The organism is Leisingera sp. SS27, assembly GCF_028368855.1.
Classification (GTDB): domain Bacteria; phylum Pseudomonadota; class Alphaproteobacteria; order Rhodobacterales; family Rhodobacteraceae; genus Leisingera.
The window spans coordinates 171243-228913 of sequence record NZ_JAQNCY010000007.1; the positions used below are offsets into that span (position 1 = coordinate 171243).

The following is a 57671-nucleotide window of genomic DNA, read 5'->3' on the forward strand; positions in this document are numbered from 1 at the left end:
ACGAAAGCCTGGAATACGTGCCGGAGCTGCTGTCGCGCCCGGACCTCTGCCCGGATCTCGCGCAGATCGACCCGGCCTACAAACACGCACCACCGGACAAATTCCACCGCATGTCCAGCGCCGAAGAACTGCGCTGGCTGGTGATGGACACGCTGTTTGTCTTCAACCTCGCCGACCTCTCGGACCTTCTGCAGCACCACTACGGGCTGGCAGAGGCGACCTTCTGGCGCCGCGTCCGCACCCGCCTGGACCGCTACGCGGCTGAGCACGGAATGCAGGGCCGGCAGGCGGCCTTTGCCCCCTTCACCCCGCAAATCCGCGCCGAAAGCCTGATTTCCCGCAAGTTAGACCCTGACAAGCCGCAGCACGGCCACCTGATCGCCAACGCCCTGGCCACCGGAAAAGGATAACCGCCATGTTTGTTCTGAACGACACGACCATCGACCCCTCTGACCTCGCCGCGCGGCTGAACCGCGTGCTGACGGAGCCCGCCACGCACCGCTACGGCCTGCACATGCAAAACGCCGGCGCCGCACTCTCGGCGCTTTTGTACCTGCGCGCGCAAGGCGCCGGCGTCTTCCCGATCCACGCGGGCATCCCGCCGGAAACTGCCCGCGAAATGGCGCAGGCGGCGGGCTGCGACGTGATGCTCAGCGACGGGCTGAAACAGATCAGCCTACCCCAGACGGACACCGCCCCGCGCGGCGGCGTTCTGGTGCAGATGAGCTCCGGCACCACCGGTGCCGCCAAGGTGATCACCCGCAGCTGGGCGGAAATCGCGGCAGAGGTCAAAAGCTACGCCGCCTTCTTCACAGCCAGCGCCGCGATGACGCCGGTGATCGCCTGCCCCGTCACCCATTCCTACGGGCTGATTGCCGGCGTTTTCGTGGCGCTGCACCGCGGCCATGTGCCGGTGGTGCTCGACAGCCTGAACCCGAAATACATCCTGCGCCGCCTGCGCGAAACCGATCAGCCGCTGCTTTATACCTCGCCCGCTATGCTGCACACGCTGGCGCGCCTCCTGCCCGATGGCCAGCGCCTCTACGCGGCCAACACCTCCGGCACCGTGCTGCCAGAGGCCTGGTTCCAAACGATCCGCGCCCGCACCACCCATCTGTTCCAGCAGTACGGCTGTTCGGAGGGTGGCTGCGTCGCCATCAACCAGGATTTGCAGAACCCGTATGACGTCGGCCAGCCGCTGCCGCATGTGACCCTGACCGCAGGCCACAACGACACCCCGGACGCGGTCCGCATCACCATCGCAGGGCAAACAATCGACACCGGCGACCTCGGCTGCCTCAATGACAGCGGCATGCTGGTCTTCACCGCCCGTGCCGATGACATGATCAACGTTGCTGGCCTCAACGTCTATCCGCAGGACGTGGAAAAAGCCGTCATGGCCCTGCCCGGCGTCAGTGACGCCGTCGCCTTCCGCCTGCCTGACCTGCATTCCGGCGCCCGCGCGGGGCTCTTGTATGCCGGCACCGCCAGTGAAGACACCATCCGCCAGGCCTGCCGCACAGCCCTTGCGGATTACCAGCAGCCTGCGCTGATCCGGCACTTGCCCGCCCTGCCCCGCCAGGCCAACGGCAAGATCAGCCGCCGCGAGATCGCCGCAGAGTTTACACCGGAGAGTGCAGACGCATGACCTATGACACCATCCTCGAGGCTATCCGCCAGACCCTCTCCGGCCCGCTTGCCAACCCGTATATGCAGAACTTCTCCGCCCAGGCGGTGCTGAACGACGACCTGCACATCGACTCGGTGATCCTGATCAACCTGATGCTGTATCTGGAAACGGACCATGGCATCGAGATGCCGGAACGCGAGCTGTCCAAGAGCGATTTCGCAACCGTCGACGGGCTGATCCGGATGCTGCTGGGCGAGGCCCCTGAAGCCGCCGAAGACACCTCCAACGCCCCCGCCCCCAGCGAAATCACCGTGCATTGCTTCGTCAGCTGCCTCTGCGCCGCGATCCGGCGGCATGAGCATCTGAACTTCCGCCCGTTCTATTTCGGCACCTGGGACAGCAGCTTTGCGGTGACGCCTGCGATGCAACTCGCCTACCACAGCGAGGAGATCACCCAGGACCACTTCGCGGCTTGGGTCGAGCGGCTCTACAACATCCCGGTGCGCGAATGGTACGACCACAGCCGGACCAAGGAACAGAACCTGATCCGCTTCGAACAGCTCCTCTCAACCAAATCCGATGACGAGCAGCTGGTGGTCTTCCTCGACATGTTCCACCTGCCGGAGCGCGAGAACAAGTACAACCAGAACCCCTTCCCGCATTACGTCATCATTGAGCAGACCGATGATCCGGACCTCTGGCACCTTTATGATCCGGACTACCGCTGGCGTGGCGACCTGCCGCGCGAAACCATCCTGAACGCGATGGCGCAGCCCACCGTCGCGGGCGGCTATATCCTGAACAGCGGCGATGCGCAGGCCCCGCAGGCACAGGATCTGGCGGCCTATTTCACTGAGACTTTCCGCAGCGAGGACAACCTGCTGACCTCCGCCCTGCGGCAGATCTTTGAATACCACTGTGCCCCCGCCCGCCCGCTGGCGCTGGCCGACCTGGGCCGTGCGGTGCGCGAAATGCCGGTGCTCTCTTTGCGCAAATACGCCTATGAGCACGCCTTTGCCTTCTTCTGGCAGGAGCTGGACACACCGTTCGAGCCCTTCGACGCCGAATGCGACCGGGTCGAAGCGCTTTGCGAAGGCTTCCGCAGCTTGCACTTTCTGGCCGCCCGCATCGCCCATACCGGCGACCGCGCCATGATCCCCGACCTGTTCGCAGCGCTCGATTCGCTGGACCAGCTCGAATTCACCATCAAAGCAGCGCTTCATGCCCAGTTTGACACTTGGTGCGCCGCCAACCTGCCAGCCCCGCCCAGTTTTCCGGCCAGCTCGCAACTGGAAGACACCCAGCCGCAGGAGGTACCGGCATGAAAATCTCGCTTTGCACCATTTCCTTCCGCCACCAGCTGATCGGGCTCAAAGACATAGCCTTCTGGGCCCGCGACAACGGGTTTCAGGGGATTGAGCTGTGGGGCGTCCACGCCCGCAACCAATCCCCCTTGGCCATTCACAACGCCCAGTGGATGGCCGCGCAGGGCCTGTCGGTGCCGATGATCAGCGACTACCTGCCGCTGCATGACCCGGACCTGCTGCGCAGCCGCACCCTGGCGCTCTGCGCCCAGGCCCGGACCTGGGGCGCGGCCAAGATGCGCACCTTTGCGGGCCAGCAGGCCAGCGCCGATGCCACCCCGGAGGAGCGCCGCCAGATCACCCGCGCCCTGCGCGAAGCCTGCATCATCGCCGCGGATCACGGGCTGCGCCTGCTGGTGGAAACCCACCCCGGCACCCTCGCCGACACGCTCTCCGCCACCTGCGATTTGATCGACGCCACGGATCACGACGCGCTCGCCATCAACTTCGACGCGCTGCACGTCTGGGAAGGCGGCGACGACCCGGTGGAGGCCCGCCGCATCCTGTTGCCCCGCATCGCCCATTACCACCTGAAAAACGTCTCCGCCCGCAACCGGCTGGACGTCTTTGCCCCCGCCAACGTCTACAGCGCCGCAGGCAGCCGCGACGGCATGGTACCACTGTTCCAGGGCGCCTATGACTACAGCGCGCTGCTGGCAGAAATGGCCCAGGACCCGGCCTGCGAGGCCTCCCTGGAATGGTTCGGGGATGCGGTTTTCCAGACTCTGCTAAGCGATATCACCCAGATTCGCACCCGAACCCGGCGGCCGGAGCCCGAAACCGCGGAAGCGGTCTGAAAACGTCGGCCCCCGATCCTGGCACAAGAAACCCGGCACGCTGGCAGACGTGCCGGGTTTTCTGCTTCCGCATCCTGCCTGTATGAAATCACACCGCCTCAGGCACCCGCTCCGCCGCGCCCGCCTGGCGCTGCCACAGCCCTGCATAGACCCCCTGCTGCGCCAGCAGTTCCGCGTGGCTGCCGTCCTCGGCAACCTCCCCCTCCCGCAGCACCACGATCCGGTCCATCTGGGCAATCGTCGACAGCCGGTGGGCAATCGCAATCACCGTCTTGCCCTGCATAACGTCCCAAAGCGTCTTCTGGATCGCTTCCTCCACCGCACTGTCGAGTGCTGAGGTCGCCTCGTCCAGAATCAGGACAGGCGCGTTCTTCAGCACCACCCGCGCAATTGCGATCCGCTGCCGCTGGCCGCCCGACAGCGCCACGCCGCGTTCCCCCACATGGGCGTCATAGCCGGTCCGCCCCGCGTGGTCGCGCAACCCCATGATGAAGTCATGCGCCTCGGCGCGTTTGGCGGCGGCAATCATCTCCGCTTCCGTCGCACTCGGGTTGCCGTACATGATATTGGCCCGCACCGAGCGGTGGATGAGCGAGGTGTTTTGCGTCACCACCCCGATCCGGCTGCGCAGGCTCTCCTGCGTCACCCCGCGGATGTCCTGCCCGTCGATCAGGATGCGCCCGCCTTCAGGGTCGCGGAACCGCAAGAGCAGGTTGATCAGGGTCGATTTCCCTGCCCCCGACGGCCCGGCAATACCAACCCGCTGGCCCGCCGGTATGTGCAGGTCGATCCCGTTCACCCCGCCTGCCGTGTTGCCGTAATGGTGCCGCAGCCCCTCGATCCGCACCTCGGCACGGGCCACCTCCAAGGGCTTTGCCCCCGGCGCATCCATCACCTCATGCGCTGCCGACAAGGACCGCAGCCCCTCGCGGATCACCCCCATGTTCTCAAACAGCCGGATCGTCACCCACAGGATCCAGCCGCTCATCCCGTTGAGCCGGATCGTCAGCGCCGACACCGCCGCCACCTCACCAACGCTGACAGACCCGCGCATCCACAGCCAGATGGCCGGCGCCACTACGATCAGAATCAGCACACCGTTGATGGCGATGCTGCCAAACGCCAGCCGCGTCATCATCCGCAGAAACCGCTGATAGCGCGTCCGCAGCCGCCGCAGCGCCGACAAGGCATAGGCCTGCTCCTGCCCGTCGCGGGCAAACAGCTTCACCGTTTCGATATTGCCATAGGCATCGACAATCCGCCCGGTCGCGGCAGAGCGCGCATCGGACCATTTCTCAGCTGTCGCCGCCACATTCAGCGCGGTATGGCGCACATAAAGCGCATAAAGCCCCACCCAGGCCACCAGCGGCACCGCCAGCCGCCAGTCGATCTGCGTCAGCACCACCACCGCGCCGATCATGTATGTGACGGCAAACAGCACCGCCTCGAACAGCATATGCACGCTGTCCTGCACCGCAGGCCCCATCTGCATCACCCGGTTGCTCAGCCGCCCGGCGAAATCGTTCTGAAAGAACCCCGCCGACTGCCCCAAAAGATGCCGGTGCGCCTGCCAGCGCACCTGCTCCTGCAAGTTCGACGACAGCGTCTGCTCCAAGAGCAGGTGATTGAGCCCCACCAGCGACGGCCGCACGATCAGCACGCAGAACAGCGCCAGCAGCATCTCCGTCCCATGCGCAGCCCAGAACGCCCCGGCGCCGGTCTCCGCCATCAGGTCCACCACCCGGCCGGAATAGAAGATCAGCCCGCTCTCCATCAGCGCGGTCAGAACGCCGGTGGCAAACATCAGCGGCAGCCATTTGCGGTAGGGCGCCAGCTGCTGCGCCAGATAGGCCCGCAAGGCGGGCCGCGGCGGCGCCTGATGCGCAGGCGCAAAGGGATCGACAAGGTTTTCAAAAGCCCGGAACATTTTGGAGGCCTCTCAAGGATTTTCATGGAACCGCTTGAGATGTGGGTCGCCGTATCCGCCCGCCCGAATCCCCGGAACCAGAGACTAACAAGGGCAAGGGCGCGGATCCTGCCTGCACCGCAGCCCGCTCCTTTTAGGGGCCCCTGCCCCGCTTGTCAGCAGCGAAATTCGCGCCCCGTTGGCAAAATGCGCCCCGGATTTCTGCTTGCGGCAGGCCTGCAGCCCGTTATTGTGCTGCAATCTGAGTAAAACACTAAGGATTACATCATGCTCACCGATCAGGGCCGTTTTGAGACCCCGAACGCCTCCAGATACCTGCAGCAGCTTTGCAAGCATTTTGCGCATAAGGTTGCCGTCGAACACGACGGTACCCGCGGCACCGTCGCGCTGGGAATGGGGCCTGCGACATTGCAGGCCACAGGAAACACCCTGACCGCCGAGGTCACTGCACCTGACGCCGCAGACCTGGCCGAGGCCCGCGACATTATCGACCGCCACCTCGCCCGCTTCGCCTTCCGCGAGGCGTTTGAGGCGATGGACTGGCAATCAGACGCCGCCTGATCCCAGAATCTTGACAAAACGGGTTGGGTTTCCTACCCGTGACCCCGCGTTTCCCCCGGAACGCTTCCAGCAAGGCACTCCCCGCTCCCTCAGGGGCCGCCCAGCCATTTCCGAAAAACCGGCGCCGCCCCTCGCGGCGCTTCTGGCTGGAGACCGGTCCATGACCCTTCGTTTGCCCGCAGCCGCGGCTGCCCTTCTGCTCATGGCCCCCTTTGCTGCGGCTCAGGAAAGCACCGCCGCTCCGGTTCCTGCCATCACCGCGAACACACCCGCAGCCGCCGAAACAGCACCAGCGCCGACGGCTCCTCTTGCGCCGGCCCCTGTGCCTCCGGCCCCGGTCCTTCCATCAGACGCAGACAGCGCGGTAGCGGACCCTGCAGCCGCTCCAGCCCCGCAGCCCGCGGCTGAACCGCCTGCCGCCCCGCCCGAACTGGCGCAGATGGCCAATGACACCTCCGCCAAGGCGCTGAAGTTCCTGCGCGACGGCGGACCCTCAATCTGGGCGATTGCGGCCCTGTCCGTGATCACTCTGGCGCTGATCCTGTGGAAGATCTGGCGGCTGGCCCTCATCGGCGCCTGGTCCCGCGGCAAGGCCGCCGATGCCGTCGCCGCCTATGAACGCGGTGACTGCGCCGCTGCGCTGGCCATCGTGCAAAACCGCATCGGCGTGCGCTCCAAAGTCGTCACAGCCGCCCTCACCGCCACCGCCAGCCTGCCGGAGGACCGCGCCCGCGAGGAGACCGCACGGGTCGCCAAACTGCATCTGGCCAGTGCCGCCACCGGCCTCGGCGCACTGGAGCTGATTGCCACCATCGCCCCCCTTTTGGGCCTCCTCGGCACCGTTCTCGGCATGATCGCCGCCTTCCAGGCGCTGCAGGCCGCGGGATCCAAGGCCGACCCCGCCCTGCTGGCCGGCGGCATCTGGGAGGCGCTGCTGACCACCGCCGCCGGCATGGCCGTTGCGATCCCCGCCTCCGCTGCCCTCACCTGGTTCGAAGCAGTAATCTCCCGCATCCGCCGCGACCTGGAGGACAGCGCCACCCGCATCTTCGTCGCCCGCCAGCCCGATCAGCTGGCGCTGGCCGCCGAGTAGCCCCATGCAGCTCGCCCCCGCCCCGCGCCCGCGGCGCAAACCCAGCCTGACGCCGATGATCGACGTGGTGTTCCTGCTCCTGGTGTTCTTCATGCTGGCCTCCCGCTTCGGCATGGACACGGTGCTGCAGCTGCCGCTGGCCGGACAGGGCGGCACTTACAGCGGCCCGCCGCGCCTCATTGGCGTCGGACCCGGCAACCTGGATGTGAACGGCGTGCCGGTGGCGGACAGCAATCTGGCCCAGGCATTGGCGCCGCTGATGAAAAGCCCAACCGACATGCTGATCCTGCGCGGCCGTGACGGCGCCAGCCTGCAGCGCATCACCGACATCACCGCGCTGCTGCAGCAGGCAGGCCTCAGCAACATCGTGCTGGTGGAGTGAGGCAGCGCCCATGGACCTGAGCGATCCCCCGAAACGTCCCCGCACCGAATCCATCGTGCCGATGATCAACGTGGTGTTCCTGCTGCTGATCTTTTTCCTGATGACCTCGCGCCTGGCGCAGCCCGACCCGTTTGACGTGACCCCGCCCGATGCCGCCTCCGAGGCCGCGCCAGAGGCCCAGCCGGTGCTCTACATCGCCGCCGACGGCCGGATGTTTTTCGACGGGGCCGAGGGAGACGCTGCACTCGCCCGCCTCGCCACTGCCAGCGCGGACAGCCCGCAAATCCAGCTGCGCGCCGACGCACGGCTGGAGGCCAAGACCCTCGCCCGCATCCTGCGTCAGCTGGCGGAAGCCGGCCTCGCCCGCGCCGAACTGGTGGTGCGCCAGCCATGAAGCGCGCCACTGAGTTCACCGTCTTTGCGGGCCTTGCGGGCCTTATCCACATTGCGCTCTTTGCCAGCGCGCCGGAAACGGGCGCGCACTCCAGCGGTGCAGGCGGCGATGCGCTGGTCTCGCTGCAGCCCGCCAGCGCCGAGGTCGCCCGCATGACCGAGGCCTGGCAGAAACCGCCGGAAGTCCCGCAGATCGAAACCCCGAGCCCGGAAGCTCCGCCGCAGATCCAGCCCCCTGCCCTGCCGCAGATCGACTTGGCCCAGGCGCCGCGCGCCGCGCTGCTGGCCCCGCTTACCCAGCCCGCTGCGGCCCAGCCGGTGCAGGCCGACACCGCCCCGCCGCCGCCAAAACCGCGCAAACCAGCGCCAAAGCCGGAACCGCAGGCCAAGCCGCAACAAACCCCGCCGCCCAAGGCCAATTCCAACCGCAACGCAGCCGGCCAAGCGGGCCAGCGCGCCGCAGGTGCGGGCGGCGGCACTGAGGCGGGCCAAACCGGCGGCGCCCGGACGGCCACCGCAAATCCCGGCCGCGAGGCCAAGCTGCGCACCGTCTGGGGCAACAAGATCCGCGCCCGCATCGAACGGCGCAAGCGCTACCCCTCTGGTGCCAAAGGCCGGGCCCAGGTGGTACTTCGCCTGACGGTTGCCCGCGACGGCCGGCTGCTGGACCACCGCATCGCCAAATCCTCAGGAATTGCCGCGTTTGATCAGGCGGCGCTGGACGCCGTCGCCCGCGCCGGAAAATTCCCGCCAGCCCCGAAAAAGCTGCAGGCCAGCCAAATCCGCCTCAGCCTGCCCATCAGCTTCACCCGGTAGCGCTGTCAGCCCTCTTCCAGCCTCACCGTCACCACGCTGTTCATCGAGTTGCTGACGGTGCAGGCGGACTTGGCCTGCATCACGATCTGCCCGGCCAGCGCCGCATCATCCGAAAGCCTGCCAATCACGGTCACCTCTGCCGTTTCCAGGTGCCCCGGCAGTTCCGGCGCACCAACTCCGGCTACCTGCACCTGAAACGGCGGCAGCTGCAGCTTGTGCCGGCCGGCCGTCCATTCCAGCGACCGCACAATACAGGCGCCAAGCGCGGCCAGCATCGTCTCCACCGGTGAGCCTGCAGGCGGGTACGGGCTGCTGTCCGCCCCTTCGCCGCTGGCATAGCGCAGCTCTGCGCCGCCATCAAAGATCACGAACACCGGGCCATAGCGCTTGGGTTTGACTTTCAGGACCACGCTTGCCTCCCTTTCCCTTCTGCACGCCACACCCGATCACCCCCGGAAAACAGGCTCTAAACAGGCAGATCCTCAAACGCGCCCGGAACCAGCTCTTCCCAGAAGGCCGCCATTTCCGCCGCCAGCAGCGCCGCCGCCCAGCCGCGGTTGCGGAATTCCTCGCGGTCGATTTCATCCTCCAGACGGCTCAGGAACAGACGTTTGTCCGCATCCCGCTGGGTGGGCGAACGCCCCGCCGCCAGCTCCCGGATCCGCTCCAGCTTCTGCGCACGCCGGGACCGCTCCCGCGCCTTGGCCGCATCCTCTGCCGCTGCAACCCGCGCCGCCTCGGCCTCTGCCGCCTTGCGCGCCTGCGCTGCCGCCAGCACCTCCGGCGACACGTCCTTGGCGGCTTCCGAAGGTCCGGACTTGTAATCATCGCGCAGGGCCGCGCTCAGATAGCGCACCGGACTGTCCACAGCCTTCTGCCCCTTCAGATAGCCGACCTTCTCGGCGACATAGTCCTCGCCGTGCTCGGCTATCCACTGCCGCGCCAGCCGGTCGCTCACACCCAGTTCCATCAGCTGCGTATAGACCGCCCCCTGCCGCACCCCCGCGCCATCGTCGATATCCAGCATCGCCAGCTGCGGGTTCTCCTTGATGCGGAACCGCACCTCCGCCACCTGCCGCCCCATCTTCTTGAACTCCGGCGTCAGCAGGATGTTGGAGGTCTTGTTCACCTCCGCCACCGCCGGTTTGATGATCTTGGCATTGAGATGCTTGAAGCTCTCGTAATAGGCGCTGCCATCCACCCCCATCAGGCGGCGGAACAGCGCAATGTCCCACCAGCCGGTCGAGCCGGTGCGCACAAAGCGATAGCAGTTTTCATACAGCGCCAGCGCATGGCCGCTGGTGAACCGCCGCTGGATGTTCAGATTGATCAGGGCAAAGACCTTGGGGTCGTGCAGCTTCTCCGCCAGCGCGGGGCTATAGGCATACTCGCAGACCCCGCCGGACAGCTTGGCATAAGAGAGCAGCGAGCTGACGCCCCATTCCTGCCGCCCCTGCTCATCCAGCATGTCCCATTCGGCCACCGTCTCCGCCAGCGAGCGCAGCGACTGCTTCAGCGTTTCCATGTCGTTGGAGTTGTAGCCCACCATCAGGCACAGCGTCTGCGCGTCGATCTGGTGCTTGGGCTTGGTCACCAGCGCGTCATAGGCATTGAGCAGCAGCACATTCGACAGCTTGCGCTGCAAGAGCGTCAGCTTGCCTGAGACATGAATCGCCGCCACATTCTTCTTCACTGAGCCCCGGCGCAGGGGACCTGTCAGCTTGCTGTGCGGGATATGTTCTGCGTCCATCGCCCTGCCCTATTGCCCCGCTTTGGCCTTTGCGACTCTGCGGGATCTGCTCTCGGGAATATTATGACGGAAAAGGCACCCGCGCTCAATCCTGCTTTGGGCACCCTTTTACGGGATCAGACCATCCTGCAAACGGGTACCTTTACAGGCGGCCTCCGGAATTTCGCGCCAAACGGCTGCTCAAACCCCGTGTTCAAGGCTATTCTGGCCCCCGAAACGGCCCGTTTTGGCTGTCTCGAGTCGCGGGTCCCCGTCCTCCTGCGAATCGGGACCCTTGTTCCCGCAGACGGGTACCAATGCCCCTGAAAACGGGTACCCTTGGTACTGGAAACAGGTCCCAAAACCTATCTAACTATCTGATAAACATCAACTTACTGACCCTAAAGATTCTAAACTGAATCAAAGATTCACAACATTTCAACTTGTTTGTGCCATAGTCATTATTGGGGAAAAGAGTCATATATTCCGCGGGATACGGACGGCAGCGGAAAACAGATGCGCTGCCAGATAATGATTCACCTTCTGCCCAGGATGTGCGACAAAAACCGGGATAACACGCCGAACAGGCGATATACCCGAGGCATAAGGCACATGGCAAAGAAACCTGATACCCCCCTGCCCCCCTATTTCAACCTGGATCCGGAGGCAGCAGCGGCCAAGCTTGGCGAACTGGTGGATACCGCCAGATTTGCCAAGGCCGCCGCCTTTGCGGGCCGCGGACGCGACGATCTGGCCAAGCGCGGCTACGCCCCCGACGGCCGCAAGCGGCTGCGCAAATTCTCCACCTGGGAGATTACCCGTTACCTGATCCCAGTGGCCCCCGCTCACCTGCGCCGGGTCCTGAACAAGAACCCCGACCTGCCCCAGGGCGAAGGCGCCAGCGGCTCCAAATGGTTCACGCTGGAGGAGGTGCTGAAACTGCGCGACCACTTCGCATCCGAAGGCATCAGCACCAAGGAATACCGCCCCTACCGCCCCGAAGGGCTGCCCGCCAAGGTCGTCGCGGTCGCCAACTTCAAGGGCGGCGTCGGCAAGACCTCCACTGCCGCCCATCTGGCGATGTCCGCCGCACTCGACGGCTACAAGGTGCTGGTGGTCGACCTCGACAGCCAGGGCTCTATGACCTCGATCCTCGGCGGCCAGGTGGCCGATGAATGGCAGACCGTCTTCCCCCTCCTCGCCCGCGACTATGCCGAGGCGGTGGAGGCTGAAAACAAGGTCCGCGCAGCCTCTGGATTAGACTCTATTCCGCTGGATGAGACTCTGACCGAGGCCAAGGAGGTTTCGCTGCGAAACGTGGTCCAGAAAACCCACTGGCCCAACATCGACCTCATCGGCGCCCAGCTGAACCTCTACTGGGCCGAATTCCAGATCCCGGTCTGGCGCATGGGGCTGCGCAATTGGGCGCTGTGGGATGCGCTGACCAACGCGCTGGAGGCCGGCGGCGCGCTTGATGAATATGACATCGTGCTGCTGGATACCCCCCCTGCCCTCGGCTACCTCACCATCAACGCGCTGGCCGCCGCCGACATCCTGATGGTGCCGCTGGGCGCGTCCTTTCTGGAGTTCGACTCGACAGGCCGCTTCTTCGACATGCTCTATTCCACCTTTGCCTCTATCGAGGACGGCGAGAACGCCGGCCGCCGCCGCGCAGGGCTGCCGGAGATGAAGTTCGAATGGGACGTGGTGCGTGCCCTGATCACCCGCTTTGACGCCAGCCAGCAAAGCGACCTGGCCAATGTGATCCAGGCCTATTTCGGCGACATGATGAACGCCTACCGCCAGGACTATACCGCCCTCGTCGGTCAGGCCGGCGAAAGCGTGTCCGGCATCTACGAGGCGGACTACCGCAACTTCAACCGCGAGACCTATGTGCGCGGCCGCGAGGTGTTCGACCGCACCTATGCGGAATTCAAGGAGCTTCTGATCGGCAGCTGGTGGCGCGATCAGCAGATGGAGCAGGCAGAACAGACCCCAAAAGAGGACAGAGCAGATGGCACGCCGCAGACAGCTTGAAACCCCCTCTCCCGAGGCGCTGAAGGAAATCGAGGCCGGCATCGACCGCGACCTCGCCCGCGGGCCCGCGGGCCTGCGCCCGCCGATTGCCGATGTGGTGGCCGACGCCGCCCGCCACGCCAGCCCCCTGCCCCAGGCCGACCGCGAGGCGGCCGCGCGGGACAAGGCTGACGCCGAACGGCTGCGCGCCGCGGAGGGCAAGGGCCTGGTGGCGGTGGAGCTGCCGCTGGAGGACATCACCGCCGACGCCCTCAACCGCGACCGCATCGTGCTGGATGAGGACGAGATGCAGGAGCTGATGGCCTCGATCTCCGCCAACGGGCTGCGCCTGCCGATCGAGGTCTTCGAGCCGCTGAACCCCGAGGATGCGGGCAAATACGCGCTGGTCTCCGGCTACCGCCGCCTGTCCGCCATCCGCCGTCTCAATGCCATGAGCGGCGGCGAACGGTTCCAGACCATCCCCGCCTTCATCCGCGAGCCCGGCAGCATCGCCAATGCGCTGGTGTCGATGATCGAGGAAAACGAGATCCGCTCCGGCCTCAGCCAGTATGAGCGCGGCCGCGCGGCGGCCTCGGCGGTGCATGACGGCATCTTTCAGAATGTCGACGACGCGGTGGCGGTGCTGTTCCAGCACGCCTCCAAGGCCAAGCGCTCCAAGATCCGCTCCTTTGCGCTGATCCACGAGGAGCTGGGCGACATGCTGGCCTATGCCACCGGCCTCAATGAGCGCCAGTGCCTGCGGCTGGCCGCCGCGCTGCGCACCGGCACCGCTGAGGTGATGCGCGCCGCGCTGGAGGCCGCAGGCGCGCGCTCCGCGGCAGAGGAATGGGACGCGCTGCTGCAGTTCATTGAACAGGCCGAAGGCGCCCCTCAGGACCCGGCCCGCGGCGGCCGCCCCAAAACCGCGCAGAAGGTTGAGCGCAGCCGCCGCACCCGGCTGGCCAACGGCATCTCCATCGAACGCGAAAGCGGGCCCAACGGCTATGCGATCCGCTTTCACGGCAGCAATGTCACCTCCGATCTGGTCGACGCGGTGATGGAAAATGTCCGCCACCTGCTGGAACAGGGCTGAGCGGGCAGGGGCCGCATCAGTGGTTTCGCAGCGAAACCCCGGCTGAAGGGCCGGGGTTTTTCATTGCCGCTGTGGCCTGAAGGGCAGGGAGGTTTCGCTGCGAAACCTCTGAACCGCCCAATCCTCCCTGCGGCGCCCTTTTCGCAGCGGCCCGCTCAGCAATGGCGTTCTTGCCTGCGGGCTGCATTGCCCCGTGAGAGGTTTCGCTGCGAAACCTCCAAACCGGACAGGCTTGGAAGACAGGGGGCAGAACCGCCGTCCATCCAGGTCAGCTGTAAACCAGAGCGCGACAGTGATGCCATGCGCGGCCCAGGTTTCGCTGCGAAACCTCTGCAGCCTCAGACCGGCAGCGGGCAGTCACGCCCCTGCAGCAGGCGCGCGGCCCGCCGCCTTTGGCAGATTTTGTGGTTTTTTTGGCGCTTAATTTTCCGGCGGCTTGGGCATCACCGGAACAGGGCAGATGTCCGGCACCCGTGCTGGCCGCGCCCTTTCGGTGGCAACAGACGGAGCACGGACGTGAGTGAAGACAGCCCGCATATCTACCGGTGCATCGGCATCGGTTTCGGCCCCTCCAACATCGCGCTGGCAATTGCGCTCGAGGAAGCGGGGGAACTGGACAATGTGCTGTTTCTGGAAAAAGCGGCAGCGCCGGACTGGCAGGGTGAATTCCTGATCGATGGCAGCGACATCCAGCACAATCCGCTGCGTGACTTTGTAACCCCGCGCAACCCGGCTTCTCCCTATGGGTTTCTCAGTTATCTGAAGGCAAAGGGCCGCCTGTTCGAATTTCTCAACCTCGAAGCGCCCTATCCGCCGCGCACCGAATACGCCCGCTATACCGTATGGGCAGCGCGTCAGTTCGACCGCGCAGTGCGCTACAGCGCCGCGGTGCGCAGCCTGGAATATACCGAGGCCGGGGGGCTTCCTGCGGTGCGGGTCGGGCTGGAAAGCGGGGAGGTCCTTCTTGCCCGCAGCGTGAGCTTTGCGCCGGGCCGGTCAATCAGCATCCCCCAGCCCTTTGCCGCGCAAATGGGCGGGCGCATGGTGCATGCGGCGCAATACCGCTCCGCCGTGGCCCGCTGGCAGCAGGAGGGCACTGTCCGGCGCATCGCCGTGATCGGTGCCAGCCAAAGCGCGGTGGAAATGCTGCTGGATCTGCCGGGCCATTTCCCGCAGGCGCAGATCACCGGCATCTGCCGGTCCTTCGGTTACAAGCAGAAGGACCTCAGCCCGTTCACCGAACGGGTGTATGAGCCGGAGTTCGTCGACCGTTTCTACGGCGCGCCGGAGGACGTGCAGAACAGCATGCGGCGGGAGCTGTGGCGCAGCAACTATGGCGCCGCTGACCATGACGTGATCAATGCGCTGCAGTTCCGCATGTACGAACAGCGGGTCACCGGGCGGGCACAGATCGTGCTGCTGGACAACAAGACCACGCAGGAGATCGCGCCGCAGGGCGGGGCAGGGGGCTTTGAACTGAGGCTGCTGGACCGGATGGATCGCAGCGAAACCCGGGCGGAATTTGATGCGGTCATTCTGGCGACAGGCTTCCTGAACCACGGCAGCGCGCCTGAAGGCGAGCCCTTTCACCCGCTGCTGGCCGGCATTGCCGAAGAGGCCCGGTTCCGTGCGGACGGCGCCATCGCCCAGGCGCGGGACTACCGGCTGCTGATCAAGCCGGGCCTGACGCGGGCCCCGGTCTTTCTGAACGGCGTTTCGGAAACCAGCCACGGCTTTGGCGATGCCGGCTCCTTCAGCCTTCTTTCGGTCCGCTCGGCTGAGCTGGCCCGGTCGATTGCCGCTGTGCCGGTCCGGCCGCAGAACAACTCATCCGGCGCAGGGCAGGACACCCCTGCGCGGACGGTCCAACCCGCATGACGAGGCAGATTATGTTTGCACTGAAAGACAGAGAGACATTTGACATTGAAACCCTGGTGCGCCGCGGCGAAAGCGCGGTGACAACGCGCGAGTACAACGCCGACCTGCGGCGGCTGCTGCCCTGGCCGGGGCGCGTGAACAGCAAGCGCCCGCTGACGGAATTCGGCGCCATCCTGGTGACCATCCGGCCGCAGGAGGACGTCGATGCCCACCGCCACGACGAGGAGGAATGCTTTATCGTGACCGCGGGCCGGGCGGATTTGGAGATTGAAGGCCAGACAACGCAACTGTTCGCCGGCGACGTCGTCTATATCCCGCGCTTCTGGATGCATCAGCTGCGCAATCCGAACTTTGAACCATTTGTTTTTGTTGATCTTTACTGGGATGACAAGGGCCGAAGCTTTGAAGTGTTTTCTGCAGCCGAGCTTGAGGAGGCCCTGTGATGAAACCCGCGTCTTCCCCTCCCGATTTCATCGTCACCCTGCCGCCGCCGACCCCGAACGGAGGGCTGCATGTGGGCCATATGGCGGGGCCGTTTCTGGCCGCTGACATCTTTGCCAAGGCAGCCCAGGCGGGCGGTCAGAGCGTGCATGTGCTGTCTTTCAGCGACACCAACCAGTCCTATGTGCGGGCGACCGCGGAAAAGCAGGACCGCGATCCGGCGGAGCTGGCATCCGGCTGGACACGCGACATCCTGGACACGCTGGAGATCTACGGTTGCCAGGTCGACAACTACTTCGAACCGGGCCCGGCCTCGGACGGCTTTGTGCGCGACACGCTGCTGCGGCTGTATGATCAAGGCATCTTAAAGAAAAAAACTTTTCCGTTCATGTATTTGCCGGATCAGGAACAGTTTCTGGACGAAGCCGGGGCGAGCGGGTTGTGCCCGCGCTGTCTGGATGACTGCAAGTGCGGCATCTGCGAGGCCTGCGGGTTTCCGACCCGGGCGGACACGCTGCTGAACCCGCGGTGCACCAATGATCCCGCAGCCCGGGTTGAGGTCCGCCACGCCGAGGTGCTGGTGCTGGAACTGGAGGCCTGGCGCGATGCTCTGCGGCGCTTCCACAACTTCGGCACCGCAATCCGGCCAAAGTACCGCTGGCTGGTCGATGACGCGCTTGCCGGGCCGCTGCCGGACTTTCCGGTGACCGTGCCGGGCAGCTGGGGGATCGGCGCCGGGCACCCCGACCTGCCCGGGCAGGTCGTCAATGCCTGGCCGGAGCTGGCGCTGAATTTCGTGCATGGCTATAAGCAGGCGGAGGCCGCTGGCGGGGCGCCGAAGATTGTCAATTTCTTCGGTTACGACAACTCCTATTTCTACGCGATCGTGCATGTGGCCCTGCTGCATGCCGCTGGCATGGAGCAGTTCCTGCCTCATGCCACTGTGATCAATGAATTCTACAATCTGGAAAACGCGAAATTCTCCACCAGCCGCGGGCATCTGATCTGGGCGCGCGACATCGCTGCGGCCTATCCGGCGGATCTGGTGCGCTTTTACACGGCGCTTTCGGCGCCGGGGTTCGAGCAGGGGAATTTCAATGCCCAGGACATGCAGGAGGTTGTCGAGCGCAGGCTGCTGGCCCCGTTCAGGCGGATCGCTGCGGCGGCGGAGACCGCCGGGCAGGGGGGCAGGCTGCCGGATCCGGCAGCGCGGGCGGCTGCGGCGATGGAAACGCGTGTGGCGGCAAGCCTGTCGCTTGAGCGGTTCAATCTGCGGCAGGCGGCCGAGGATGTTTTGAAAGGGCTGGGCGCCATCGAAAGCGTTCAGGCGGCGCCGGGCACGGGCCGGGACTGCGTGATGCAGATGCTGGCGGCCTGGGCGCGCGCCGCCGCACCGCTGATGCCCTCGCTTGCCAGCAGCCTGCAGCGGGCGCTGGAAGCCGGGCGCATTCCGGCGGAGCTGACCGGGCAAGAGCCTGCAGGCGGCGCTAGCGCCCCGGCAGAGGAGCTGGCCGATGCCTGAGCAGATGCACCTCGCCTTCATGACGTTTTCCGTGCTCAAGGCGCCCTATGGCGATCCCTCGGTGCAGGAATTCGATGACCGGACGCCTGACACCTTTGCCGAGGCCGAAACCAGCGGCGGCTTTATCGCCCGCGCCAAGCCGGTGGAGGACATTGCCTGGATGACCAATTACCAGAAGGACTGGGGCCGCTGGGGGCCGTTTGCGGTGCCGCGCTTCTATCCCGGCGGCACCTTCAGCGGCAGCTCCTATCAGGCGCAGACGCTGTCGGTCTGGCGCGACCTGCATTCAGTCTGGACCTTTGCCTATCGCGGCGCCCGCCACCGGGCTGCGCTGAAGCAATCTGCCGAGTGGTTCGGGCCGCAGGACTGGCCGATATTTGCAGCCTGGTGGATCCCGGCGGCGCATCAGCCTGTCTGGCCGGAGGCCTGCGCCAGGCTGGAGCATCTGCATGACCATGGGCCCAGCCCGCAAGCCTTTACTTTCAAGCAGGCCTTTGACCCGCAGGGCAGGCCCTGCCGGCCCAATGCCAAGCTGGAGCCGGAACCCGCCTGAGCGGGCGCGAAGGATGAAGCATTATGACCTTCGATCTTGAAACCTTTGCTGCGGTCATTGCGGTCTACGTGATGATCGTGATCAGCCCGGGACCCAATTTCGTGCTGATCACCCGCTACAGCCTGCGGCATCCGGTGCCTCTGGCCTTTGCCGTGACATTCGGCTTGGCGGCGGGCGCGACGATCAATGCCTCGATCACCATGTTCGGCGTCGGGTCGCTGATTGTGGCGTATCCGTTGTTCGGCTTCTTGGTGTCGGTCGCGGGCGGCGGTTTCATGGGCTATCTGGGGCTGAGCGCAATTGTCTCTGCCCTGCGGGAGCGCACACAGCTGCAACCGGCAGGCCACGCCGCGTCGGTGCCGGCAGAGCAGCCGGAGATGGTGCCAGAGGCCGCGCCTGCCGGGGAAAGGCTTGTTTCAGCCCTGAACAAGGGGCTGCTGGTCAACCTGCTCAACCCGAAGGGCATCGTGTTCTTCATCGGCCTTTATGCGCCGCTGATTGCCCGGACCAGCCTGGCCACCAAAGGCGCGGTGCTGGCCGCGAGCTTTCTGATCGAGATCCTCTGGTACGGTCTGGTGATCCTGATCCTGGCCCGGCCTAGGTTCCGCCGAATGTATGAGCGGGCCAGCTTTTCCATCGACTGTCTTCTTGGCCTGGTGCTGCTGCTGATCGGGATGCGGATCCTTCTGCAGGCCGGCACGTATCTTTAGGAGTGTATAGCCATGAGCGAGTTCTCCAGCCATCACCCGCAGCTGATCCTGCCGGCCGCAGTTCGCCGCCCGGTTCCCGTCTTGCCGGACTGGTTCCTGCGGCGGCAGCACAGCACCACAGACGCCGCAGGCCCCTGCGTGCTGCTGGCAGAAAGCGACGGGGAAAATTTCGAGGATTTGCTGGCCGCCTGGTGCCTGAATCTGGGGCGCCGGTCCGGTGTCCGGGCGGTTGTCCTTGATGATCAGCGCGACCCCGGTATCTGCGCCCGGACCCTTGAGGGGGTTTTTGCCGGTGGCTTGCGCCCGGATGCGGCCATCGGCCATTTCTCCTCACCGGTCGCGCGGCGGGCGGCACAATGCTATGCCGCGCAGGGGGTGCCGTTCTTTGCCCCGGGATCCTCTGCCGATGATCTGGCGCAGGGCGCGCGCGCACCGGTGTTTCAGGCCTTCGCCCGCGACAGCGGCCAGATTGCTGTGCTGTGCAGCGCGCTCAGAGGGGCGGGGCAGGCGGTGGTGCTGGGTCAGCCGGGGAATGCGGGTGCGGCCTTGCTGGACGCCTTGCAGGCAGCGAGGCCGTGCGCGCTGTCCGGTTACAGCGGCATTGACCAGGTGCCCGCCGGTCAGGTCACTGGAAATCCGCTGGTGCTGCTGGGGTCCAAGGAATACGCCGCCGAGGCGCTGGCATCCCTGACCGGGCAAGCGTTGCCCGCAGCCGTCTACCTGTCCGATGACAGCCTGAATGCTGTTGCGGTCCGGCAGCAGGCGGCGCGGCTGGGATGCCCGGTGTTTGTTGCGGCGCTGTGCCGGCCCCGGCAGCAGACCTGCCTTCTGGGGTTTTCGGCCGGCAGTATCGAACATGACGCGGCGCGTTTGCTGGGCCGGCAGCCGGGTCCCTATTTCCTGACGGCCTGGATGGCGGTCTATCTTGCGCTCAGAGGGCTGCAGAAGGGATGCCGGACCCCTGCGCAGATGCTGCACAGCCTGCAGGGGCGGAGCTGGCAGACAGTGTATGGCCCGCTGGTATTTGATGATTGCGGGCGGGCTGAAGGGTTTTCCTGGGAGTTGAGGAGGGTGGAATGAGCCTTGCAACAGATGCGGTGCGGCTGCGGCCAGAGGATATGCGCAACAGCATTCCCGGGCCGGGCGGCGAGCGGTTTCATATCGGGCTTCTGCGCGGAGAATTGCAGGTTGAGCTGTATGTGCCGCAGGGGGAAGACCTGCAGCAGCCGCACAGCCGGGATGAATGCTATGTGGTAATCCGCGGATCCGGCCGGTTTCAGATGGGGGAGGACATCGTGCCCTTCGAGGCGGGCGATTTCCTGTTTGTTCCGGCAGGCATGGAGCACCGGTTTCTCGACTTTGGCAGCAGTCTGGAAACCTGGGTGATCTTTTACGGGCCGGAAGGCGGAGAGCAGCTTGCCTGACAGCCAGCCGCATATTCTGGTCGCAGGGGCGGGCATAAACGGGCTGATGGCGGCCTACTGCCTGAACCGGGCCGGGGCCCGGGTGACCGTCTGCGAGGCCGGGCCGGTGCCCAATCCTGGCAGCGCCTCGCATGGGGCACACCGGCTGATCCATCCCTGGCCGCCCGCCGGACGGCCGCAGGAGGCCGCTGCTGCCGCGCAGGCGCTGCCATTGTGGCGGACAATTCTGCAGGACACCGGATGCAGCGGTTTTGTGCAAACCGGCGTTCTGGTGGCGGCGCCGGAGGCTGTTGATCCCGTCCCCGGGCAGCAGCCGGTGCGGCTGCCGCCTGCCCGGGCCGATGCCTTGCTGGCAGGCGCGGCGGATATGCCCGGGGCGGTGTTCTTTGCTGAATCCGGGGTGCTGCTGGCGGATAAGATCCTGATGGCGCTGTGTGCCGCCCTGACGGGACGCGGCGTGAGGTTCCTGCCGGAGGCGCCGCTGCGCGGCCTGGACACGGAATCAGGCACGGCTGAGATCGCGGGCCGGGCGCCGCAGCGCTTTGACGGGATCATCTGCGCCCTGGGCTGGAAAGCACGGCAGCTGGCGCAGATTGCCGGGGCAGGGGAGATCCTGGCGCAATTCAGCCCCCGCCGCAGCTATGTCGTGTATCTGCCCGAGGCAGAGCTGCCGGAAGCCAAGCGCCCGCGCACGGCCTGGACCGGATTCCTGGGCCAGGATCTGTGGGGCATGCCGGCGCTTGGCAGTTATGACGCCAAGTTCGGTTGCGGCCTGCTGACGCACAGCGCTGATGAGCAGCTGCTGCCGGATGACGAAGTCCGCAGCAAGGCGGCCGCCGCCTACAGCTGTGCTGATCCGGCCTACCGGGCGCTGCTCAGGGGGCGGGTGGCATCAAACGTCTGGGCCAGGTTCCCGTTTCCCGGCATGGTGCAGCAGCGCGGGCTCTGCACCGTGATAACCTCGGATTCCGGCGGCGGCTTCAAGACCGCTCCGCTGGCCGGGCAGGCCGCCTGCGACGCCGTCCTTGCGGCGGTTTGAGGCGGGCGGGGCCCGAAAACACAAAAGGAACAGAAGACATGACAGCAATAGATCTGGAACTGCGCCCGCTGCGGGAAAGCGACCGGGCGGAATGGGCGCGGCTTTGGACCGGATATCTGGCGTTTTATGAGACGGAGCTTGCCAAGGGCATCTATGACGGGACCTTTGCGCGGCTTATGTCGCGGGACGCGTGGGAGCCTTCGGCGCTGGTGCTGGCAGGCGCTGGAGACGGGGAGGGTCCGCAGCCGCTCGCTGGGCTGGTGCATTTCCTGTATCACGCCCATTGCTGGAAACCGTCGCCGGTTTGCTACTTGCAGGATCTTTACGTGGATCCGGAAGCGCGGGGGCAGGGGCTGGGGCGGCGGCTCATCGAGGGGGTCTATGCGGCGGCGGATGCGGCTGGTGCCAGCGGCACCTACTGGATGACGCAGCATTTCAACAGCCAGGCCAGGCAGCTCTATGACCGTATCGGCGTGGAAACCCCCTTCATCAAATACCAGCGCCCGTGATCTGTTCACCGGAACCGGGCGCGCAGTGGCGCAGCCCCCGGTTCCGGCTGCGGGTCATGTGTCTGCGGCGACTTCATCCAGATGCCACAGCTTGGCGACGATGCGCCATTCGGAGCTGTCATGGGCAAACATCAGATGGTCGGAGAACCGGTTGTTATGGATCCTGACCCGCACTTTCACCGTTGCGGCGGCGTCTGACAGCATATCCACGAACAGGATTTCGTCCTCCCGCGGGGCGTTCAGGGCCGCTGGCGGCGACCGGCGCAGGATGGTGTCGCGGTAGCAGCTGATCGGGTCCGTGAAGATGCGTCCGTCATCGGCATCAAACAGGCTGGCGGCAGGGTGAAAGACCCGCTGCAGCAGATCGGTGTCGCAAAAGTAGAGAGCATCGAAATACCGGGTGACAGCCTGGGTAAGACCGGCAGGGGCATGGGTGGCATCCAAGGCCATGGCAAAGTTCCTGTGAGTTTAGTGTTGCACGAGAGAAGAGGTGTTCGACACCGCCTGGCGCTGTTTGAAGCTGGCGAAGGCAACCACAGCTGCAAAGCCCAGCAGAACCGCTGCGATCATCGCCCAGCCGACTGAGGCGATCATCAGGCCGGAGCCGAAGGAGGCGATGGCCGCGCCAAGCGCGATGCCAGTATCGTTGATGCCCTGAAACAGGGATTTTTCGTTGTCCAGAAGCTCAGAGTTCAGCAGCGTTGTTGCGCCGACGAACCCGAAGTTCCATCCCAGCCCCAGCAGGATCAGGGACACGTAGAAATGCACCAGATCAATCCCGGCGAGGGCGGTCAGGCCGGACAGGGCCAGCAGGACAGCACCTGTTGCGACGATCTTGTTGGCGCCGAACCGGGTGATCAGCGAGCCGGTGAAAAAGCTGGGGGCGAACATCGCGACCACGTGCCAGCGGATGACATCGCCGGCCTGCACATCGCTGAACCCGCAGCCGACCATTGCCAGCGGTGTTGGGGTCATCAGCAGCATCATGCCGGCAAAGCTGCCGACCCCGCACAGCATTGCCCACAGCAGCCGCGGCCGGTTCCAGAGCGGCGCGGTTTGACCGCGGGATGTGTCCTTGGCGGCCTTGGGCTGCGGCGGTGCGAAGCGGGCAGCCGCTATTGGCAGCATGCCGGCCAGGGCGATGGCCGAGACCGCCAGATAGGCACCCGCCAGCGGGACCGGGGCCAGCGCATCCTTGAACAGGCGGAAAACTTCGGGTGCCAGCAGCGCGGCGACCAGCCCCGAGCCAAGAGTCAGAGAAATCGCCTTGGCCTGCTGCGGGGCGTCAACCAGTTCCGCAGCGGCAAAGCGGAACAGCCCGAAGCTGACCACCGCCGCGCCAAGCAGCGCGTGGGCAAGACACAGCAGCACAAACAGCCCGTGGATCAGGCTGTAGGCCGCAAGCGCCCCGCCCAGCACCGCAAACAGCGCGGCCAGCAGGAACCCTGCCTTGCGCCCGCGTGCGCCCATCAGGATGGACATCGGCGTGGCCGTGAACAGCCCGGCCAGAAGCTGGACCGACACGGGCAGCGTAGCCAGGCCTTCGCCCGGCGACAGCTGCAGGCCTGCCAGCCCGCCGAGAATGATGAGCATCGGCATCGGAATTGTCAGAACTGTCGCGCCAAGCAGCACGAGCAGGAAGTTTGGGCTTTTGATCAGCAGCATGGGTCCATCCACAGAAATAGTTGCAGAGGAGATACAGCTTTCAGTGCCGGATTTTATGTCAACGGCACCGCAATTTCGGCCAGACCGCGGGCCGCTGGCGCCAGCGGAAAGCTGCAACCTGAGCGGATTTTTGAAAATTTCCCTCTACTGATGGTAAAGTTGTGCTATCGCGCCGCAAATGCGACGTTACGCAGCGTCACAAATTGCTATGAGAGTTCAAGGAATGCCGAAAGGGGGCAAGCGGATGGCGGCTCAGGAACGCAGGAAGATCAAAGTTGTCATGTTCTCCGATTCCCAGGTGCTGGACATATCCGGCCCGGTGACGGTTTTTGAGGGCGCAAACAAACTGCTGCCGCCGGAGCTGGGGTATGACGTTTCGCTGATCTCGCCGGGAGGCGGGCCGGTTGCGACAAACGGCTGTATCTCGATTCAGGCGCATGGCAGCGTCGAGGCCGAGGATTTGCAAGGGGTGGACACGCTGCTGATTCCGGGCGGCAGCAAGGGCACGCCGCAGGCGATGCGGGATCCGGCCTTGCGGCGGCTGGTTCAGCGCGCCGATGGCAAGAAGATCCGCATCATGTCCATATGCACCGGGGCTTTTGTGCTGGCGGAGGCGGGTATCCTGGACAACCGCAAATGCACGACGCATTGGGCTGAAATCGGCAATTTCCGGCGCCTGTTTCCCGGGATCACTGTGCTGACCGACGTGATCTACCACACCGAAGACAATATATGGACCTCGGCCGGGGTGGCCACCGGGATTGATATGGCGCTGGCCGTTGTTGCCGAGGACTTCGGGTCGGACATTTCCCAGCAGGTGGCCCGGAACCTCGTTCTTTACATGGCGCGGCCGGGCCATCTGGAGCAGATCTCGGAGTTCCTGCGCAATGTGCCCACACTGGAGGAAAAGCTCAACGAGCTGGTGATGTACATCAGGACCAATCCTGCGGCCAATCATGACGTGAACCGCATGGCGGAGCGCTGCAATATGAGCACCCGCAGCTTCACCCGGAAGTTCAAGACCGCCCTGGGCAAGACACCCGCGGCGATGGTGCGCGAAATCAGGGCTGCCCGTGCCGGGTTCTACATGAAGAACACGGATTACAGCCAGAAGCGGATTGCAGCGCTGGCGGGCTTTTCTTCGGTCGATGTCATGCGCCAATGCATGAAGGCAGCGCAGAAGGACGAGGCGGAGGCCGGCGCTGGCTGAAAAATGCGGCAGCTGTTACGCTGCCGCCAGTTGGTCCGGAATTGGCCTGCCTGTGACGGCGGGCCAGGGGGGATCATTTCCAAAGCTAATGCGCTGCATGGGCAATGGCGGCCAAAGATGCTGTCAGAACGGCCAATGCAGGAGACCTGCAGCCCGCGGGCCGGGAGAGTCCCTTTCTCTGCCGCGAAAGGTGCTAATCCTTTAGTTGATTAATTGGTTAATTAATCTTCCAAAAAGTGTCTTAAACTATCGTGAACTTGGCCGGAATCCCCAAAAACTCCTGCCTAGGAAAGCGGAGGGTTTATCACGTTTTTGCGATTTTGGAGTGCAGGGGAAATGATCGGAAACAGGGTAATGGAATCAAATGTGCGCAGCTACAGCAGGGCGTTCGGGAGTACATTTGACCAAGCGTCAGGCGCGGAGATGTTCGATGAAACCGGCGTCAGGCATCTGGATTTTCTCGCAGGCTGCGGGTCGCTGAATTACGGGCATAATCACCCGGTGCTCAAGGCTGCGCTGATGGATTATGTCGCCCGTGACGGGTTGTGCATGTCGCTGGATCTGAATTCTACCGCGCGGTCGGTGTTTCTTGAGCGGTTCGAGCGCATTGTTCTGGCGCCGCGGGGGCTGGATTATCTGGTGCAGTTTCCCGGCCCGACCGGGGCAAACTGCGTGGAGGCTGCAATCAAGCTGGCCCGCAAAGCAACCGGGCGCAGCAACGTCATCAGCTTTACCAACGGGTTTCACGGCTGTTCGCTGGGGGCGCTGTCGCTGACCGGCAGCAGCCATCACCGTGCCGGTTCTGCGGCCCTGCTGCAGCAGGTGAGCCGGATGCCCTATGAGGGCTATCTTGGGACCGGGTTTGATACGGCAGACTATATCGGCCGGATGCTGGACGACCCGAGCAGCGGAATTGATGCGCCTGCGGCCTTTGTGGTGGAGCTGGTGCAAGGCGAGGGCGGTTTGCAATCCGCATCCGCAGCCTGGGTCCGCCGCCTGCAGGAGATTGCGCGCAAGCACGGGGCGCTGCTGATTGTTGATGACATCCAGGCCGGATGCGGCAGGACCGGCACATTCTTCTCGTTCGAGCCGCTGGGCATCGTCCCCGATATGGTTTGCCTGGCCAAGGCGGTGTCCGGCTACGGGCTGCCGATGTCGCTGCTGCTGCTGAAGCCGGAGCTGGATTGCTGGGAGCCCGGCGAGCATAACGGCACCTTCCGGGGCAACAGCCATGCCTTTGTCACCGCCGCCGCCGCGCTGGAGCATTTCTGGGGCGATCCTGAATTCGTTCTGTCCCTGGCAGACCGCTGTACTGAAATGCAGCGCCACTGCGCACAGCTGGCTGAGAGCTTTGGCCTGCGTGTCAAAGGGCGCGGAATGATGATGGGGCTGGAATTCAGCGATGACAGCCAGGCAGCGGCCGTGCAGGCGGACTGTGTCCGCCGCGGCCTGATTATCGAACGCTGCGGGCCGCATGATGAGGTGCTGAAGTTCCTGCCGCCGCTTACCCTTGCACCGGAGCAGCTGGACGAAGGTTTTGCCATTGTGCGGCAGGCGCTGAGTGCAGTGCTGGGCGTAAGGGAATGTCCTTCCCAGCCCCATGTGCCGGACCTGGAGCCGGCATAACCCCCTTTCCGATTTTCAATCTTTATTCAACGCAAAGCAGGGTGTGCCTGTTTTGCCCAGACAGAAATGAGTCCTGAAATGGCAAAAACTTTTGATGTCGCCGGTATCGGCTTTGGCCCTGCAAATATCGCTTTGGCGGCGCTGTTTGATGAAGAAGGCCTGTATCCGAATGCAGTGTTCCTGGATAAGTCGGACAACCCTGTCTGGCAGCAGGAAATGCTGTTTGAAAATGCGCTCGACATTCATTCGAATATTCAGAACATCCCGCACCGGGATCTGGCCACGCTGCGGTCGCCGCGCAGCAAATACACGTTCATGAATTACCTGCACAGCACCGGTAAGCTGCTGAGCCATCTGAACATGGATCTGCTGATGCCGATGCGGCCTGACTTTGCCGCCTATGTCGGCTGGGTTGCGGAGCAGCTGTCCGGCAACTTGCAGACTGGATGCGGGGTGGAGCGGATCACCATGCTGGATGAGGCGCACCGGCATGTCTACCGGATCGACATGCAATCGGGTGATCCCGTTTTTGCCCGCCATGTGGTGGTGGGCACAGGCCGCGAGCCCTATATCCCGCCTGCGTTTGAGACGCTGACCGCCTCCGGCCGGGTGTTCCACCTGAACCGATACAACAGCGCGCATAAGGCGCTGCTGAACAAGGGCGCCCGCAAGTTTGCCGTTGTCGGCAGCAGTCAGAGCGCGGTGGAAATCCTGCTGCATCTGTCCAAACACGAGCCGCGTCTGGAACTGCACAGCTTCATGCGCCGCTTTGCCTTCCCGCTGAAGGACACCAATCCGTTCATGAGCGAGATCTACTTCCCGTCCTTCACCGACATGTATTTCGAGGCCGGCAAGGACCTGAAGGGGCGGATCGACCGCGATGTCCACCGCACCAACTACGGCGCCTGCGACATGGATGTGCTCGAGGAGCTGTACCGCCAGCTGTACTATGACCGGATGCATGGGGTGAACCGGATCACCATCAACAGGCTGACCGATATTCTTGCGGCGGAAGAGAGTGCGGATGGCGTCCGTCTGACGGTGCGCGACGGGGAGAGCGGCGAAACCCGCAGCGAGAGTTTTGACGGCGTGATCCTGGCAACCGGGTTCCGCAATATCGGCAGCGACAGCAGATCGGTGCAGGTTCCGGGCATTCTGGAAGGGGTGCAGGACCAGCTGGCACTGGACGAAGAGGGCTGCGTTCAGGTGGACCGGTCCTACCGCGCGCAGCTGCAGCCCGGGTATGCCGGCGCCGGCGCGCTGGTTCTGAACGGGTTGTGCGAGGCGACCCATGGCATGGGTGATGCGGGGTCCCTGTCGCTGCTGGCGCCGAGGGCGCAGACCATCGCCAATGCGCTGCTGCAGCAGGATCTTGATGCGGATGCCGGCCTGGCCAGCGGCGTTGCGGCCCAATAGGCGGAAAGGTCTGTTTCCATGCGTTTTGACACAATCGCGGTGCGCGGCGGCTATGGCGAGCCGTCGGCACTGGCAAACGAAGGCGCGATCTGCGAGCCGGCCTATCTGTCGCCTGCCCAGCATTTCGCCTCTTCCGAACACATGCGGCAGGCGCTGAGCGGGGAGGCGGACGGCTGGGTCTATACCCGGATCGACAATCCGACCGTGCGCCAGCTGGAGACCACAATTGCGGCGCTTGAGGCCTATGGCGGCGGGTTCACCGCCACCGCCACGGTGTTTTCCTCCGGTATGGCGGCGCTGTTCATGGCGGCCACCGCGCTGGTGGCCGATGACCCGGCCCGGACCAAGGCGAACATCGTGCTGCCCGCGGCCTGTTATGGCGGCAGCTTCATGCTGTTCCGGGAACGGTTCCAGCAGGACCGCGGGATCGAGCTGCGCTGGATCCAGGACACGCTGGATCTTGGCGAATGGGAGCGTGCGGTCGACGGCAACACCCGGTTCGCGCTGTGCGAGGTGCCGTGCAACCCGCTGCTGCGGATGACCGATATCCCTGCGCTGGCCCGTATCACTGCGGCCCAGGGCGTGCCGCTGATGGTGGATGCCACCCTGTCCAGCCCGGCGGTGATGCGGCCGCTGGTCCTGGGGGCCGATATCGTGGTGCATTCGGTCAGCAAGTCCATGTCGGCGAGCGGGCTGAGCATTGCCGGTGCCGTGGTGTCGCGGCCCGGTATCTGCTGCCCGCACCCGCGGCAGGAGATGCGCGGCGATTTTGCCGGGTTCCTCAAGCGCGGCCCGCAGCGTGACACCGGTGTCATCCTCAGCCCGTTCAATGCCCTGCAAAGCCTTGCGGATCTTCGCAGCCTGCGCAGCCGGATGCAGATCATGGGGCGTTCGGCCAAGCGGCTGGCAGAGGTTCTGGCCGCGCATCCGGCGGTCGCAGAGACCTTCTATCCCGGACTGCCGGGCATGCCCGACCATGAGATTGCCCGGCGTGACATGGTGCTGGTGGACAGCGACCTGGAGCCGGGCGGGCAGGAGAATTGCTTTGGGTACCTGATGTCGGTGCGGATGCGCGGTGGTATCCCGGCAGCCCGGGCCTTTCTTGACGGGCTGCAGATCTTCTGGCGTGCAAATGATCTGGGACGCATCAAGAGCACTGCAACCATCCCCTCGATTTCGACTCATTCGCAGCTCAGCGAAGCCGAGAAGAAGCTGGGCGGCATCCCGGGCGATCTGGTTCGTCTCAGCGTCGGCTGCGAGCATGAGGACGATATCGTTGCTGATGCCGTCCAGGCGCTGGACCGTGTCCGCAAGGTGGCGGCATGACAGCGGATGTCTATGTTTCCGGCGTGAGCGCCTGGCTGCCGGACACCGTTTGCACGGTGGAGGAGGCCGTTTCGCAAGGCCGTTATGACGCAGACCGGGCGGCAACGGATGGATTCACCTCGGTCTGCATCGAAAAGCATCTGAGCCCGCCGGAAATGGCGCTGCGGGCGGCGCGGCCGCTGCTGCGGCCCGAGGACGCAAGCGCCATCAATTCGCTGTATCTTTGCAGCATCCACCGGCATGGCCACAAGCTGCTGTGGCCGCCGGCAAGCTATCTGCACCGGGTGCTGGAGCTGGACAGCCGCACCCGTGTCATGTCGCTGAACCAGGGGTGCAATGGCGGCTTCACCGCGGTCTCTCTGGCCTATGACCTGATCCGTGCCGGGCTGCCGGGCGATCAGCTGGTTGTTGGCGCGGACCGGTTTTCGGGTTCGGCGTTTGACCGGTTCAACTCGGATTTGGGGACGCTCTACGGCGATGCGGCGTTTGCGCTGCGGCTGAGTGCGGCCCCCGGCGCCTACCGCATTGCCTGCCTCGAGCTGGAGTCGGAACCGGCGCTTGAACCGATGTACCGGGCCGTCACGCCAGAGCCGGAAGGGCCCGGTGATCACGATGTCAAGTCTGCCAAGAAGGCGTATCTGGAGGCGCATGGCCGGGAAGGGTTCAACGCGCTGTTCATCCCGGCATTGCAGCGTTTGCGCCGCAGGCTGCTGGACAGTGCAGACCTTGAAACGCGCCCGGCAGACTATGTCATCTACCCCAATGTCGGAGCCGGGTTAAGCGCCCGGCTGTACGCCGGCGCCTTTGCGGATCTGGCGCGGCAGGACATGTGGGGCTTCGGGCGCAGCATCGGGCATACGGGAACGGCTGACCAGTTTCTCGGCCTGTGGGAGCTAGGCCGGAGGCAAGCGCTTCGCAAGCATGACCGGGTGCTGATGATTGGCGCCGGAAACGGTCTTGGCCTTGCAGCCATGCTGCTGGAAAAGACCTAGGGCAAGGTCCCGCTTTCAGGCGGGGTGGAAGCGGTTCGCATACTCAGAGACGGCCAGCCAGCTAAAGCTTGGGTGGCCGTTTCGGCCGCGGGCAGGCTGCGTGCCTGCGCTTCGTTAGACAGGGCAGCGGTCCGGTGTCCACTCTGCCGTGCCAAAGAGATTCGGAACCCTTTGAAAGCCGTCCCCGGGTGTTCGGCTGCCGGACAGGAATGCGACAAACTGCAGTGCATTTGCGTCATGCTGATCCGCCGGTCAGGCTGGGAGGCCGGCGAGGCGATACTGGTTGCCCTTACGTTAATCAGCGCCCTGAAATGCCAATGAAACAAACATTCTGAAATTCCTATGCGGGCGCAATTCTGTTACCGTTCGAATTGCGTCTGAAGTGTTAACGTCTTGCCGGAAAAGGGTTTGATTGCCGGTTCTCCCGGCTGGCCGCCGTGCCGGCAGAGCGAAGATGCCCATTCCTTTTTAGGTCAAAAATTATGACCCTATTTTCGTGGTGAATAATGTATTTCGGATAGAAATTTGAGCGAATAGTCCGGCTTTCCTACCAAGTTTGGCCAAGTGCACAGGCGTGTGCAGAACTGGCAACTTGGACTGAAGGCTGAACCGCATGACAACGACTGACGAACTCCTCTACGCTGAAGCTGGTGAAGAAGCCGTACTGGCCGCGGAATACGATCACATTGCCGATGTCATGGCCGAAGTTCTGGCGGACCTCAATCTGGCAGTGTCGGAAAACGCAGCTGCGCTGCGGGAGATCCTGCGGTCCAGTTTCAGCAAGGTCGCAGGAGACCAGGCCGCGGAAGACACGCTGTTCAACAAGTTTGCCAATATCGATGACGACCTGATGCCGGAAGGGCTGGCGATCCTGCCGGAGCACAGCCTGGGCGGTGCGCATGCGGCTTATTCGGCAAACGCAGGCGGCACCATTGTGCTGACCTATGACGCCATCACCGGCGGCCGCGCCTATCTGAAGTATCTGCTGGCGGAAGAGCTGGGCCATCACTTTGATGCGCTTTTGGGGGATGGCGACAGCAGCGGTGACGAAGGGGCGAAATTCGCTGCTGCGCTTTATCCGGATATTGCTGAGGCGTTTGAAATCGATACTGCGGCGGAAGCGGCGGATGAGGATGCCGGCGTCTTTGAAATGGGCGGTGAAGGGTTTGATATCGAGTTCGCCGGCGCCGAAGGCACCAGCAGCGGCGCACTGAAAAAGAACAAGAGCAAGAGCCTGGCGGATGGCCTGAATGAAATCCGCAACGATCTGACAACACCGGGTGAGTTTGCGTGGCGCCTGCGCAGGGCCGCAAGCCAGGATGCGGCGGGCCTGCTGGATGTAAATGAAGGGGATGCAACGGCAGTTAATGCGGATGGGTTCGATTTCGTGAACCTGATCCGGCTGCGCAAGCCGGAGTCTTCCAGGATCGCCTTTCTCAAATCCGCGGCCCCGCTGGTTCAATCCGGCACCACCGGTACATCCGTTGATCCCGATGCGCGGCCCAGCCTGAAAACCAGCTTTCTGGGCGCTGCTAAGCGGGTCAAGGAAAGCGCCACCAGCACAGGATCGCTGGTGAAGAAGAAGGTGGGTAACCTGAAAACGCGGATCCTTGAGGCCCGCAGCGGTTCGACGGGGGACGAAGCACCGCTGGTGGAGGCCGAAGAAGGCGACATCGAGGACCTGGCAGGCCTGAAAAGCCGGATTGCCCAGTTCAACAGCAGCGATTCCCGCACCAGGCCTTTTGATTACTTCTTTGAAAAAGTTGTGAAGCCCAATCGTGATCCAGCACTTGGAGACCTGACTGAGGTGCAGAAGCTGGAGATCCTGAAGAAAATTCCGACAACGATGCCGGATGGTGTCGGGACTACCACTTTTGCCTTCCAGTCCGAGCGTAATCACGGGATTGGCGCCAAGGGAGTTGTCGGGGGCGGGTTCAAGGCCGGGGCCAGCGTAGATTCCGAAACCACTTCTGTCTTTACCATCACTGCCAAGGATGGCGTTTTTTCGGTGGATCTGGTGATTGCCAGCGGCCGGTCCTTCAAGCTGCGGGGCGACTATGGTGCAGGGGTCGATGTGGCCTATACGCAGCCGACACTGGATGTGAAGCTGATCAATTACCAGAAGACCGCCACCTGGTCCTCAGAGAACCTGGATCTGGGCGCAGTTCAGTATCTGATCGAGAAGCTGTACACCGGCACGCTGGACGCCATTGATTTCCAGACCTACACCCGCGAGATCAAGAAGAAGGGCGAGGTTGCGGCGGGCCTTTCCAGCGGGATCGCTGGTTCCACGGGGGCCGATTCGGAGAACGTTGGGGCCGCGGACGGGACCTCCAGCGGCTCGATCACGGTCACGACGCCGGGCAACAAGGAAGTCACCAAGGTCAATATCGACAAGCTGCTGCTGAACGACCCGGACGCAGTATCCAAGCGGGCGGCGCTGACTTCAGGCGGTGTCACCCTGGGCTGGACGCCTGTGTCCGGCGGCGCAGGTCTGCGGGCGGATGAGGCGCGGCCTGACAACGTTGCCGGCTCGGCGGCGCAAAGCTACGCCACCGAAGAGGCCCGGCTGGGCCAGGCGAAGATCGCCGAGGGGGGGCGGTTCGAGATCCCCTTCTCGCTGCACAAGAACACGATTGGCGGGATCGCCAAGGAACTGCTGGGGTTCAAGAACGGGCTGCAGAAACTGTTCGGCCGGGACGTCTTCAACGAATGGCGGGCGCAGGCGCGGCGGCTGTCCAGTGCGGCGGGCGAGGCCTTTGGCAACGACAAATCAAAAAAGTTCGTTGTGAGTTTCAAGATCCGCGATGATGCCGCTGAAGCGCTGTACAAGAAGCATATTGTGCGGGACAGCTCCGGACATCAGGTCGGGTTCGACAATACAGGGTTCCAGAAGGACGTTCAGAAGATCCTGAAAGACCCAACCAAGTCAAAGAACGCAAATCAGCTGACCTTTGATGTTTCGGTAAAATCGGAGCTCCCCGATATCGAGAAGGTGTCCGGCGGGTTTGTGGTCAAGGCAGGCGGTTCGGCTGGCTATACCGTAGGCCAGACGCTGGAAATCCAGAAGAACCTGACCTTTTACAAGGCGCCGCCGAGCCAGGCGGGGACCAGCCGCGTACGGGCCGGGGCGGGGGATGACCAGCTGTATCTGCTGGGTGATGACGGCAGCGATATCGAGCGCCTGCTGAGCTGGGATGCGCTGTCGGGCGAAGTGTCTGCCGGGTTTTCCCGGATGGTGGACAGCAAGGCGCCGGCGGGCCAGTTCGCAACAGAAGTCCGTCACGCACCGCAATCGCTCTATGTCGGGGTCGGTAAGGACGGCAAGCCTTGCGGCCAGTGCGTGGGGCTGTCGCTGGGCTATCTCTACAGCCTGTCGCAGTCCGACAGCGTCAAACAGAAATTCCTGGACGGCGTGTTCACCCATTCAAGGATCGTGGACAACAGCGGCAGTTCCATCCGCGAAGACGTGGAAAGCGTCGGGTTCCAGAGCCTGATCCGCCGCCTGAGTGCATTCGGCAATTCCGGAGATGCGGCGCAGTCAGTTCTGAACGGTCAGGGCAGCCTGACCCTGGATCAGGTGATGTCGCGGCTGCAGGCGTCCTCGGGGGATGCGTTTTATGAGCTGCATACTGGCAACCATGCCTTTGCCGTGGCCAAGAAGGTTTCCGGCGGCACGGCCAGCTATCATTTCTATGAGACCAATGCTGCCGAGGTGAAACTGTCCTCGGCGTCAGAGGCAGGAACAGCCGGGGCGCTGAAGTCGATCATCGAGAGCCATCTGCTGCAGAAAAGCAGCGGCGGGCACTGGGAAGGCAGCCTGGCGTCCTACTATGATACACAGAAGAATTCCGCAGGCAGCCTGGTGTTCGATGCCTATCAGTTCGACCCTGCAAAAGTGGCCGGGAAAGAGGCTTTCACCGATCTTGACGGTTTGCTCGAAGGCGACGGTTTCGTAACCGAGCGGCAGCGCCTGGCCAAACTTGGCGACGTCAGCCTGAACGGCAAAGCTGTTTCGGCTCTGGCGCTCTATGATGCGGGCACTTCGGTGCATGGGTTCAAAGTGTCCGGCAACGTGTTCAGCGAACTGTCGAGCGGCGGCGCGATGCTGTCTGATCTGCGCTTTGACGTGCGCGGTCTGGAGGGCGTTCTGTCCAGTGACCTGGCGGATGCGGAGAAGGTCAAGATCGCAGTGATCCTGAAGCAGCGGCTGGAGGCGGAAAGCGGCGATCTCTCCAAAGTGTTCAGCACCGGGTCGCTGGAGGAAAGCACAGTCGGGTCCACCAATCTGGCGCAGTCGCTGGCAGATGTGATCACCTCTAAGATCACCGGCGCCTATCAGGCCGCACCGGACTTCCATCAGGCGGTAGAGACCGCAACGGGCCAGAGCCGGAACCTGCGCAAGTCGCAGGAGCTGCAAGCGAAGTTCGGGTTGTCCATTGAGGACACTGCCTCGGTTCTGCGGGTTGCGGAACTGTCCAAGCAGCTGAACGGCTACAGCGAGCAGGATTTCCAGACACTCAGAAACAAGCACCGCGGTGCGTCTGACCTTCAGCTGCTGGAGATTGCGGCAACGGATCAGCTGCGCCGCAGCGTGCGCGGGCTGGATGACGGAACCGCGATTGTGGACATGGCGGATTGGACCCGGTCCGACGCGATGAGCTATCTCAACGACAAGGGCGTGTTCCGGGCCGGGCCTTATGCGGACCCTCTGGATGTGGCCGCGGTCCGCAAGATCGTCAACAGCGGCACCTACCGGGACCGGCTGGAGCTGGTCAGCGCACTGACCAAGATTGATCCTGAGCTGTACCGTGGGATCGAGGGCAAGCTGCGCCAGGACACGGATCTGGAAACCCAGAAGCTGGGCCAGTCGCTGCGCCGTAACTTCCGCCCGACACGGGCGCAGAAGGCGCTGAACGGGGCGAATATCAGCTTTACCACCCTGACGACATTGAACTCCGTACGTTCCGTAATCACCGATTGGAACAACCTGAACACCACCCAGAAAGCGCTGACGGTAACAGAGCTGGCGGGCGGCGTGGCGCTGCCGACGGTGGTCAGCAAGGGGATCAGCACCGGCTTCAAGCTGGCAGGCAAGGCGCTGGGAACCGTGGGCAAGGCGGTCAAGGCTGGGGCGCTTGACCTGGTTCTGGCACCGATCAGTCTGGCGTCCATCGGGCTGGAATGGAAAGATTTCTGGGACAACAACGGCGACACCGGAAGCATCGAATACAAGTCCCTGGTCTCCAGCACCGTGATCACCACGGTATCGCTGGCCGCCAGTGTCGCGCTGACCGGCGTCTCGATTGCGGCGGCAGTCTCGGCATCCGCTGCAGGCACGACGGTTGCGGCTGCTGCGGCAGCCGGGTCGCTGCTTGCCACCGTCGCCTCCTCTGCCGGCCCTATTGGCCTGGCCATCGGGGCCGCGGCATTCATCATCCAAGGCATCGTTCAAGGTGCGCTGCAGATTGAAGAATACGGCGATTATTTCGAAAACACCGCTGACAAGGTGCATCAGTTCTTTGCGGCCTGGGTCGGGGTGGAAACCCGCGGGTTCAAGGAAGCCAAGGCCCGCAAGCAGGGCGAGGAAGCGGCGGCCGACACCGAAACCAGCCTGCTGGATGGCTGGAATGAAACCAAGGCCTATCTGTCTGACATCTTTGCCAAGAGCGGCCACAAGGACCTGAATGTCCGGAACCGCAGCTTCAACGTGAACTATGGCATTGTCGATTATGACGGCGACAATGACGGCGACAAGGATGAGGTCGGCTATCTGCTGCAGCAGGAAGAGCCGGTTTACGGCAGCCTGGAGCGGATCACCACGCATCTGATCGCCACCGGCACCACGGTGTGGGCGGAGCTGGGCCGCAAGGCAGGCGAGTCGGTCACCGGCGACCTGAACAAGAAGAACCTGTTCAATCTGGACGACACCACCGAGCTGGCCCGGCTGACCGGCGGCAATCTGGCGGATGTCTACAACATGTCGTCAAAGGCTGAGGCAGGCCATCTGGACGGCGGCGCCGGAACCGACACGCTGATCTTGGATGCGGACGGGCATGTTGCAGCCATTGACCTGAGAGCAGGCACCGGACGGATCGTGCATCCGGACCCGATCGGCTTCAACTTGTCGAGCATTGAAAATATCTCGGTGGTGAATGCGCACAGTTTCACCAAAGTCTATGGCGATGATGGCGACAACCTGCTGGATGTGCGCGGCAGTGGCTTTGCGGCCGGCTATGAGGTGCATGGCGGCGGCGGCGCCAACACGATTGTCGTTAACAGCGGCATTATCATTCACAGCACCAGTGACGACACCTTCTTGTGGAGCAAGGGCGCATCAGGCCATATCTGGCTGGACAAGAACGACGGCCCGCAGGCGGCGCTGATCGAGCTGCCGGACAATTACGACCGCTATACGCTGGACACCTCGGCCAACGCGCTGGTGCTGCGCGGGCCGGACGGTAAGACCCTGCAAATCGGCGACATCTTTGAAAGCAACGGCGTGGTGCGCAAGAACAAGATCTTGCAGTTCCGCGACAAGAGCGGTGCCAATTTCTCGCTGACGCTGGAGAACGCCTATCGAGCTGACGGCAGCCGTGTGTACCCGGTATCGCTGGAGCGGGTGTCCAAGTCCTTTGTGTTCAGGAAGGAAGACGCCAAAGCTAATGAGATCACGCACCTTTTTGGTGATCAGGGTGTTTCGACCTACCGCTTTAACGAAGGCGCTGGCGACTTTACTTTGGCACCGCGCACGCAGCGGATGATGTCGGTCGTGCTGAATGTCGATCTGGACCAAGTGTTTTTCTCGCACATGGAAGACGGTCAACTGGCCCTTCTGTACTCTCCATTCGGTAACAAGATCGAAATTGGCATTCCAGACTACTATGCGCATGCAGGTCAGATTTCGATTTACGCCAACACGCCGGGTGCGGAAAACGCGGTTCCGGCGCTTCTTGAAATTCCTGCAGAAGGCAGTGGTTTCCTGTCAAAGGACAACGTTGCCGGAGGGACTGCAGAAGCTGAAGATGCTGTTGCAGGTTTGCGTGCGGTCACATCGGTCGCGGCAGGCGATACGGTCGAGCTGAGTTCTGCCGGAGAACAAGGCCGCTATGTCGCACAGGCGGATGCAGCCGCCGGGCTGGCGGTGTCAATCGCCGCGCTGTCGCAGCTGTCCTACTTGCGCATGGGGGATGACCTGCTGGTTTATGACGAGAGCCGGCTGGATCCCGCGCTGGGGCTGGAGGCGCAGCAGTCGCTGCTGATCGAAGGCTATTACGCCGCCTCAACGGCGCCGGGGCTGACGGTGAACGGGCAGTCCGTGACGGCGCAGGCCATTGCCGCGGATACAGAAAGCTATCTGGGCAGCAGCGGCGATGACCGGATGGTTGGGTCCGATTATGCCGAGATGGCAGGGGGAGCCGGTAGCGATACCTATGCCGTGGATCTGTCAGGCAGCAAATCCTATGTCATCGACAACACCGACGGCGCCCTGACCTATGACATGCTGCAACTGGACGGCGTTGCCTCCGGAGACATGCGCGACGTGGTGCTCACTCATCAGGATGGCGATCTGATCCTGTCCTATCAGAACAGCCAGGTCACGCTGAAGAACTTCAACCGGGAAACCGAAGCGCGGCACCTGCGGGTTCGCCTGGGTGTGGCAGGGTTCAACTACGGGCTGCCTGCACTGGTGGCCGGAGAAACCAATTTCTATGAGCTTGATGCCCGGCACCACCAGCGCATCCAGCTGATGGACAACGGCAAGCCGCATTTCTTTGATTTGCCGCTGGAGCCGCATTTCACCTTTGGCAGCAATCAGAGCTATGCCTATGTTGAACTGGACACGGATGTGGCCGCCTATACGAAAGAAGTGATCGGCCTGGACCTGAAGCTGACCTCTGCGGACGGTGCCCAGTCGCTCTACTTCAAGAACTACTACCTGGAGCCGGATCTGATCAGTTTTGCCTGGCGCAGCAGCGCCGCGGCAACGCATGGCGATACCTATAATCACGATGTGCAGCTTCCGGACGCAGACCCGCAGTATCAGACCTATCTGGATGCCGGCATCGCCCGCAAGGACGTGGTCCATTATGCCAATGCCGGCCTGACGGCAGCAGAGGCGCAAACGGTGGAGGCCTTCAACGCAGAGGATACTCTGGTCCAGGCGCCCAGGACCGCATCCGGCTGGCAGCAGCTGGAAGAGAAGGAATTTGCCTATCTGTCGCAGGAGGATAAGAGCCAGTTCGATACCAAGGTCACGATCTTCGACCAGACCAGCTGGGGGAGCAAGCCGGGCATCCGGATCGAGGTCAACCGCGAGGGCGACCTGGAATTGCACCTGCGCGAGTGGAGCGGCCACATCCGCCAGTTCCAGACATCGCCCGGCTCGCCGCATCTGAAGTCTTTCAATGCGGGGCAGATCCTTGTTGCCATGGATCCGGCCACCCGCCGTCTGCGGATTGCCCATGACACAGAAGGGATGCTGTTCCAGACAGAGCTGCCTTCCCTTGCGATGGAGGCGTTCCGCGCTGGATTGGAGCATACGCAGGCTGAGGAGTTTCACCCGGATTTCGACGGCACGATCTACTTTGGCGACACAGCGTATGAGCTGGCAGGCGACCGGTGGCCTTCGGGGGCCGGGTTCGAGTACCTGGATCAGTCGCTGACTGCTGCCGAAGCCAAGGTGCTGCTGCGCGGCCAGAAGCTGCAGGGTGACCTGAGCGGCGTGATTGACCAGCTGGTGGATGACTTCGGTTTCCAGACCAAGCCGGCGCTGGCCAACGCAATTGCCTATCTCAAGGCCGGGCTGGACGATGCCGAAGTGATCAAGCAGTTCAATGATGAGCTGCTGGGTCAGGGAACTTCTGACGTTCGCGATAAGGTCCGGCCGGAGGCATTCGATCTGGCCTTTGTCAACCAGTTGCGGGGCATCGGGGCCAGCGCGGAGTTTGTGCTGGCAGCAATTGATGCCGGATTGAATGCCATTCAGGGCGAGCAGTACCTGCGCGAAGGCGTGCTGCCGCAGGACGTGAAGACGGTCCGGGATCTGATCAACAGTTCAGTAACCAGCCAGGACGCGGCGCTGATCGAGAAAGCCCTGTTTATCGCAGGCTATCAGCGGTCGGCCGCCCGGGAAGTTGCGGCGGTGATGGCAGAGAAGGGCCTGAGCGATCATGCCCGCATCGACGCCTATTTCCGGATCGGCATCACCAGCGCGGATGCCATCAAGCGCTTCATTGATGCAGGCGTTTCGGCCGCGGATATCGTGTCTGGCGATGAAAATTTTGCCAAATACGAGTCCGGCGACCGCAGCGGGCTGATCCAGGTGTCAGTCAGCGACTCGCTGACGACCTTCTCGACAGTGCGCAGCTACTGGGCCAACCGGGATCTGGACGGCGGCAACATCAAGGCCGGCGAAATTCTGGAGAGCGAAGCGGCCAGTTCGCTGGCGGTGCCGCACTCCGGCACGGCGGACATCGGCGTGTCGGAAACGGACACCACCGCCTGGGGCAGCCGGTCCAACCCGTCCAACATCGTTGACGGCTGGCAGCTGAACCGGGATGCAACGGCCTGGACCACGGGTGAGGATGATGTTGCCATGAACGGCAATGCCTGGATCCGGTTCGACCTGGCGGACAAGGTCATCCTGACCAGCCTGACCATCGACAGCGACCTGTCCAGCAGGGCCTATGACGACGAGGAGCAGGCGGCTGCGGATGCCGCGATCAGCCTGCTGCGCAGCCAGAATGCGGCGGATCCGAAAAGCCAGTTCAAGATCCAGGCACTGGATCATACCGGCACCTGGCAGGATGTATCGGATGTCTATGACTGGGAGCCCGCAGGCAACAGCAGCGACACCGTGCAGATCCGGACCGGGGGCATTCCCTACAAGAGCTACCGTCTGGTGGGCGTCAGCGGCACCTTCAGCAAGGCCCGCTGGATCAAGGAGATCACTTTCACGGCCACCGGCATCACGGAGCATGTGTCCAATATGCTGGGGCAGGAAAACGTTTATCTGAGCGATCTGGCCTTCAGCTCCCAGACCAATGGCTGGGGTGCGGCGGAGCGGGACCGGTCGAATGGGGAAACCGGTTCCTCCGACGGCGGCCAGATCACCATCGGCGGCACAACCTATGCCAAGGGCGTGGGCGTGCATGCGGGCTCGGACATTGTGGTGGACATTCCAGAGGGAGCCCGACGGTTCATCTCCGATATCGGGGTTGATGACGAAGTCGGTGCCAACGGCTCTGTCACCTTCAAGGTCTACGGCGACAACCAGCTGCTGTTCGAAAGCGGCACCCTGACCGGAAATGATGGGGCAGGCAAAGTCGATGTGTCGGTTGCCGGCTATTCCCAGCTGCGGCTGGTGGTTGGCGACGCCGGCGACGGCAACGGTTCGGATCACGCGGATTGGGCCGGCGCCCGGTTTGTGCGGCCCGCCGAAGCGCCGCTGCCGCAGGCCCAGATCCACACCGTTTCAGACAGGCAGAAGACCGCCTTTGACTACTTCAACGGCAGCTTCGCCAGCCAACGGATTGGCGGCGCCGGCGAAGACTATTTTGTCGGGACGGATGCGGATGAATTCCTGTCCGGCGGAGACACGCGGGACTTTCTGTACGGCTATGGCGGTGACGATCTGATCCACGGCGGGGCAGGGCTGGACCACTTGGAAGGCGGGGATGGTTTCGACACCGCGAGCTATGACGGGGCAAGCTTTGCCATCCGGTTCGATCTCAACGGCGGCCAGACTGAGCAGTATTTTGCAGGTGGTGTCTGGAACGACGGTGATGACGTCACAGGCTTTGAAGGGGTCATCGGCAGCGGTTTCAATGACATTCTGACCGGCAACGGGGGCGCGAACTTCCTGCAAGGCGGCGCGGGTGCGGATACCATCCAGGGCGGCGGCGGCGATGATCTGATCCATGGCGGTGCGGGCCTGGATGTGCTGGACGGCGGCGCAGGCTATGACATCGCCAGCTACAAGGGAGCCGGATATGCTGTCTGGTTCGATCTGGGCGGCACCCAGTTCGAGCGCTACAACCTGAATGGCAGCTGGCTGGAAGGCGACGATGTGTCCAACTTCGAAGGCGTCGTCGGTTCCGCCCACAACGACCAGTTCTACGGGACCGCTGCCAGCAACTACCTGGACGGGCAGGATGGCAACGATCTGTTGCGGGGCCGTCAAGGCGACGACGAGCTGCGGGGCGGATTGGGCGATGACCGCTACATCTACAGCGCCGGCGATGGCCATGATGTTATCGCTGATGCCGGAGGCACCGACCGGATCATTTATGAAGACCTGAATGGCCGGTCCATCGGGATATCCAACCTGTGGTTCACCCGGGACGGCGAGGATCTGTACATCCTGAACAGCGAAGGCACACCGGAGGCCGGCGCGGCGGCCGAGGGCAGCCAGAAGGTCGAGGGCTACTTCAGCGAAGACGGAGCAGGCAAGATTGAGGAACTGGCAGCGGGCGGCAAAAGCCTGTCGAGCGCAAACATTGATCTGCTGGTTTCTCAGATGGCGGGGCACGCACGGTTTGACTACGGTGCGGCAACACAGTCGGGGGCAACGATCCAGGAAGAGATCACCCGCCTGTGGGTCACACCAACGGTGTAGCCGCGGTCCTGGCCAGACGAGAGCGGGCACCGGCGGTAAACCCGGTGCCCGCACATATCCCTCACAGCAGGTCCCCACCGCAGCAGTGCCTGGGCTTCCGTGGCGGCAGCTATTGGGAATTGTGATTAGTTGTTAAGCGGAGTAACCTTATGCTGGCACGTAACGATCCAAGAAGAACAGGATTGGCGTATATGAGCCAGGTCAGTCTCGACCTTTTGCGGACGTTCTATGAACTCGCGCAGCTTAAATCCTACACTGCGTGTTCAAAGAAGCTGAACCTGTCGCAGCCTGCGATCAGCAACCGTATCAAACGGCTGGAAGAAGCAGTGCGGTTTACGCTGTTCATTGACCGCAACCCGCATCAGGGCATGACAGAGCAAGCGCGGCAGCTTTACGGCATCACACAGCGGATTGTCGAAGAGCTGGGCAAGATTGAGAACCTTGTCGACAGCGAAACCTGCAGCCGGTCGCGGATTGGCGTTCTGCCGGCCATCGAGTTCTTTTTTGGTCCGGAAATGATCTGGAAACTGGATACGCCGGGCTCGGGGCGAAAGCTGGAGATCGTAACTGACAATGAAGATAATCTGCTGAAGAAAGTTGAGCTGGGGCAGATCGAAGTTGCCGTGGTTTGCAGCCGTCTGGGGGCGCCGCAGAACAGTGTTTTTTCCAAGCGCTGCAAATTGAGATGGATCGGCGGCCTGCAGTTTGACAAATCCACGCTGGCCGGAGATGCCGAAGTCCCCTTGGTGATCTGGCGCGGCAACGTCAGCCGCGGCCCGTCTGCGGACGAAATCCTGAGAAGCTGCAATCGGCGCTACCGGATCGTTTTTGAAACCTCATCGCTGACGTCCTACTTCGATGCGATCCGGCGCGGGTACGGTGTTGGCTTTACGGTGGAGAAGTTCTTGCGGGCGGACCGGAATCCTTATTCCGTCAAGCTGCTGGAAGAGCATCTGCCGGACCTTGGGAACATTGATTTCCACGTGGTTTGCAATCCGGACTCAGCGTCCTGTGTCCGTAAGCTGGCACAGCAGCTGGCATCCGTATTCGAGGGCGTGTGATGGGACCCGCGGTTTCCCGCGGGAGGGCGCAGGCCGCTGCTGGTTTGCGTTTGCCCAAGGCAGGCGGGCAGGAAGGCGCAGTCTTGCCCGGGTGGCAGGCATGAGCCTGACCCAGCCGGAACTGGAGGGCAGCGCGCCGGCAGACAGCCTGATCCAGTGTTTCGTCATCTGGACAGCGGTAATGCAGATGCCGGATGCAGAGCCGGCCGTGCGGAAACTGCTGGCGCAGCAGCCGGAGACGGGCCCGGAGCGCCTGGTGCGGGCCGCGGCGCGGGGATTGCGGCTGCAAGTGCGGTTTAAAGGGCTGACGCGGGAAAAATTGCAAAGTCAGCCCTTGCCGCTGATCCTTCAGGACCGGGACGGCGCGTGGTTCCTGCTGGCCAGCCTGTCAGAGCAGCAGGCCCTGATCCAGCGCCCGGATGCCGCCGCCCCCGAAGCCCTGACGCCTGAGGAGCTGGAACAGATCTGGTCCGGGCGGGCGGCCCTGCTGCGGCTGCGGGCGCGGTTTCACAAGATCGTTCAGAAATTTGACATCCGGTGGTTTCTGCCTGAACTGATCCGCTACAAGGGGCTGGCCTTCGAGATCCTCGCGGCCTCAGCCGCTATCGAATGCCTTGCGCTGATCTCACCGCTGTTTTTTCAGGTCATCATGGACAAGGTGCTGGTCCATAACTCCGTCTCGACCCTGGATGTGCTGGTGATCACGCTGATTGCGGTGGCAGTGTTCGAGGTGGCGCTGAAGACCCTGCGGCAGTATCTGGCGACCCGTACCGCAACCCGGATAGATGCCCGGCTGGGCGGCAATCTGTACCGGCATCTGGTGGATCTGCCGCTGACCTATTTCAAGTCGCGCCCTGTGGGGGTGACAGTGGCGCGGGTGAACGAGCTGAGTGCGATCCGCGAGTTTATCACCGGGGCGGCAAATACGCTGGTGATCGACCTCAGCTTCACCTTCATCTTCTTTGCGGTGATGTATTACTATTCGCCGGTGCTGACCCTGGTGGTTCTGGGATCGGTGCCCTGCTACATGGCAGTTTCGTTTCTGATCACCGGCCCGCTGCAGCGCAGGATTGAGGAACTCTACCGGGACGGGGCAGTCAACACCTCCTTTTTGACCGAAATGCTGACCGGCGTGGAGACGGTCAAGGCGCTGGCGCTGGAAGCCCAGATGGTCCGGCGCTGGGAATACCAGACCCGCGATTTCGTGCTGTCGAACTACAAGGTGCAGCGGCTGATGCAGCTGTCCAACACGCTGGTGCAGGCAATCCAGAAGCTGACGATGGTGCTGGTGCTGTGGATCGGCGCGCGCAAGGTGATCGGGCTGGAGCTGTCGATCGGCCAGCTGATCGCCTTCAACATGATGGCCAACCACGTCAGCCAGCCGGTGCTGCGTCTGACAGAGCTGTGGCGGCAGTTTGTGCAGACCCGGGTGTCCGTGGAGCGGCTGGGGGATGTGCTGCACACGCTTCCCGAGGTGTCGAAAGCACATAGGCCGCTGCAGCGGATCGAACGGGGGGCGGTGTCGATCCGCAACGTTACCTTCCGCTATGCGCCGGACGGTGAGCCGGTTCTGAAGGACTTCAGCCTGGATATTCCCGGCGGCCGCATGGTGGCCTTTGTCGGGCGGTCGGGGTCAGGCAAAAGCACCGTCGCGCGGCTGGTGCAGAAACTCTACATCCCAGAAAGCGGCCAGGTGTGCATAGACGGCACCGATATCGCGACGCTGGATTCGGTGTCGCTGCGGCAGAACACCAGCATCGTCCTGCAGGAAAACTTCCTGTTCAACCGGTCGGTGCGGGACAACATCGCGCTGACCCGTCCTTCGGCCTCGCTGGCAGAGGTGGCGGAGGCCGCAGGGAAGGCCGGGGCGCATGAGTTCATACTGGAAATGACGGACGGCTATGACACCATCCTGTCAGAAGGCGGCAGTTCGATTTCCGGCGGCCAGCGGCAGCGGATTGCCATCTCCCGTTCGCTGCTCAGCGATCCCGGCATCCTGATCCTGGATGAGGCGACGTCGGCCCTGGATGATCATTCACAGGCGCTGATCCAGCAGAATATGGCTGAAATCCGCAAGGGGCGGACCGTCATCGTGATTGCGCACCGCCTGTCCACCGTCCGCGACTGCGACTGTATCCATGTGCTGGATCAGGGCAGGATAACCGAAAGCGGAACCCATGATGAGCTGATCCGGATTCCGGATGGCGCCTACCGTAACCTGTGGAACCTGCAGAAGAGCGAACTGGCTGCCGCCGAAACCCGGACGCCGGCAGCGTCCTGACCAGGAGGGCCAGATGAATTTGCTGACCAAACGGGGCCGTACCGCAGATCAGGCGGAAAAACCGGCCCGGACCGCCCTCAAGGCAGCCAGCCGGCCCGCTGCCGGCAAGCGCAGCCGGCTGGAGCTGGAGTTTCTGCCGGAGTATCTGGAGATCCTGGAGCGGCCGCCCTCCAGTGCTGCGCGGGGCTTCAGCCTGGCAATTGTGCTGCTGTGCATCGGTGTGGTGCTGTGGGCGGTTTACGGGCGGATCGACATTATCGCCACCGCCTCAGGCCGGTTGATTGTCGACGACCGTTCCAAGGTGGTGCAGGCGCCCGAGCGCGGCGAGGTGAGCCTGATCCTGGTGCGCGATGGTCAGGAGGTCAGCGCGGGGGAGGTGCTGATCGAGCTGAACCCGACATCGGCTGCGGCAGAGCGCGCCCGTCTGCGCCGCCAGCTGCAGGCCTCGGAACTGGAGACTGCGCGGCTGGAGGCGCTGCTGAGCGGCGGGCCGCTGACGGAGTTCCTGGTTCCCGATGGCACGCCGCCGGAACTGGCCGAAATCGCGCAGAGCCGGCTGCAGGCGGAAGCGGACAGCACAGAGGCGCAGCTGACTGTGCTGCAGAACCGGGTTGAACAGGTGCGCCTGCGGCGGCAGGCCACCGCGGCCATAGCCGCCGAAACCCAGGCGCTGATCAAGAACACCCAGGAACGGCTGGACAGCCGCCGCACCCTGATGGAGCAGGGCCTGTTCCCGCGCTACCAGTTTCTGGAACTGTCGCGGGAACTGATCGGGCAGCGCCGGGAACAGGCCGAGACCGAGGTCTCGCTCACGCAGCTGACGTCTGAGGAGAACGATCTGAACCAGCAGATCGAGCAGTTCGGCTATGAGACCCGCAAGTCGCTGCTGGATCGGCTGGCACAGGAGCAGATCCAGCTGTCAAACCTGCGCAACCAGCTGATCCAGGCGGATGAAAACGCCCGCAAGATGACCGTCACCGCGCCGGTGAGCGGCGTGGCGCAGCAGGTGGCGGTGACCACTGTCGGTGCCGTGGTGCAGCCCGCCCAGGAACTGCTGGTGGTGGTGCCGCATGCCGCCAACCTGGAGGCGGAGGTCATGGTGCTGAACAAGGACATCGGATTTGTCCGCACAGGCCATAGGGTGGAGGTCAAGGTGGACAGCTTCCCCTATACCAAATTCGGCACCATTGCGGGTGAGGTCAAGAATGTCTCTGGCGATGCCATCGAGGATGAACGGCTGGGGCTGGTCTATCCGGCGCGGGTTCTGCTGGAGCGGTTGGAGATCACATCGGGCAGCGAACGGATTGCGCTGTCGCCCGGCATGACGGTCTCGGCTGAAATCAGGACAGGCGACCGGCGGATCATCGACTATGTCCTGAGCCCGCTGCGCGAATACCAGTCCGAAACTCTGAGGGAACGGTGATGAGTGCGGCAGCGGAAAGCCTGCAGGAAACGGCCTTCCTGCAAGGGGGCGGGCTGGCAGCGGCGGACCCGCGGCAGGACAGCGGCCTGATGGCGCTGATGGCGGCGGCCCGGCGGCTGGATGTTGCGGCAGAGGCTGCCCAGGTCTGGCATATGCACGGCAAGACCGATGCGGCATTTGAGGATGCGGATATTATCCGCTGCGCCAAGCGGCTGGGGATCAAGGCGCGGCTGGCGGCCTTGCCCAAGCGCCGGCTGCTGACTGCACCGATGCCATACCTGATCCGCAAGGCGCAGAGCGGGCAGTGGTACGCGGTGACCGGCACCATTGGCGGCCAGCTGCAAGTGACCAACCCGCTGACCGGCGGCACCAGCCGCAGCGATCCTGCGGATGTCGCCGCGGACTTTGAAGACGACGTGATCCTGTGCAGCCGGGAGCCGTCCTGGAAATCCGGGCAGAAAGCCTTTGGTTTTTCCTGGTTTTTGCCGTCGATCCTGAAACACAAGGCGCGGTTCCGGCGCATCCTGCTGGCCTCTCTGGTCATTCAGGGATTTGCGCTGGTGTCGCCGAAACTGTTCGAGGTGGTGATTGACAAGGTGCTGGTGAGCCGCGGTCTGCAAAGCCTGGATGTGCTGGCCATTGCCCTGATCGGAATTGCCTTTTTCGAACCGCTGATGACCTTTCTGCGGTCACTGGTGTTTTCCCATATGGCCAGTTGCGCCAATTCCGAGTTGTCAGCGCGGCTGTTCCGGCATCTGGTCTATTTGCCGCTGGACTACTTCCGCAACCGGCAGGCGGGACAGATCCTGGCCCGGGTCAAGGAGCTGGACCATATCCGCAACTTCCTGACCGGCTCGGCGCTGATGATGGTGGTGGACCTGTGCTTCATCAGCGTCTTCCTGGCGGTGATGTTCGCCTATTCCAGCAAGCTGGCCTTTGTGGTGCTGGCAACGCTGGCGGTGTTCGGGCTGATGTGGCTGGTCATCGGGCCCTTTCTGCGCAAGCGGGTGGAACGGGAGTATGAACGGCATGCCGAGAACTCCGCCTTTCTGACCGAGACGGTGACGGGCATCGAAACCATCAAATCGCTGGGCCTGGGCGGCCAGTTCGCCCGGGCCTGGGAAGACAGGCTGGGTGCCTCGCTGAAAGCGACGTTCGATGCCAGCATGCTGGGCCACTGGGCCGGCGGCGGCATCGGGCTGGTGCAGAAGATCTCAGCCGCGCTGCTTTTGTGGTTCGGTGTCAGCCTGGTGATGGCGGGAGAGCTGAGCGTCGGCCAGCTGGTGGCCTTCAACATGCTGTCGGGCCATGTGACCATGCCGATCCTGCGGCTGGCGCAGATCTGGCAGGACTTTCAGCACACCGGCATCTCAATCCGCAGGATTGGTGATATCCTGCAGGAGGAGCCGGAGACGGCGGCCAGTGCGGGCAGGTCTTCGCTGGAGGAGATCAAGGGCAGGATCGATCTGCGCAAGGTCACGTTCCGCTATGCGCCGGACGGCGCCGAAGTGCTGCGGCGGCTTGATTTGACGGTGCAGGCTGGAGAGGTCGTGGGGCTGACCGGCCTGTCCGGGTCGGGCAAGAGCACGGTGACCAAACTGGTGCAGCGCCTGTATGTTCCGCAAAGCGGGCAGGTTCTGGTCGACAATGTTGATCTTGCCATGGCCGATCCGGCCAACCTGCGCCGCAACATGGGTGTGGTGCTTCAGGAGAATTTTCTGTTCAACGGCAGTGTCTGGGACAACATCGCACTGGGAAATCCGACTGCCAAACCCGAAGACATCCTGAATGCTGCACGGCTGTCCGGCGCCAGCGATTTCATCGAGCATCTGCGGCATGGGTTCGACACTCAGGTCGGGGAGCGGGGCGGCAACCTGTCCGGAGGTCAGCGCCAGCGGATTGCGATTGCCCGGGCGCTGGTGGCCGATCCGAAAATCCTGATCTTTGACGAGGCGACCTCGGCGCTGGATTACGAAACCGAAGCAGGCATCCTGCAAAGGCTGCCGGAGATCATCAAGGGGCGCACAGTCATCATGATCGCCCACAGGCTGAACTGCATGCCGCTGTGTGACCGGGTTGTGGTGATGGACAAGGGCGAGATCATCGAGCAGGGGCCGCACGCCGAGCTGCTGAGCAACGGGCACGCCTATGCAGAGCTTTGGCAGCTGCAAAACGGCGACTAGGGGTCAGGCCCGGTCTTAACCTGCATCACTGTCGCTTTCGCTGTCGGACACGTCTGAAGCCGGCAAGGCAGTGCCGGCGGGCGCGTCAGCGCAGATTTCCTTGAGCCGGTCAAAAAGCACCGGTGCGTCGTGGCTGCCAAGTGCAGCAATCAGCGCCTTTGTGTTCCTGTCTGTCATAGCTGAAGTGCGGGCCGGGTCATTGTAGGATCCGCCCGGCATCTCTCCCCAGCCAGCTTCGGCAGCCACCTGACGGGCGAGAAGTTCGGTCGGTCCAAGGGAGGTACTGTCGTTCGGGTCGCCGGAATCGCACAGATGGTGGGTCAGTTCGTGAACCAGGCATTCCTGCCAGAACTTGTATTCAGCCGGAAACTGCTCTGAGTTCGGTGCTATGCCAATGTTGACCGCATGGCGGGTCTCGCCGTCAATGTCGCGCTCGCAAGCCTCGGCAACGTTCATGATCGGCAAAGGATTGCCTTCCTCATAGGCCTCATAAACATCGCCCAGTTCAATGTCGTCGATAAACCCGCCGTCCGTCGGCTCGTAAACCGTTTGAAACAGGACTTTCCCGAGATCGGAAAGCCCCTGGCTGCTGGCAAAGGAAACCGTGTGGCGGAAGGTGGGGGATTTTTCCAGCGCCTCTGCCAAAGTGCTGTTGATGGCATCTGCGGTGCGTTGGTTTGCCAGATAGCCGCGGCTGAGTGAGACGTTGTCGGCGACCTTGCCCAAAATGGCGGAGGTGTCCGCTGAGCCTAGTTCCGGGACTTTGGTGTTCAATACAAACCCGGCGTAGCTGTCGTCATGGCGGTTGGGTTTTGCTGCCGGCGCTGATGCGGAAGCCGCGGCGGGCCGGGTCTGCGGAAATGCAATCTTTGCAGCGCCTTCGCTGAACACGCTGGAAGCGCGCGCCTGTTTGGCTGTGTCCGGTTGTGCCTGCGGGCCGGCCGGCCGCTTTTGTGCGCCGCCACGGCTGTTGCTTGGGCCCGGCATTTCGGGCGGGTTGAATTTGGCGGCGGGTGAGTCAGTAACGCGCATTTCGGTCCTCAATGACACCGTGATTCCCGCCAGCCGGATTAGCAAAGCCGACTGGCAGCAATTTCACCTAATGGCATCAAGCGACTGAAAACAATTCATTTTTAAGAAATTTGGAAACTATAATTAATATCTATGACCTTATCTGCCCCAGTTGCTGAAATCTGGCAATTGTAAGGCAGAAATGTGCTGGTCCGAAGATGACTAGACGACCTGAAGTTCGGTTTCCAGCTTGCCCGCCTTTCTGAAACGAAGCGGAGGAAGACCATGATTATTTCGATGATGATGAACATGATGCAGCAGGCGCAGAATCAACGGATGAACCAGCAGCTGATGGATCAGACCAAAGACCTGCAAGATGACATCAAGGAGCAGGGTGACGATTTCAAAGAGCAGCTGAAGAAGATGGAAGAGAAGAATGCCAAGCAGCAGGAAACCATCGAACAGCTGATGAAAGACAATGGTGTTGGCGGCAAGCAGGGCGGCCACCAGTGTGGTGCCGGAGGCCATCAGGGATCTGTCGGCGGCCATAAGGGTGGCGGCGATGGCGGCTATGACAGCGGCTATGGCAGCGATGATGACACCGAGATCAATATTCACATCCATATGGGCGACAGCAAGGGTGCTCCGAACACGGACGGCATGAAGTACCACTAAGCGTTCGTCATTTGAAATTCCCGGACCGGCTGGTTTTCCGGCCGTCCGTATTAACCCCAACTCAGATATCAACAGGAGAATACCATGTCCGGATCTTTGGCTCTTTCAGCAGCACTGACCAAACAGCAGGAACTTCAGTCGCAGCAGCAGATGCTGATGCAGCACCAGCAGCAGCAGGCAAACTCGCGCGAGCAGTTTGCACAGCAGCAGATGTCCGCTCAGCAGGAGCATCAGCGCCGCATTGACAACGACCAGCAGGAACGGTCGCGCCATGCCCAGGCTGACACCGCGACCCAGTCGAAGAACACGACATCGCAGCTGTCTCAGGCGGCCGGCGCTTAACAGCAGAACGGCTTGCTCCTTCCCGCCCGCTGTCTTCAGCTGACAGGGGAGGGGCAAGCCCCAAACAAAGAACGCAACTATGTTCGATCTTCCAGGCCCAACAAATAACAGCGGCGGCAGCTTCACCTCCCTGCAGCTTGCCCAGGCGCTGACTGAACAATCGCAGGCTCTGAGCTACGGCAGAACGGTCCGGAGCAAGCAATTGTACCAGGATATCAAGAACAAGCTGGATATCTACACAATGGAAGCGTCGAAATTTCAGGCAGAGCGCGCGATGGCCAACCAGGAATCGCAACGCGTGATGAGCTCCCTGGCAGGGAAGTTCAGCCTGATCTCCAAAATCCAGCAAAGCATGGGGTGACGCAGCCTTTCCGGACCGCCAAGCCCAAGGAGACCACGATGGCAATTCGCCCGGCAACACACGATGACCTCCCTGTTCTGAAGCAGCTGAGCGCGGCTTTTCGTGCCGATCACAAGACAGGCATGAAACTTCCCTATGACGAAGCGGCATGGATGGAGGTTTTGTCTGCGGCCATCGAAGGCGACGATACTCTGGTGCTGCTGCTGGATGACGGTGCCGGCTTTTTTGTCGGAGCAATCAGTGCGACACCTTATGCACCGATCCCTGTAGCAAATGAACTGGTCTGGTACACGATTCCGGAAGCCAGGGGAAAAGGGTTTGGCCTGTTCCGCGCCTACATGCGGTGGGCCAAGGAAAAGAACGTCGAATATGTTTTCTGCACCATGCCGGAACCCAATCCGGCATTGGAGCGGCTGGGGTTTGAGGTCGCAGACATCGGCTATTTCAAGCACACGCCCAGAACTCCGGCTGTAAGGGCCGCAGAATGATCTCCCGGTCAGCTGCAGGGCCGGAGCCCGCCGCGGGATGCCGCGGCAGGCAGAACAGCAGGTGGATGAATGATCACATGTGCTGACACACTTCTGGTTTTTGCCTCCTTCAGCATCCGGTCCGGGCTGCTGTGGAAGGCTGAGGCCTATGGGCGGCTTGGCCTGACATTGTTCCCCGAGGATGACCGGATCCGGGAGATGTATGCCCAGGCTCTGCTGTTGAATCAGAAGTTCAGCGAAGTTTCCGGGGTTCTGGCCGGAGCGAAGCGGCCGTCACGCAATTTGAGTTATGTCAGGGCACGGCTGGAAATGCTGACAGACGGGTCTGAAGCATCCAGATCAGAGGCTGTGCGCAGCTTCCTGAAAGGAGGATCGGCATGAGCAGCAACACAATTGGACAGGGAGGATCAGAGCGGCTGCAGCAGACTTCGTTGCAGCCTGTTGCGCCCAGGCGCCGGCAGCAACAGCCCAGCATACCTGAACAGCAGCAAAAGCAGAATGCGCCGCAGGAGAAGATCGAAAGCTCAACCTCTTATGCGGCGATGCTCAAGGATGCGCAGGACGGGGGGGTGGATGAAGCTTACGCCGCAACCCAGCGGGCGCATAGCGGGGCCAGCAAGGAAAACGGCGAGCAGGATAACGATCCCAGCGCGCAGAAAATAAGGCGGAGCCGGACTGCAAAGCCAGCAGTTGCCAAGCCTCAGAACGACCCGCAGTCCTCCCAGATGCTAAAGGGGCTGCGCCAAAAGCAGCAGGCAGAAGCAACCACTGCCGCCAGCGGAGTTTCCAGGTCTGCAGCAGTCGAGACGGCCCCTGTCGGACAAAAGCATGATCAATTGATGCTGGCATCCAGTCAAATGAAGGCTTCGGAAGTCGCAAGCCATGTCAGTTTGCGCAGTTTCGCCGGTCTGGCCCGCATCCTGTCGGAAAATCATTGGAAAAGGAGTCCTGAGGCTGATACTGATTTGGTTAAATTACAAATACGGGCCACTGGATAAGGCCCGTGAGACCAGAGCAGTCAATCAAAGTCAGGTGCGCCATGAAACAGACGCAATCCGTGTACTCTCATTTCTTGAGAGTCGCTTCTCTGATTCCATTGGCGTTGCTGTTTTTCCTGTCAGTGACACCGGCTCCGGCGGAGGCCCAGGTGACGCAGCGCATGGTGATTGAAGAGGGTAAAGGTAAAAGCCTGTCCAATCTGGGGGAGGCGGAGTCCATTTTTGTGGCGGATACGTCAATTGCGGACGTCTCCACTTCGCCGGGTGAGGCCGCATATATTTTCGGAAAGGCAGTTGGTGAAACGACGCTGATTGCAACCGGGCGGAACGGCGGAATTCTCTTTGAGATCGCAATTTCCGTAACGCATAACCTGAGAGGCCTGCGCGCGACGCTTTCCCAGCGGTTCCCTGGAGAAGCGATCACTCTGGCCTCTGCACGGGGCAGCATTTTCGTTTCGGGTGTCGTTTCGACCGAGCGGGTGCATGCAAATGTTCTGGAAACCCTGCGCAACAGTGTGCCCAGCAGCGCGCTGATTGATGAACTGGTTGTGCGTGACAGCCAGTTAATCCAGCTTGAGGTCAAGCTGATGGAAATCAGCGTGGACCTGGCCGAGAACTATGGCATCGACTGGAATGGCCTAGTGGCGTCGAGCGGGTTTTCCGTGGGCGCGCAGAGCGGCGGGATCATCCGTTTCGGATATGATGAGACGGATCCCCAAACTTCTGTTGATGCCACCGTGGACCTGCTGGTCAACAGCGGTATTGCCACGCTTGTCACGCAATCATCGCTGACGACAGTTTCGGGAAAGGATGCGGATTTTTCTGTCGGGGAGGAAATCGCAATTCCGACGTTCTCTGGTGAGACAGAAGCGGCGACCGGAAATTTCAGCATCGACTATAAGTTTGTCGGCATGAATGTCCGCTTCAAGCCGCAAATGCTGCCGGGCAACAAATTGCGCCTTGAAGTCAATTCGGTGATATCCGGTCTCCAGCCTGCGACAACAACAATTAACGGGAACGATTTTCCCAATCTGTCCACACGCCGTTTTGCTACCAATGTGGAACTGCGCGACAAGCAGAGTTTTGTCATTGCCGGGCTTAGCCGCCAGGAAACGCGAAACCAGGCTACTGGTGAAAATGACACCGTTTTTGCGGCGACCATGCGGCGGATTCTGGGAACAGACAACATCAGCTCTTCCAAACGGGAACTGATCGCCGTGATTACCCCCCGGTTTGGTGATTTGGAAAGGCGGCCGGTGGAGCATATCCTGTCCCGTCCCATGTCCAACCTTGAATACATTCTGTCTCAGTATTCCAGCAAAGCCGGTTCCATCGGCAAAATCGAAGTGCACGGGCCCGCCGGGTTCCTGTACTGACGGGTGGTCATGAGGGGTCTTCGTTCCAGCCTGTGCCGCTTGACCGTCATCTGGGCGCTGGCCTTGCTGCCTGCGCTGGCCACGGCGGCGGAGGAGCAGGCGCCGGTGACGCGCTGGCTGCTGCCGCAGGAGAACGAGGAATACCCTTTTCTTGGCAAGAACCAGGGATTGCGGGCAACGCTGGAAACTTTTGGCCGCAACATCCGGGTGGCGGTCAGCATCGACGAGGAAATCACCAACGAGGCATCCGTGAGCATAGATCAGCGGATGTCGCGGCGGGCGTATCTGGACCGGCTGTCGAACGAATTCGGCCTGCTTTGGTTCTATGATGGTGTCATGCTGCATGTGTCCAGTGTGCGGTCGGTTGAGACCGAGATAATTCCGCTCCAGGACAACGATGGCGGCACGGTGCTGGATGTCCTGTCCCAGCTGGGCATCTATCAGGAAAAGTTTGTTCACGCCTCGGACCCGAAACGCCGGGTTTTTCTGGTGTCCGGACCAGCGTCGTATGTCACGCTTGTTAAAAAAGCTGTGGAAGCGATTGAGGAAGCGGACAGGAACGATCTGGCCGTCGTGCGGGGAACCGAGATTTCAGGCCCGGATCTGACGTCTTTGGACAGTCCCGAGATCGACACGCCGGGACAGTAGAACTGCACGGACAGGGCCTATGAAAATACTGAACGCAATTGCAGGCCTCGGACGTCAGAAGGACGTCATGCTGATCGCGGTCTTTGCCCTGATCCTGATGATGATGATCCTGCCGCTGCCGACTGTGCTGATGGATATCTTCATCACGCTCAACATGAGCGCTGCGATTATCATCATGCTGATGTCGCTGCACCTGCACAGCCCGGTGCAATTTTCCACCTTTCCCTCTTTGCTGCTGGTCACAACTCTGTTCCGCCTGGCGATTTCGATTTCGACAACACGGCTGATCCTGATTGAGGGTAATGCCGGCAAGATCGTCGAGACCTTCGGCACAGTTGTTGTCGGCGGCAATCTGGTTGTTGGCTTGGTCATTTTCCTGATCATTACCGTGGTGCAGTTTCTGGTGATAACCAAAGGCGCAGACCGGGTCGCTGAGGTCGGTGCCAGGTTCACGCTGGACGGGATGCCCGGCAAGCAGATGAGTGTGGACGCCGACGTGCGCGCGGGCAACATTGATCATGTCGATGCGCGTTCGGCCCGCCAGACACTGGAGCGGGAAGCCAAACTGTTCGGATCCATGGACGGGGCGATGAAATTCGTCAAAGGGGATGCGACTGCAGGCCTTGTGATCACTGCCATCAACCTGCTTGGCGGAGTCGCGATCGGGATGGCGCAGCGCGGCCTGCCGTTTGGTGAGGCGATCCAGCTTTATGCCCTGATGACCGTGGGCGATGGGCTTGTCTCGCAAATTCCGGCGCTGCTGATCTCTGTGGCGGCTGGGACAATGGTCACCCGGGTCACCAATCCGCAAGGCATGGATCTGGGGACCGAAATCGGCCAGCAGGTGATGGCGAACCGCAGGACCATCATCATTGCCGGGCTGGTGATTGCACTGTTTGGCTTTGTGCCGGGATTTCCGACTGCGATCTTTGCCATCCTGGGGCTGTCGTTATCCGGCAGTGTCTATTTCGGGATCAGAAAATACGCCAAGACGCTGGAAGCCCAATGGAGCGACTGGGATCTCATGATCCAGCGGCTTAGCTTGAGCTGGGATGACATCAAAGCACGAACGGGTTCGGATGAAGCGGTCAAGGTTGTTCTGCCGCGTAAAGTCATGGGAATGTTCAATCCTGAGGTATTCAACAACACGCTGGAAGGCGTCCGGACGTCCAATGAGGCTGATTTCGGCGTGCCGATGGGCTACTGGCGCTACAGTCTCAGCGATGAATTGCAAGAGTACCAGATCTTTATCAAGGAGGAGCTGGTTGCCTCCGGCCGGCTGGACCCGGACACGGTTTTTGTGAAGGCAAATATCAGCTACTTGAGCAGCCTGGGCATTCCGTCCATCGCCAGGTTTGGCGCGCAAGAGGGGGCGCTGGTCGAAGTTTCCGAGATTCCGCGGCTGCAGGAGGAAAATATTCAATATTGGGGTCCGTTGGAGCAGCTTTTGATGCATGTCAAAAAGGCTGTTATCGAGCATCTGGGGGATTTTGCCGGCCTGCAGGCTACGTCCAATCTGCTGGACATTGTCGGGCGCAGCAATCCGAACCTGGTTGCTGATCTGCGCGAGGACCTGTCCAACAACCAGATCAGCAGCGTCTTGCGCATGCTGCTGAAGGAACGAATCCCGGTGACCAGCACCGTGCGCATCCTGGAAGCCATCGCCAAGGCGTCACAAACCCGTTCCGAGCCGGAGAAAGTGCTGCAGAAAGTACGCACGTCCATTTCGGAATTCATCACCAAGCGGTTCGCGCCCGAAGGGTATCTGCCGGTGATCGTGACCGCGCCGACGCTGGAAAACTTCATCCGGGAAGGGATGCGGGAGACGGACGAAGGTTCCTACCTGATTTTGGCTCCTGAGGTTTCGGCGCATATTGCAGAGCAGGCCAAAAGCTATGTTTCCGGGGAATTCCGCCGCGGCCAGGATCCGGCTTTGATAACTCAGCAGGATGTAAGATATCCACTGTACACGATCCTGGAAAAGCATGGAATTTACCTGCCCGTTCTTGCTTACCAGGAAATCCATCCTGACACGATCATCTACCCTGTCGGCTTCCTGTCGCCGGAGGCGGATGCGGAAGCGGCCTAGGATTAGAGGCGCTGAAACTGCCGCTGCGGTTGCCAGGAACGCAGCGCGTGCAGGTGGCTGAGACGCAGACACAGAAATGCGCCAAGTTCGCCACCCGCCCCAGCGAACAGGACAGAACGCGGATCAAACGCCGTGTTTATCTTCTTCTTGAGCGCCGGAAGGCAGCTTCCGGCTTGGGGCATCTTAGCCGGGAGCACCGGGAGCGGCTCTCTGTATTTCGAGATGGCGTCAGGCTGGTTGCGATCGCTATCGAACACCAGGCTGATGAACTGGCGGCTGAACTGCAAGGGGAAATGCCTTGGATGGCTCCGGCGACGGAAGCCGTGTGGCATGCGATGCGCCGGTCCGTACGAGAAGGGTGGCCGGGCCTGCGTCTGCCGCACATTCTGCTGGAAGGGCCGTCCGGTATCGGTAAGAGCCACTGGGCGCGGCGCCTCGGGCAGATGCTCACAGTCCCAACGGCCGTTGTTGAAGCTACTAGCGAGAACGCGTCGTTCGGCGTTGTTGGGTCGCAGCGGGGCTGGGGCAGTGCATATCCGGGGCGCGTGCTGGAAACCATTCTGCAGGCGCGCGTAGCAAACCCGATCCTTGTCGTGGATGAAGTGGAAAAGGCCGGGAAAGCTACGTCCAATAAGGGCCATACTTTTGGTCTGGCTGAGGCGCTCTTGCCGTTGCTCGAACCCATGACTGCCAAACGCTGGAATTGCCCTTACTATCAGGTGAAATTCGACATGAGCTGGGTGGGCTGGGTTCTAACGTCCAACAATTACTGCCTGCTGCCCGAACCGCTTCTCAGCAGGTGCCCGCCTGTCCGGTTGCGCGAGCTCACACCTGCGGAATTAAGTGATTTCGTGCGGCGGGAAGGCGCTAAGCGGCATCTGTCTTCCATCGCAGTCCAAGCTGTTACCGAAGCTGTTGACCGCACTTGCCAATATGGGATGCGCATCGACCTCCGGATTGCATCCCGGCTGCTCCAGCGTGCTGAAGACCTGGAACGTCGACC

General features: G+C 62.5%; 47 protein-coding genes (2 of these 47 cut by a window edge). 41 read left to right on the forward strand and 6 right to left on the reverse strand.

Translation table 11 applies throughout. The features are described from left to right. The 4 genes in view from N6L27_RS15940 to N6L27_RS15955 are tightly spaced (at most 5 nt apart) and all read left to right on the forward strand, a layout consistent with a single transcriptional unit that may run on beyond the window. Positions 1-410: the 3' portion of an IucA/IucC family protein gene (locus tag N6L27_RS15940; RefSeq protein ID WP_271908288.1), read on the forward strand. 1303 nt of this gene lie to the left of the window's left edge; the window shows 410 of its 1713 coding nt (coding positions 1304-1713); the start codon falls outside the window, past its left edge; the stop codon is at positions 408-410. A gap of 5 nt (positions 411-415) precedes the next feature. Continuing rightward, positions 416-1648 (forward strand): AMP-binding protein, encoded by a 1233-nt coding sequence (locus tag N6L27_RS15945; RefSeq protein WP_271908289.1) that lies wholly within the window; start codon positions 416-418, stop codon positions 1646-1648. Continuing rightward, on the forward strand, positions 1645-2955 hold the full coding sequence (locus tag N6L27_RS15950) for a DUF6005 family protein (RefSeq protein WP_271908291.1): 1311 nt from the start codon (positions 1645-1647) through the stop codon (positions 2953-2955). Before N6L27_RS15945 ends, N6L27_RS15950 begins: the two co-directional genes overlap by 4 nt. Beyond that, entirely contained in the window at positions 2952-3791 is an 840-nt protein-coding gene (locus N6L27_RS15955; protein WP_271908292.1) for a sugar phosphate isomerase/epimerase family protein, read from the forward strand. The genes N6L27_RS15950 and N6L27_RS15955 overlap by 4 nt, the downstream gene beginning before the upstream one ends. An 88-nt stretch (positions 3792-3879) precedes the next feature. On the opposite strand, the gene N6L27_RS15960 is transcribed toward N6L27_RS15955, so the two are convergent. Beyond that, a complete protein-coding gene (locus tag N6L27_RS15960; protein ID WP_271908293.1) occupies positions 3880-5718 on the reverse strand; it encodes an ABC transporter ATP-binding protein in 1839 nt (612 codons plus the stop codon). Between the two features lie 267 nt (positions 5719-5985). Here N6L27_RS15960 and N6L27_RS15965 point away from each other — a divergent pair, with 267 nt between their 5' ends. The 5 genes from N6L27_RS15965 (at position 5986) to N6L27_RS15985 (ending at position 8963) form a co-directional block, all read left to right on the forward strand. Further along, on the forward strand, positions 5986-6279 hold the full coding sequence (locus N6L27_RS15965; RefSeq protein WP_271908294.1) for a DUF2218 domain-containing protein: 294 nt from the start codon (positions 5986-5988) through the stop codon (positions 6277-6279). A gap of 160 nt (positions 6280-6439) precedes the next feature. Continuing rightward, positions 6440-7372, forward strand: coding sequence for a MotA/TolQ/ExbB proton channel family protein (locus N6L27_RS15970; RefSeq protein ID WP_271908295.1), 933 nt, complete (start codon positions 6440-6442; stop codon positions 7370-7372). A gap of 4 nt (positions 7373-7376) precedes the next feature. Continuing rightward, entirely contained in the window at positions 7377-7754 is a 378-nt protein-coding gene (locus N6L27_RS15975; RefSeq protein WP_271908296.1) for an ExbD/TolR family protein, read from the forward strand. Positions 7755-7764: 10 nt separating this feature from the next. Further along, positions 7765-8148, forward strand: a complete 384-nt coding sequence (locus tag N6L27_RS15980) for an ExbD/TolR family protein (RefSeq protein ID WP_271908297.1) — start codon at positions 7765-7767, stop codon at positions 8146-8148. Beyond that, entirely contained in the window at positions 8145-8963 is an 819-nt protein-coding gene (locus N6L27_RS15985; RefSeq protein ID WP_271908298.1) for an energy transducer TonB, read from the forward strand. The genes N6L27_RS15980 and N6L27_RS15985 overlap by 4 nt, the downstream gene beginning before the upstream one ends. A gap of 5 nt (positions 8964-8968) precedes the next feature. Here N6L27_RS15985 and N6L27_RS15990 read toward each other — a convergent pair whose 3' ends face one another. Beyond that, complete coding sequence (locus N6L27_RS15990; RefSeq protein WP_271908299.1) at positions 8969-9373, reverse strand: OsmC family protein; 405 nt, start codon at positions 9371-9373, stop codon at positions 8969-8971. 56 nt (positions 9374-9429) lie between these two features. Then, a complete protein-coding gene (locus N6L27_RS15995) occupies positions 9430-10713 on the reverse strand; it encodes a replication initiation protein (RefSeq protein WP_271908300.1) in 1284 nt (427 codons plus the stop codon). Positions 10714-11304: 591 nt separating this feature from the next. On the opposite strand from N6L27_RS15995, the gene N6L27_RS16000 reads away from it, so the two are divergent. From N6L27_RS16000 to N6L27_RS16050, 11 genes are all read left to right on the forward strand, one after another. Further along, positions 11305-12729, forward strand: coding sequence for an AAA family ATPase (locus tag N6L27_RS16000; RefSeq protein WP_271908301.1), 1425 nt, complete (start codon positions 11305-11307; stop codon positions 12727-12729). Further along, complete coding sequence (locus N6L27_RS16005) at positions 12707-13801, forward strand: ParB/RepB/Spo0J family partition protein (protein ID WP_271908302.1); 1095 nt, start codon at positions 12707-12709, stop codon at positions 13799-13801. The genes N6L27_RS16000 and N6L27_RS16005 overlap by 23 nt, the downstream gene beginning before the upstream one ends. Positions 13802-14317: 516 nt before the next feature. Continuing rightward, positions 14318-15679: a lysine N(6)-hydroxylase/L-ornithine N(5)-oxygenase family protein gene (locus N6L27_RS16010; RefSeq protein WP_271908303.1), complete on the forward strand. Its 1362-nt coding sequence runs from the start codon at positions 14318-14320 to the stop codon at positions 15677-15679. 11 nt (positions 15680-15690) lie between these two features. Continuing rightward, complete coding sequence (locus N6L27_RS16015; RefSeq protein WP_271908305.1) at positions 15691-16122, forward strand: cupin domain-containing protein; 432 nt, start codon at positions 15691-15693, stop codon at positions 16120-16122. Beyond that, positions 16122-17642 (forward strand): class I tRNA ligase family protein, encoded by a 1521-nt coding sequence (locus tag N6L27_RS16020; RefSeq protein WP_271908306.1) that lies wholly within the window; start codon positions 16122-16124, stop codon positions 17640-17642. The genes N6L27_RS16015 and N6L27_RS16020 overlap by 1 nt, the downstream gene beginning before the upstream one ends. Then, positions 17635-18195 carry a DUF3291 domain-containing protein gene (locus N6L27_RS16025; RefSeq protein ID WP_271908307.1) on the forward strand — a complete coding sequence of 187 codons (561 nt, stop codon included), beginning with the start codon at positions 17635-17637 and terminating at the stop codon, positions 18193-18195. Before N6L27_RS16020 ends, N6L27_RS16025 begins: the two co-directional genes overlap by 8 nt. 23 nt (positions 18196-18218) lie before the next feature. Next, the gene (locus tag N6L27_RS16030) at positions 18219-18905 is read left to right on the forward strand and encodes a LysE family translocator (RefSeq protein ID WP_271908308.1); all 687 of its coding nucleotides are present in this window, start codon (positions 18219-18221) and stop codon (positions 18903-18905) included. 12 nt (positions 18906-18917) lie between these two features. Next, the gene (locus N6L27_RS16035; RefSeq protein ID WP_271908309.1) at positions 18918-19985 is read left to right on the forward strand and encodes an ABC transporter substrate-binding protein; all 1068 of its coding nucleotides are present in this window, start codon (positions 18918-18920) and stop codon (positions 19983-19985) included. Next, positions 19982-20329, forward strand: coding sequence for a cupin domain-containing protein (locus tag N6L27_RS16040; RefSeq protein ID WP_271908310.1), 348 nt, complete (start codon positions 19982-19984; stop codon positions 20327-20329). The genes N6L27_RS16035 and N6L27_RS16040 overlap by 4 nt, the downstream gene beginning before the upstream one ends. Then, entirely contained in the window at positions 20322-21368 is a 1047-nt protein-coding gene (locus N6L27_RS16045; protein WP_271908311.1) for an FAD-dependent oxidoreductase, read from the forward strand. The genes N6L27_RS16040 and N6L27_RS16045 overlap by 8 nt, the downstream gene beginning before the upstream one ends. Positions 21369-21406: 38 nt before the next feature. Then, entirely contained in the window at positions 21407-21877 is a 471-nt protein-coding gene (locus N6L27_RS16050) for a GNAT family N-acetyltransferase (RefSeq protein ID WP_271908312.1), read from the forward strand. 54 nt (positions 21878-21931) lie between these two features. On the opposite strand, the gene N6L27_RS16055 is transcribed toward N6L27_RS16050, so the two are convergent. Further along, on the reverse strand, positions 21932-22327 hold the full coding sequence (locus N6L27_RS16055) for a nuclear transport factor 2 family protein (RefSeq protein ID WP_271908313.1): 396 nt from the start codon (positions 22325-22327) through the stop codon (positions 21932-21934). Positions 22328-22345: 18 nt separating this feature from the next. Then, positions 22346-23542 (reverse strand): MFS transporter, encoded by a 1197-nt coding sequence (locus tag N6L27_RS16060; protein ID WP_271908314.1) that lies wholly within the window; start codon positions 23540-23542, stop codon positions 22346-22348. Positions 23543-23786: 244 nt separating this feature from the next. Between N6L27_RS16060 and N6L27_RS16065 the strand changes: the two genes are divergently transcribed. The 10 genes from N6L27_RS16065 to N6L27_RS16110 all read left to right on the forward strand — a co-directional run bounded on the left by N6L27_RS16065 (position 23787) and on the right by N6L27_RS16110 (position 48680). Further along, positions 23787-24752, forward strand: coding sequence for a GlxA family transcriptional regulator (locus N6L27_RS16065; RefSeq protein ID WP_271908315.1), 966 nt, complete (start codon positions 23787-23789; stop codon positions 24750-24752). 354 nt (positions 24753-25106) lie between these two features. Next, positions 25107-26378 (forward strand): diaminobutyrate--2-oxoglutarate transaminase, encoded by a 1272-nt coding sequence (gene ectB, locus N6L27_RS16070; protein ID WP_271908316.1) that lies wholly within the window; start codon positions 25107-25109, stop codon positions 26376-26378. A gap of 78 nt (positions 26379-26456) precedes the next feature. Further along, a complete protein-coding gene (locus tag N6L27_RS16075) occupies positions 26457-27794 on the forward strand; it encodes a lysine N(6)-hydroxylase/L-ornithine N(5)-oxygenase family protein (protein WP_271908317.1) in 1338 nt (445 codons plus the stop codon). 18 nt (positions 27795-27812) lie between these two features. After that, entirely contained in the window at positions 27813-29120 is a 1308-nt protein-coding gene (locus N6L27_RS16080) for a trans-sulfuration enzyme family protein (protein ID WP_271908318.1), read from the forward strand. After that, the gene (locus N6L27_RS16085) at positions 29117-30112 is read left to right on the forward strand and encodes a ketoacyl-ACP synthase III family protein (protein ID WP_271908319.1); all 996 of its coding nucleotides are present in this window, start codon (positions 29117-29119) and stop codon (positions 30110-30112) included. The genes N6L27_RS16080 and N6L27_RS16085 overlap by 4 nt, the downstream gene beginning before the upstream one ends. Positions 30113-30725: 613 nt before the next feature. Beyond that, entirely contained in the window at positions 30726-41732 is an 11007-nt protein-coding gene (locus N6L27_RS16090; RefSeq protein WP_271908321.1) for an NPCBM/NEW2 domain-containing protein, read from the forward strand. A gap of 191 nt (positions 41733-41923) precedes the next feature. Continuing rightward, positions 41924-42793, forward strand: coding sequence for a LysR family transcriptional regulator (locus N6L27_RS16095; RefSeq protein ID WP_271908322.1), 870 nt, complete (start codon positions 41924-41926; stop codon positions 42791-42793). Positions 42794-42893: 100 nt separating this feature from the next. Continuing rightward, a complete protein-coding gene (locus tag N6L27_RS16100; protein WP_271908323.1) occupies positions 42894-45074 on the forward strand; it encodes a type I secretion system permease/ATPase in 2181 nt (726 codons plus the stop codon). Between the two features lie 13 nt (positions 45075-45087). Next, positions 45088-46497, forward strand: a complete 1410-nt coding sequence (locus tag N6L27_RS16105) for an HlyD family type I secretion periplasmic adaptor subunit (RefSeq protein ID WP_271908325.1) — start codon at positions 45088-45090, stop codon at positions 46495-46497. Beyond that, positions 46497-48680 carry a type I secretion system permease/ATPase gene (locus N6L27_RS16110; protein ID WP_271908326.1) on the forward strand — a complete coding sequence of 728 codons (2184 nt, stop codon included), beginning with the start codon at positions 46497-46499 and terminating at the stop codon, positions 48678-48680. The genes N6L27_RS16105 and N6L27_RS16110 overlap by 1 nt, the downstream gene beginning before the upstream one ends. A 15-nt stretch (positions 48681-48695) precedes the next feature. Here N6L27_RS16110 and N6L27_RS16115 read toward each other — a convergent pair whose 3' ends face one another. Beyond that, entirely contained in the window at positions 48696-49454 is a 759-nt protein-coding gene (locus tag N6L27_RS16115) for a M85 family metallopeptidase (RefSeq protein ID WP_271908328.1), read from the reverse strand. Positions 49455-49485: 31 nt separating this feature from the next. Between N6L27_RS16115 and N6L27_RS16120 the strand changes: the two genes are divergently transcribed. The 11 genes from N6L27_RS16120 to N6L27_RS16170 form a co-directional block, all read left to right on the forward strand. Continuing rightward, positions 49486-49800 (forward strand): hypothetical protein, encoded by a 315-nt coding sequence (locus N6L27_RS16120; RefSeq protein WP_271908329.1) that lies wholly within the window; start codon positions 49486-49488, stop codon positions 49798-49800. Between the two features lie 176 nt (positions 49801-49976). Beyond that, a complete protein-coding gene (locus N6L27_RS16125; protein WP_271908330.1) occupies positions 49977-50366 on the forward strand; it encodes a hypothetical protein in 390 nt (129 codons plus the stop codon). An 84-nt stretch (positions 50367-50450) separates the two neighbouring features. Further along, entirely contained in the window at positions 50451-50708 is a 258-nt protein-coding gene (locus tag N6L27_RS16130) for a hypothetical protein (protein WP_271908331.1), read from the forward strand. A 79-nt stretch (positions 50709-50787) separates the two neighbouring features. Next, positions 50788-51069 carry a hypothetical protein gene (locus tag N6L27_RS16135; RefSeq protein WP_271908332.1) on the forward strand — a complete coding sequence of 94 codons (282 nt, stop codon included), beginning with the start codon at positions 50788-50790 and terminating at the stop codon, positions 51067-51069. A gap of 38 nt (positions 51070-51107) precedes the next feature. Beyond that, on the forward strand, positions 51108-51557 hold the full coding sequence (locus tag N6L27_RS16140; protein WP_271908333.1) for a GNAT family N-acetyltransferase: 450 nt from the start codon (positions 51108-51110) through the stop codon (positions 51555-51557). 69 nt (positions 51558-51626) lie between these two features. Beyond that, complete coding sequence (locus N6L27_RS16145; protein WP_260018972.1) at positions 51627-51938, forward strand: hypothetical protein; 312 nt, start codon at positions 51627-51629, stop codon at positions 51936-51938. Then, a complete protein-coding gene (locus tag N6L27_RS16150) occupies positions 51935-52555 on the forward strand; it encodes a hypothetical protein (RefSeq protein WP_271908334.1) in 621 nt (206 codons plus the stop codon). Before N6L27_RS16145 ends, N6L27_RS16150 begins: the two co-directional genes overlap by 4 nt. 41 nt (positions 52556-52596) lie before the next feature. Then, complete coding sequence (locus N6L27_RS16155) at positions 52597-53931, forward strand: type II and III secretion system protein family protein (protein WP_271908336.1); 1335 nt, start codon at positions 52597-52599, stop codon at positions 53929-53931. 9 nt (positions 53932-53940) lie between these two features. Continuing rightward, positions 53941-54579: a hypothetical protein gene (locus N6L27_RS16160; protein WP_271908337.1), complete on the forward strand. Its 639-nt coding sequence runs from the start codon at positions 53941-53943 to the stop codon at positions 54577-54579. Positions 54580-54598: 19 nt separating this feature from the next. Then, positions 54599-56668 (forward strand): flagellar biosynthesis protein FlhA, encoded by a 2070-nt coding sequence (locus N6L27_RS16165; protein ID WP_271908338.1) that lies wholly within the window; start codon positions 54599-54601, stop codon positions 56666-56668. 53 nt (positions 56669-56721) lie between these two features. Beyond that, positions 56722-57671, forward strand: the 5' portion of a protein-coding gene (locus N6L27_RS16170; protein ID WP_271908339.1) for an AAA family ATPase. Its footprint extends 13 nt past the window's final position; 950 of the gene's 963 nt are visible here — the first part of the coding sequence; it begins with the start codon at positions 56722-56724; its stop codon lies off the right edge, out of view.

Excerpts from the sequence above, each read along its gene's own strand:
- N6L27_RS16130 (WP_271908331.1), top strand. The coding sequence starts at position 50,451 with ATGTCCGGATCTTTGGCTCTTTCAGCAGCACTGACCAAACAGCAGGAA.
- N6L27_RS16105 (WP_271908325.1), top strand. The coding sequence starts at position 45,088 with ATGAATTTGCTGACCAAACGGGGCCGTACCGCAGATCAGGCGGAAAAA.
- N6L27_RS16050 (WP_271908312.1), top strand. The coding sequence starts at position 21,407 with ATGACAGCAATAGATCTGGAACTGCGCCCGCTGCGGGAAAGCGACCGG.
- N6L27_RS16160 (WP_271908337.1), top strand. The coding sequence starts at position 53,941 with ATGAGGGGTCTTCGTTCCAGCCTGTGCCGCTTGACCGTCATCTGGGCG.
- N6L27_RS15970 (WP_271908295.1), top strand. The coding sequence starts at position 6,440 with ATGACCCTTCGTTTGCCCGCAGCCGCGGCTGCCCTTCTGCTCATGGCC.
- N6L27_RS16135 (WP_271908332.1), top strand. The coding sequence starts at position 50,788 with ATGTTCGATCTTCCAGGCCCAACAAATAACAGCGGCGGCAGCTTCACC.
- N6L27_RS16040 (WP_271908310.1), top strand. The coding sequence starts at position 19,982 with ATGAGCCTTGCAACAGATGCGGTGCGGCTGCGGCCAGAGGATATGCGC.
- N6L27_RS16075 (WP_271908317.1), top strand. The coding sequence starts at position 26,457 with ATGGCAAAAACTTTTGATGTCGCCGGTATCGGCTTTGGCCCTGCAAAT.
- N6L27_RS15945 (WP_271908289.1), top strand. The coding sequence starts at position 416 with ATGTTTGTTCTGAACGACACGACCATCGACCCCTCTGACCTCGCCGCG.
- N6L27_RS16090 (WP_271908321.1), top strand. The coding sequence starts at position 30,726 with ATGACAACGACTGACGAACTCCTCTACGCTGAAGCTGGTGAAGAAGCC.
- N6L27_RS16005 (WP_271908302.1), top strand. The coding sequence starts at position 12,707 with ATGGCACGCCGCAGACAGCTTGAAACCCCCTCTCCCGAGGCGCTGAAG.
- N6L27_RS16080 (WP_271908318.1), top strand. The coding sequence starts at position 27,813 with ATGCGTTTTGACACAATCGCGGTGCGCGGCGGCTATGGCGAGCCGTCG.
- N6L27_RS16140 (WP_271908333.1), top strand. The coding sequence starts at position 51,108 with ATGGCAATTCGCCCGGCAACACACGATGACCTCCCTGTTCTGAAGCAG.
- N6L27_RS16095 (WP_271908322.1), top strand. The coding sequence starts at position 41,924 with ATGAGCCAGGTCAGTCTCGACCTTTTGCGGACGTTCTATGAACTCGCG.
- N6L27_RS16085 (WP_271908319.1), top strand. The coding sequence starts at position 29,117 with ATGACAGCGGATGTCTATGTTTCCGGCGTGAGCGCCTGGCTGCCGGAC.
- N6L27_RS15965 (WP_271908294.1), top strand. The coding sequence starts at position 5,986 with ATGCTCACCGATCAGGGCCGTTTTGAGACCCCGAACGCCTCCAGATAC.
- N6L27_RS15950 (WP_271908291.1), top strand. The coding sequence starts at position 1,645 with ATGACCTATGACACCATCCTCGAGGCTATCCGCCAGACCCTCTCCGGC.
- N6L27_RS16150 (WP_271908334.1), top strand. The coding sequence starts at position 51,935 with ATGAGCAGCAACACAATTGGACAGGGAGGATCAGAGCGGCTGCAGCAG.
- N6L27_RS16165 (WP_271908338.1), top strand. The coding sequence starts at position 54,599 with ATGAAAATACTGAACGCAATTGCAGGCCTCGGACGTCAGAAGGACGTC.
- N6L27_RS16060 (WP_271908314.1), bottom strand. The coding sequence starts at position 23,542 with ATGCTGCTGATCAAAAGCCCAAACTTCCTGCTCGTGCTGCTTGGCGCG.
- N6L27_RS16125 (WP_271908330.1), top strand. The coding sequence starts at position 49,977 with ATGATTATTTCGATGATGATGAACATGATGCAGCAGGCGCAGAATCAA.
- N6L27_RS16145 (WP_260018972.1), top strand. The coding sequence starts at position 51,627 with ATGATCACATGTGCTGACACACTTCTGGTTTTTGCCTCCTTCAGCATC.
- N6L27_RS15995 (WP_271908300.1), bottom strand. The coding sequence starts at position 10,713 with ATGGACGCAGAACATATCCCGCACAGCAAGCTGACAGGTCCCCTGCGC.
- ectB (WP_271908316.1), top strand. The coding sequence starts at position 25,107 with ATGGAATCAAATGTGCGCAGCTACAGCAGGGCGTTCGGGAGTACATTT.
- N6L27_RS15975 (WP_271908296.1), top strand. The coding sequence starts at position 7,377 with ATGCAGCTCGCCCCCGCCCCGCGCCCGCGGCGCAAACCCAGCCTGACG.
- N6L27_RS16020 (WP_271908306.1), top strand. The coding sequence starts at position 16,122 with ATGAAACCCGCGTCTTCCCCTCCCGATTTCATCGTCACCCTGCCGCCG.
- N6L27_RS15960 (WP_271908293.1), bottom strand. The coding sequence starts at position 5,718 with ATGTTCCGGGCTTTTGAAAACCTTGTCGATCCCTTTGCGCCTGCGCAT.
- N6L27_RS16110 (WP_271908326.1), top strand. The coding sequence starts at position 46,497 with ATGAGTGCGGCAGCGGAAAGCCTGCAGGAAACGGCCTTCCTGCAAGGG.
- N6L27_RS16030 (WP_271908308.1), top strand. The coding sequence starts at position 18,219 with ATGACCTTCGATCTTGAAACCTTTGCTGCGGTCATTGCGGTCTACGTG.
- N6L27_RS15980 (WP_271908297.1), top strand. The coding sequence starts at position 7,765 with ATGGACCTGAGCGATCCCCCGAAACGTCCCCGCACCGAATCCATCGTG.
- N6L27_RS15985 (WP_271908298.1), top strand. The coding sequence starts at position 8,145 with ATGAAGCGCGCCACTGAGTTCACCGTCTTTGCGGGCCTTGCGGGCCTT.
- N6L27_RS16025 (WP_271908307.1), top strand. The coding sequence starts at position 17,635 with ATGCCTGAGCAGATGCACCTCGCCTTCATGACGTTTTCCGTGCTCAAG.
- N6L27_RS16055 (WP_271908313.1), bottom strand. The coding sequence starts at position 22,327 with ATGGCCTTGGATGCCACCCATGCCCCTGCCGGTCTTACCCAGGCTGTC.
- N6L27_RS16155 (WP_271908336.1), top strand. The coding sequence starts at position 52,597 with ATGAAACAGACGCAATCCGTGTACTCTCATTTCTTGAGAGTCGCTTCT.
- N6L27_RS16035 (WP_271908309.1), top strand. The coding sequence starts at position 18,918 with ATGAGCGAGTTCTCCAGCCATCACCCGCAGCTGATCCTGCCGGCCGCA.
- N6L27_RS16100 (WP_271908323.1), top strand. The coding sequence starts at position 42,894 with ATGAGCCTGACCCAGCCGGAACTGGAGGGCAGCGCGCCGGCAGACAGC.
- N6L27_RS15955 (WP_271908292.1), top strand. The coding sequence starts at position 2,952 with ATGAAAATCTCGCTTTGCACCATTTCCTTCCGCCACCAGCTGATCGGG.
- N6L27_RS16000 (WP_271908301.1), top strand. The coding sequence starts at position 11,305 with ATGGCAAAGAAACCTGATACCCCCCTGCCCCCCTATTTCAACCTGGAT.
- N6L27_RS16015 (WP_271908305.1), top strand. The coding sequence starts at position 15,691 with ATGTTTGCACTGAAAGACAGAGAGACATTTGACATTGAAACCCTGGTG.
- N6L27_RS16065 (WP_271908315.1), top strand. The coding sequence starts at position 23,787 with ATGGCGGCTCAGGAACGCAGGAAGATCAAAGTTGTCATGTTCTCCGAT.